The sequence below is a fragment of the Shewanella salipaludis genome (genome assembly GCF_012911865.1).
In the GTDB taxonomy this organism is placed as follows: Bacteria; Pseudomonadota; Gammaproteobacteria; order Enterobacterales; family Shewanellaceae; genus Shewanella; species Shewanella salipaludis.
Window position 1 is genome coordinate 402,063 of sequence record NZ_JAAXYH010000002.1, and the last position, 56,971, is coordinate 459,033.

General features: G+C 56.7%; 57 protein-coding genes (2 of these 57 only partly in view). 16 read left to right on the forward strand and 41 right to left on the reverse strand.

Annotated features, from left to right (window positions below):
* The 4 genes from oleC to HC757_RS04815 form a co-directional block, all read right to left on the reverse strand.
* On the reverse strand, positions 1-397 hold the start of the coding sequence (gene oleC / locus HC757_RS04800; RefSeq protein ID WP_169563158.1) for an olefin beta-lactone synthetase. 1,322 nt of this gene lie to the left of the window's left edge; 397 of the gene's 1,719 nt are visible here — the first part of the coding sequence; the start codon lies at positions 395-397; its stop codon lies off the left edge, out of view.
* The gene (locus tag HC757_RS04805) at positions 397-1,344 is read right to left on the reverse strand and encodes an alpha/beta fold hydrolase (protein WP_169563159.1); all 948 of its coding nucleotides are present in this window, start codon (positions 1,342-1,344) and stop codon (positions 397-399) included. The genes oleC and HC757_RS04805 overlap by 1 nt, the downstream gene beginning before the upstream one ends.
* 113 nt (positions 1,345-1,457) lie before the next feature.
* A complete protein-coding gene (locus HC757_RS04810; protein WP_169563160.1) occupies positions 1,458-2,507 on the reverse strand; it encodes a 3-oxoacyl-ACP synthase III in 1,050 nt (349 codons plus the stop codon).
* A gap of 239 nt (positions 2,508-2,746) precedes the next feature.
* Entirely contained in the window at positions 2,747-4,072 is a 1,326-nt protein-coding gene (locus HC757_RS04815) for a methyltransferase (RefSeq protein WP_169563161.1), read from the reverse strand.
* Between the two features lie 224 nt (positions 4,073-4,296).
* On the opposite strand from HC757_RS04815, the gene HC757_RS04820 reads away from it, so the two are divergent.
* Positions 4,297-4,536: a DUF1289 domain-containing protein gene (locus HC757_RS04820; RefSeq protein WP_169563162.1), complete on the forward strand. Its 240-nt coding sequence runs from the start codon at positions 4,297-4,299 to the stop codon at positions 4,534-4,536.
* 108 nt (positions 4,537-4,644) lie between these two features.
* On the opposite strand, the gene HC757_RS04825 is transcribed toward HC757_RS04820, so the two are convergent.
* From HC757_RS04825 to HC757_RS04835, 3 genes are all read right to left on the reverse strand, one after another.
* Entirely contained in the window at positions 4,645-5,007 is a 363-nt protein-coding gene (locus HC757_RS04825) for a YajD family HNH nuclease (protein WP_169563163.1), read from the reverse strand.
* A gap of 114 nt (positions 5,008-5,121) precedes the next feature.
* The gene (locus HC757_RS04830) at positions 5,122-7,095 is read right to left on the reverse strand and encodes a BCCT family transporter (protein ID WP_169563164.1); all 1,974 of its coding nucleotides are present in this window, start codon (positions 7,093-7,095) and stop codon (positions 5,122-5,124) included.
* Between the two features lie 205 nt (positions 7,096-7,300).
* Positions 7,301-7,903, reverse strand: coding sequence for a DUF502 domain-containing protein (locus HC757_RS04835; protein ID WP_169563165.1), 603 nt, complete (start codon positions 7,901-7,903; stop codon positions 7,301-7,303).
* A gap of 172 nt (positions 7,904-8,075) precedes the next feature.
* Here HC757_RS04835 and HC757_RS04840 point away from each other — a divergent pair, with 172 nt between their 5' ends.
* Positions 8,076-8,459: a VOC family protein gene (locus HC757_RS04840; protein WP_169563166.1), complete on the forward strand. Its 384-nt coding sequence runs from the start codon at positions 8,076-8,078 to the stop codon at positions 8,457-8,459.
* A gap of 33 nt (positions 8,460-8,492) precedes the next feature.
* On the opposite strand, the gene HC757_RS04845 is transcribed toward HC757_RS04840, so the two are convergent.
* The 5 genes from HC757_RS04845 to HC757_RS04865 form a co-directional block, all read right to left on the reverse strand.
* Positions 8,493-9,752: a hypothetical protein gene (locus HC757_RS04845; RefSeq protein WP_169563167.1), complete on the reverse strand. Its 1,260-nt coding sequence runs from the start codon at positions 9,750-9,752 to the stop codon at positions 8,493-8,495.
* A complete protein-coding gene (locus HC757_RS04850; RefSeq protein WP_169563168.1) occupies positions 9,727-10,425 on the reverse strand; it encodes an ABC transporter ATP-binding protein in 699 nt (232 codons plus the stop codon). Before HC757_RS04850 ends, HC757_RS04845 begins: the two co-directional genes overlap by 26 nt.
* Before the next feature lie 128 nt (positions 10,426-10,553).
* Complete coding sequence (locus HC757_RS04855; protein ID WP_169563169.1) at positions 10,554-11,774, reverse strand: ABC transporter permease; 1,221 nt, start codon at positions 11,772-11,774, stop codon at positions 10,554-10,556.
* Positions 11,774-13,003, reverse strand: a complete 1,230-nt coding sequence (locus HC757_RS04860) for an ABC transporter permease (protein WP_169563170.1) — start codon at positions 13,001-13,003, stop codon at positions 11,774-11,776. The genes HC757_RS04855 and HC757_RS04860 overlap by 1 nt, the downstream gene beginning before the upstream one ends.
* Before the next feature lies 1 nt (position 13,004).
* Positions 13,005-13,814 (reverse strand): outer membrane lipoprotein-sorting protein, encoded by an 810-nt coding sequence (locus HC757_RS04865; protein ID WP_169563171.1) that lies wholly within the window; start codon positions 13,812-13,814, stop codon positions 13,005-13,007.
* Positions 13,815-14,115: 301 nt separating this feature from the next.
* Here HC757_RS04865 and HC757_RS04870 point away from each other — a divergent pair, with 301 nt between their 5' ends.
* From HC757_RS04870 to HC757_RS04880, 3 genes are all read left to right on the forward strand, one after another.
* Positions 14,116-14,604 carry an ion channel gene (locus HC757_RS04870; protein ID WP_169563172.1) on the forward strand — a complete coding sequence of 163 codons (489 nt, stop codon included), beginning with the start codon at positions 14,116-14,118 and terminating at the stop codon, positions 14,602-14,604.
* A 191-nt stretch (positions 14,605-14,795) separates the two neighbouring features.
* On the forward strand, positions 14,796-15,425 hold the full coding sequence (locus HC757_RS04875) for a LysE family translocator (protein ID WP_169563173.1): 630 nt from the start codon (positions 14,796-14,798) through the stop codon (positions 15,423-15,425).
* Positions 15,426-15,871: 446 nt separating this feature from the next.
* Entirely contained in the window at positions 15,872-16,405 is a 534-nt protein-coding gene (locus HC757_RS04880; protein WP_169563174.1) for a DUF6817 domain-containing protein, read from the forward strand.
* A gap of 129 nt (positions 16,406-16,534) precedes the next feature.
* On the opposite strand, the gene HC757_RS04885 is transcribed toward HC757_RS04880, so the two are convergent.
* Positions 16,535-16,882: an NIPSNAP family protein gene (locus tag HC757_RS04885; protein ID WP_169563175.1), complete on the reverse strand. Its 348-nt coding sequence runs from the start codon at positions 16,880-16,882 to the stop codon at positions 16,535-16,537.
* A gap of 103 nt (positions 16,883-16,985) precedes the next feature.
* On the reverse strand, positions 16,986-17,396 hold the full coding sequence (locus tag HC757_RS04890; protein WP_169563176.1) for a GNAT family N-acetyltransferase: 411 nt from the start codon (positions 17,394-17,396) through the stop codon (positions 16,986-16,988).
* A 1,154-nt stretch (positions 17,397-18,550) separates the two neighbouring features.
* Here HC757_RS04890 and HC757_RS04895 point away from each other — a divergent pair.
* A complete protein-coding gene (locus tag HC757_RS04895) occupies positions 18,551-19,267 on the forward strand; it encodes a cyclodeaminase/cyclohydrolase family protein (protein WP_169563177.1) in 717 nt (238 codons plus the stop codon).
* Between the two features lie 88 nt (positions 19,268-19,355).
* On the opposite strand, the gene phoU is transcribed toward HC757_RS04895, so the two are convergent.
* The 4 genes from phoU to HC757_RS04915 all read right to left on the reverse strand — a co-directional run bounded on the left by phoU (position 19,356) and on the right by HC757_RS04915 (position 24,959).
* Entirely contained in the window at positions 19,356-20,066 is a 711-nt protein-coding gene (phoU, locus tag HC757_RS04900; protein WP_169563178.1) for a phosphate signaling complex protein PhoU, read from the reverse strand.
* A gap of 61 nt (positions 20,067-20,127) precedes the next feature.
* Positions 20,128-20,946 (reverse strand): phosphate ABC transporter ATP-binding protein PstB, encoded by an 819-nt coding sequence (gene pstB / locus HC757_RS04905; protein WP_169563179.1) that lies wholly within the window; start codon positions 20,944-20,946, stop codon positions 20,128-20,130.
* A gap of 32 nt (positions 20,947-20,978) precedes the next feature.
* Positions 20,979-22,631, reverse strand: a complete 1,653-nt coding sequence (gene pstA, locus HC757_RS04910) for a phosphate ABC transporter permease PstA (RefSeq protein WP_169563180.1) — start codon at positions 22,629-22,631, stop codon at positions 20,979-20,981.
* Between the two features lie 72 nt (positions 22,632-22,703).
* The gene (locus tag HC757_RS04915; RefSeq protein WP_169563181.1) at positions 22,704-24,959 is read right to left on the reverse strand and encodes an ABC transporter permease subunit; all 2,256 of its coding nucleotides are present in this window, start codon (positions 24,957-24,959) and stop codon (positions 22,704-22,706) included.
* A 223-nt stretch (positions 24,960-25,182) separates the two neighbouring features.
* Between HC757_RS04915 and HC757_RS04920 the strand changes: the two genes are divergently transcribed.
* Complete coding sequence (locus HC757_RS04920; protein WP_169563182.1) at positions 25,183-25,683, forward strand: glycine cleavage system transcriptional repressor; 501 nt, start codon at positions 25,183-25,185, stop codon at positions 25,681-25,683.
* Between the two features lie 52 nt (positions 25,684-25,735).
* Here the strand turns inward: HC757_RS04920 and HC757_RS04925 are convergent, their stop codons facing one another.
* Complete coding sequence (locus HC757_RS04925; protein WP_169563183.1) at positions 25,736-26,623, reverse strand: DMT family transporter; 888 nt, start codon at positions 26,621-26,623, stop codon at positions 25,736-25,738.
* 158 nt (positions 26,624-26,781) lie between these two features.
* On the opposite strand from HC757_RS04925, the gene HC757_RS04930 reads away from it, so the two are divergent.
* From HC757_RS04930 to HC757_RS04950, 5 genes are all read left to right on the forward strand, one after another.
* Positions 26,782-27,600 (forward strand): DUF2797 domain-containing protein, encoded by an 819-nt coding sequence (locus HC757_RS04930; RefSeq protein WP_169563184.1) that lies wholly within the window; start codon positions 26,782-26,784, stop codon positions 27,598-27,600.
* A gap of 403 nt (positions 27,601-28,003) precedes the next feature.
* Positions 28,004-28,924 carry a lipase family alpha/beta hydrolase gene (locus HC757_RS04935; protein WP_169563185.1) on the forward strand — a complete coding sequence of 307 codons (921 nt, stop codon included), beginning with the start codon at positions 28,004-28,006 and terminating at the stop codon, positions 28,922-28,924.
* Between the two features lies 1 nt (position 28,925).
* Positions 28,926-29,918, forward strand: a complete 993-nt coding sequence (locus HC757_RS04940) for a lipase secretion chaperone (RefSeq protein ID WP_169563186.1) — start codon at positions 28,926-28,928, stop codon at positions 29,916-29,918.
* 297 nt (positions 29,919-30,215) lie between these two features.
* Positions 30,216-30,809, forward strand: coding sequence for a LysE family translocator (locus HC757_RS04945; RefSeq protein WP_169563187.1), 594 nt, complete (start codon positions 30,216-30,218; stop codon positions 30,807-30,809).
* A gap of 45 nt (positions 30,810-30,854) precedes the next feature.
* Positions 30,855-31,397 carry a DUF1415 domain-containing protein gene (locus tag HC757_RS04950; protein WP_169563188.1) on the forward strand — a complete coding sequence of 181 codons (543 nt, stop codon included), beginning with the start codon at positions 30,855-30,857 and terminating at the stop codon, positions 31,395-31,397.
* 46 nt (positions 31,398-31,443) lie between these two features.
* Here the strand turns inward: HC757_RS04950 and HC757_RS04955 are convergent, their stop codons facing one another.
* A complete protein-coding gene (locus HC757_RS04955; protein ID WP_169563338.1) occupies positions 31,444-31,779 on the reverse strand; it encodes a hypothetical protein in 336 nt (111 codons plus the stop codon).
* Between the two features lie 349 nt (positions 31,780-32,128).
* Between HC757_RS04955 and HC757_RS04960 the strand changes: the two genes are divergently transcribed.
* From HC757_RS04960 to HC757_RS04970, 3 genes are all read left to right on the forward strand, one after another.
* On the forward strand, positions 32,129-32,518 hold the full coding sequence (locus tag HC757_RS04960) for a cupin domain-containing protein (protein WP_169563189.1): 390 nt from the start codon (positions 32,129-32,131) through the stop codon (positions 32,516-32,518).
* Between the two features lie 87 nt (positions 32,519-32,605).
* Positions 32,606-33,064: a GNAT family N-acetyltransferase gene (locus tag HC757_RS04965; RefSeq protein WP_244623129.1), complete on the forward strand. Its 459-nt coding sequence runs from the start codon at positions 32,606-32,608 to the stop codon at positions 33,062-33,064.
* A gap of 44 nt (positions 33,065-33,108) precedes the next feature.
* Entirely contained in the window at positions 33,109-33,603 is a 495-nt protein-coding gene (locus HC757_RS04970) for a DUF2938 domain-containing protein (RefSeq protein ID WP_169563190.1), read from the forward strand.
* A 109-nt stretch (positions 33,604-33,712) separates the two neighbouring features.
* Here the strand turns inward: HC757_RS04970 and HC757_RS04975 are convergent, their stop codons facing one another.
* From HC757_RS04975 to phhA, 21 genes are all read right to left on the reverse strand, one after another.
* Positions 33,713-34,609, reverse strand: coding sequence for a universal stress protein (locus HC757_RS04975; RefSeq protein ID WP_169563191.1), 897 nt, complete (start codon positions 34,607-34,609; stop codon positions 33,713-33,715).
* A gap of 349 nt (positions 34,610-34,958) precedes the next feature.
* The gene (locus HC757_RS04980) at positions 34,959-36,551 is read right to left on the reverse strand and encodes an ABC-F family ATPase (protein ID WP_169563192.1); all 1,593 of its coding nucleotides are present in this window, start codon (positions 36,549-36,551) and stop codon (positions 34,959-34,961) included.
* Positions 36,552-36,798: 247 nt separating this feature from the next.
* On the reverse strand, positions 36,799-38,859 hold the full coding sequence (locus HC757_RS04985) for a S9 family peptidase (protein WP_169563193.1): 2,061 nt from the start codon (positions 38,857-38,859) through the stop codon (positions 36,799-36,801).
* Between the two features lie 43 nt (positions 38,860-38,902).
* On the reverse strand, positions 38,903-39,127 hold the full coding sequence (locus tag HC757_RS19020; RefSeq protein ID WP_169563194.1) for a hypothetical protein: 225 nt from the start codon (positions 39,125-39,127) through the stop codon (positions 38,903-38,905).
* 236 nt (positions 39,128-39,363) lie between these two features.
* A complete protein-coding gene (locus HC757_RS04995) occupies positions 39,364-40,122 on the reverse strand; it encodes an SDR family oxidoreductase (RefSeq protein ID WP_169563195.1) in 759 nt (252 codons plus the stop codon).
* Positions 40,123-40,143: 21 nt separating this feature from the next.
* Positions 40,144-41,043 carry a 3-hydroxyisobutyrate dehydrogenase gene (gene mmsB, locus HC757_RS05000; protein ID WP_169563196.1) on the reverse strand — a complete coding sequence of 300 codons (900 nt, stop codon included), beginning with the start codon at positions 41,041-41,043 and terminating at the stop codon, positions 40,144-40,146.
* Between the two features lie 50 nt (positions 41,044-41,093).
* Positions 41,094-42,215, reverse strand: coding sequence for an enoyl-CoA hydratase/isomerase family protein (locus HC757_RS05005; RefSeq protein ID WP_244623131.1), 1,122 nt, complete (start codon positions 42,213-42,215; stop codon positions 41,094-41,096).
* Positions 42,200-42,973: an enoyl-CoA hydratase gene (locus tag HC757_RS05010; protein ID WP_169563197.1), complete on the reverse strand. Its 774-nt coding sequence runs from the start codon at positions 42,971-42,973 to the stop codon at positions 42,200-42,202. Before HC757_RS05010 ends, HC757_RS05005 begins: the two co-directional genes overlap by 16 nt.
* Before the next feature lie 57 nt (positions 42,974-43,030).
* Positions 43,031-44,188, reverse strand: coding sequence for an acyl-CoA dehydrogenase family protein (locus HC757_RS05015; RefSeq protein WP_169563198.1), 1,158 nt, complete (start codon positions 44,186-44,188; stop codon positions 43,031-43,033).
* Between the two features lie 178 nt (positions 44,189-44,366).
* A complete protein-coding gene (locus tag HC757_RS05020) occupies positions 44,367-45,860 on the reverse strand; it encodes a CoA-acylating methylmalonate-semialdehyde dehydrogenase (RefSeq protein WP_169563199.1) in 1,494 nt (497 codons plus the stop codon).
* 100 nt (positions 45,861-45,960) lie between these two features.
* Entirely contained in the window at positions 45,961-47,151 is a 1,191-nt protein-coding gene (locus HC757_RS05025; protein WP_169563200.1) for a thiolase family protein, read from the reverse strand.
* Between the two features lie 409 nt (positions 47,152-47,560).
* On the reverse strand, positions 47,561-48,508 hold the full coding sequence (metA, locus tag HC757_RS05030; protein WP_169563201.1) for a homoserine O-acetyltransferase MetA: 948 nt from the start codon (positions 48,506-48,508) through the stop codon (positions 47,561-47,563).
* Between the two features lie 95 nt (positions 48,509-48,603).
* Positions 48,604-48,852 carry a YbaY family lipoprotein gene (locus HC757_RS05035; protein WP_169563202.1) on the reverse strand — a complete coding sequence of 83 codons (249 nt, stop codon included), beginning with the start codon at positions 48,850-48,852 and terminating at the stop codon, positions 48,604-48,606.
* Positions 48,849-49,052, reverse strand: a complete 204-nt coding sequence (locus HC757_RS05040; RefSeq protein ID WP_169563203.1) for a hypothetical protein — start codon at positions 49,050-49,052, stop codon at positions 48,849-48,851. Before HC757_RS05040 ends, HC757_RS05035 begins: the two co-directional genes overlap by 4 nt.
* Before the next feature lie 142 nt (positions 49,053-49,194).
* Complete coding sequence (ompW, locus tag HC757_RS05045) at positions 49,195-49,845, reverse strand: outer membrane protein OmpW (protein WP_211164269.1); 651 nt, start codon at positions 49,843-49,845, stop codon at positions 49,195-49,197.
* Between the two features lie 162 nt (positions 49,846-50,007).
* Positions 50,008-50,634 carry a nucleotidyltransferase family protein gene (locus tag HC757_RS05050; protein WP_169563205.1) on the reverse strand — a complete coding sequence of 209 codons (627 nt, stop codon included), beginning with the start codon at positions 50,632-50,634 and terminating at the stop codon, positions 50,008-50,010.
* Between the two features lie 256 nt (positions 50,635-50,890).
* Positions 50,891-51,544, reverse strand: a complete 654-nt coding sequence (maiA, locus tag HC757_RS05055; RefSeq protein ID WP_169563341.1) for a maleylacetoacetate isomerase — start codon at positions 51,542-51,544, stop codon at positions 50,891-50,893.
* A gap of 71 nt (positions 51,545-51,615) precedes the next feature.
* Complete coding sequence (locus HC757_RS05060) at positions 51,616-52,602, reverse strand: fumarylacetoacetate hydrolase family protein (RefSeq protein WP_169563206.1); 987 nt, start codon at positions 52,600-52,602, stop codon at positions 51,616-51,618.
* A 282-nt stretch (positions 52,603-52,884) separates the two neighbouring features.
* Positions 52,885-54,423 (reverse strand): transcriptional regulator TyrR, encoded by a 1,539-nt coding sequence (gene tyrR, locus HC757_RS05065; RefSeq protein ID WP_169563207.1) that lies wholly within the window; start codon positions 54,421-54,423, stop codon positions 52,885-52,887.
* Positions 54,424-54,667: 244 nt separating this feature from the next.
* Positions 54,668-55,006 carry a 4a-hydroxytetrahydrobiopterin dehydratase gene (locus HC757_RS05070; RefSeq protein ID WP_169563208.1) on the reverse strand — a complete coding sequence of 113 codons (339 nt, stop codon included), beginning with the start codon at positions 55,004-55,006 and terminating at the stop codon, positions 54,668-54,670.
* Between the two features lie 61 nt (positions 55,007-55,067).
* Positions 55,068-55,865: a phenylalanine 4-monooxygenase gene (phhA, locus tag HC757_RS05075; protein WP_169563342.1), complete on the reverse strand. Its 798-nt coding sequence runs from the start codon at positions 55,863-55,865 to the stop codon at positions 55,068-55,070.
* A gap of 321 nt (positions 55,866-56,186) precedes the next feature.
* On the opposite strand from phhA, the gene galU reads away from it, so the two are divergent.
* On the forward strand, positions 56,187-56,971 hold the 5' portion of the coding sequence (gene galU, locus HC757_RS05080; protein ID WP_169563209.1) for a UTP--glucose-1-phosphate uridylyltransferase GalU. The gene runs 124 nt beyond the window's last position; the window shows 785 of its 909 coding nt (coding positions 1-785); the start codon lies at positions 56,187-56,189; its stop codon lies beyond the right edge, outside the window.

The window sequence follows — 56,971 nt, forward strand, 5'->3', positions numbered from 1 at the left end:
AGGCAAACAGCCGCCGGGCAACATGGGCCTTGGGAATGCCGATGAATACGTCCGGCTCGGCCTCGGCGAAACACTGCTTGAGGTTGCGGATCCCCATGCCCGGGTCCACCAGGATGGGAATGATGCCGGCCTTGAACAGGGCGAAGGTGAGGGCGAAAAAATCCAGGCTGGGGGTCACCATGAGCACCGCCTTCCGGCCTTTGCCTATGCCGGCATGGTTGAGGGCGAAGGCGATGGCATCGCTGCGCTTATCCAGCTCGGCAAAATCTATCTCAGAATAGACCAGCTTGCCGCCCCGACTATGCTGCACCGCCACCGCCAGCTGGGTGGGCGTCGCCCGTGCCGCCAGGCTCAGGTGGCGACAGAGGTTGGCCATAGCCACTTGGGCGGCGGTCATCAGCGAGTTTCCTGAGCCATGTCTTGCCCGGTTTCCTGTTCTGCTGCCGGCTCTGCGATTGGCTCTGCTGCAGGCTCGGCGGCGAGGAACGCCTGGATCTGAGCTATCACTTGTTCGCCGGCATCTTCGAGTATGTAATGCCCACAATCGGCAAACTCATGCACCTGGGCCTGGGGCAAACGCCGGCGCCACTCGGCGAGGAAGTGCTTGTCGAACACGAAGTCCTTAAGTCCCCAACAGATGAGGGTCGGCACCCGGGTAAACTTTTCCAGGCTGGCGGCGATGTCGGACACCAGCTCATAGTTTCTGTCGCCCGGGCGCAGCGGTATGTCCTGCACGAATCTCAGGGTGGAGATGCGATTGGCCCAGGAGTTGAATGGCGCCACATAGGCCTGGCGTATCGCCTTGGGCATGGGGTTACGCTTGACGCCGACATGGGAGGCGATGGCCGAGAAGGCGTTGAAGCCACGCACCAGCACAGTGCCCAGCAGGGTGTTGCGGCAGATCCACAAAGGCCAGGGGAAAGGCTTGCTCTCGGGCAGATGGAAGGCGCCGGTATTCAGGATCACCAGGCGCTTGATGCGCTCCGGGTGGCGCGCAGCATAGCCCATGCCTATCATGCCGCCCCAGTCATGCACCACCAGGGTGATCTGCTCCTGCACCCCAAGATGCGCCAGCAGGGCTTCGAGATCGTCGATACGCTGCTTGAGGGTGTAATCATAGGCGACGTCGCCGGGCTTATCCGACAGGCCGCAACCTATATGATCCGGCACTATACATTGGTGATCTTGCTTCAGGGCACCGACCAGATTGCGGTAATAGAAGGACCAGCTGGGGTTGCCATGCACCATGACCACAGGCTCGCCCCGGCCCTCGTTCACATAATGAAGTTTATGGCCGTTACGACTGAAAAAGTGACGTGTAAAAGGCAAGAGAGTGTCGAGCATGGGGCTTCCTATCATAGATTTTTATGGTCGTTTTTATTGTCTGTGCCGATGGGGGTTGCGCCGGTATGCAGGCTTGAATGAGCGCCGGCCCGGACTCACCCGGGCCGGCGGCACTACCATTTGATGCCGAGCATCATGCAATTGAGGCCGCTGCCTATGCCGAGAAAACTCACCTGATCGCCGACTTGCAAGAAGCCCTGATCGTGCGCCATAGCCGCGGAAACAGGCAAGGACACTGTGCCCATGTTGCCCAGCTGCTGGTAGGTGGGGAACTCTTTTTCCGCCGGGATATTGAGGGCCGTGAGTACTTGCTTACGGTTGGCGGCGCCCACCTGATGGCAGATCACCTTGTCGACCTGCTCCACCAGCCAGTCGCGCTGCTCGAGGAAGTGCTCCCAGGTATGCTTCGCCAGCTCGACCCCTTCCTTGAGCAGGGTCACGGCATCGGTACGCATGAATTCGCGATACAGATGCTGCCCGGCTTCCTGCAGCCCCCACTGGCATAACCTGTGATGCTCCGGCGCCGACAGATGCGATGCCCCCAGCAGCTGATGCTGGCGCGCAGTGAGCAGCGGCAGGCTGCCATCTGTGAGGATCACGGCAACGGCGCCCGAGCCCCCGGTCAGGGTCGCCAGCGACTGGGCAAAGTTCTGCATGGTAGGTTCCGCCAGCATGTTCTCTATGGTGACATCCACTATGTCCCTGGCGGACTCGCAGGACACCACCATGCCCGCCTTTATCTGCCCCAGTTCGATGCGATTGGCAATATCCAGTATGCCGGATAATACCCCGAGGCAGGCGTTGCTTATGTCATAGATGGCCGTGTCCTTGGACACCCCCAGCTCGGCGGCGATGCGGCAAGCCGTGGCCGGCTCATGCTGATCGCGGCACACCCCGGTATAGACCAGGGCCCCCAGATCTGCGACCTCTATCCCGGTTTCGGCCACGGCCTTGCGGGCCGCCTTTATGGCGCCATCGGATAACTGATGCCCCTTGGGCCACCAGCGGCGCTCGCTGATCCCTGTGAGTGCGGCAAGCTGGCCCATGGGGATGCGAAACTTCTGGTAAAGCGGGGCCAGGCGGCTTTCCAGCTCTGAACTGGAAACCACTTCGGGTGCCAGTTCATAGGCCAGGCTATTGATGTACACGCGGGAATATTTCATGAAACTGTTTTAATCGCTCACTAAAATGGCCAACACATGACCATGACTAAGTTATTGGATCTCATTGAGGCGACATTTGAGCAAGAAAAGCCCCTTGATTCAATAGAAACCCGCCTTTTGTTCCGCCGCCCGGCCCGGATTCAGCCAGAGCCAGGCCGGGTTTCGTTCGAATTTAATCGCCTACCTTAAAAACAACCCATTAAAAACAGAACGTTAATCCGTATTTTCAGCCCGGGATCTCAGCCGGCTATTTTGAACGCCTGGATCATGGCATTTCTCGGGGTCACACTGTTTGCACAAAATTCCCCCAGCGACACCCGGTAGCCCTGCCCTTCGAGGAAACAGACCCTGTCCAACAACAGCCAATGTTCGACCACGGCACGGAACAGGTGAGCCACAAGATCCAAGCGCCGGGTCAGACGTTGGCGCCGCAGTCCCTGACGCTGATACTCCTCGAACGCCAGGCCATAGGGCAGCACCAGCCCCTTGGCCGCCGCGGCCCAATGGCAAAACTCGCCAAAGCTGCCGCTCAGCTGGCTCTGCTTGATGGCCGGCACGGGTAAGTACTCATTAACCTGCCGCAGCTCACGCTGCAGGCTGTCGAATCCCAGGCGCCAGGCGATTTCCTGCAAGCGCAGCGCCTGCTGTTTGGCCCCGGCGATGACGCTCTGCTGCAGCGGCAGTTGCAGATCGTGGCGACTGAGTCGCAGCGCGCTGGCCTTGGCCGCTGCCGACATGGGCACATAGTGGCTGGCATGGATAAGATGGTAACAGCAAGGCGAAATCGCGACCGCCTGGGTGCCGGCGGCGGCGGCCAACTCCAGCAGGCGCACATGCAGATCGCCACAGGCATGCAGCGCCAGCGCCTGTTGCCGCGGTTGCAGGGGGCTGGCCCCGGGCAGGCTGATCTGCGACGCGAAGGCATCGGCACAGACGAACTGCTGTGGCAGCTGCCATTTTCGGGCAAATGCCCTGCCCTGCTCGCACAAGCCGGGCTGCCACTCCAGGCTCAGCACCTCGCAGCCGCGGGCCTTGGCGAGCAGGCGCCCCAGGTGGCCCTTGCCGGCACACCATTCGAGCACGGGCAACCCCAGATGTGGCAGGCACTCGACGAAGGCGCCTATCTGCTGCCACTTGCGGCCCTTGATGTGGGCGCTGAAGTGGGGCTCGTCGGCGGCGCTCAGCCCATAAGCCGGCGCCCCGGAGGCGGTTGGCCCAGAGGCATTCGACTCAGAGGCACTAAACCCAGAGACATTCAACCCAGAGGCATTAGATGCTCCATTGGCAAAGGCGGGCAGACGACTATCGAGCAGCCCCAGCGGCCAGTCCCGCCCGGCCGCGGCCAAGTCCAGGCTCAGGGCGGGGGTCAGACGCCTTATCAGCAAACCGTGATCCCGGTCGAGCGGCTCCAACTCATCATCATTCAGCGCCAATACCTCGGCCGCCAAGCGGGGAAACTCCCCTTGCCATGGCAAGTCATGACAGTCGAAGGCCCTGAGTTGCCATAGGCTGCGACTGGCCAACAAGAGGCTGTCCAGGCGGCGAAACTGACCGAGATGACTCATTTAAGGTTCCTGTTCATGATTTCTGTTCATGATTTTTGTTCATGGTTCTGGGTTACTGCAAACCCGGGCGAAAACGACATAGGCGCGGATTATACCCGCTTCGGCCGCCGGCAGCACCCGCCCGGGAGCGAAAGCAGCGACTGGGACAAGCCGGTCAGAGATGCTAATATATCGGTTCACCCAATTCGGGCCCATTACAGATTCCCCATTAGAGGAGCCTCAGTATGCATTCTCCCTGTGTCGCCCGCTGCGGCTTGGATGACAACGACTATTGCATGGGCTGCTTCAGACATATAGACGAAATCGTCACCTGGGGCAGCGCCAGCGATGCGCGCAAGGCCGAGATTTGGGCCGGGCTCGCCGAGCGCAAGGCGCGGCTGGCCGGCGGCGACAACTGTCAGACGCTGAGCCGGCAGAAGTGGCTTGAGGCCGAAGCTAGGCTGGCAACCCAAGAGCTGGAATGATCCCGCCATAGACAACAAAAAAGCACCCAATGGGTGCTTTTTTATTTCTGCCGGCGCCGGCTTTCAACCTGCCTTGCTTCTCCGGCATGCCCATAGCTTCAGCCTGGCTTATTTCTTCAGCATGGCCTTGAGATCGGCGAAGGGATTGTAGGTCGCCGCCTCGACCTTGGTCTCTGTGGTGCTGCCGTAACGGATCAGCTCTTCGAAACGCGAATGCTCATTGTCGTGGCAATAGAGGCACAAGAGTTCCCAGTTGGAGCCGTCCGGGGGATTGTTGTCGTGATTGTGATCCCTGTGATGCACAGTCAGTTCACTCAGGTTCTTGTGGGTGAACTCACGGGTGCAGCGACCGCAGACCCAGGGGTAAAGCTTGAGCGCCTGCTCCCGGTAACCTTTCTCGCGTTTGGCCTTGTAGTCTCTGGCATCGGCCAGCACCTTGTCTAACTTACTTTGTCCAGCTTGCACAGTCATGAGCGTCAATCCAGGATGAAAAATAACCAACCCAGAAAATATCCAGGTTCTCTGCCCCAAGGATAATCCCAGTCGGCGCCCGGGGCAATGCCCGGGCGCGCATTCTGCCGGGACTCATTCCGCCGCCGGCTCGGCATGACTCAGGTGCAGATAATGCAGGTAACGCTCATATTGGGAGACGATATCGGCAGTCAACTGCTCCTCGGTATAGCCCATCACATCGTAATGCTGGCCACCGTGTTCCAGGAAGACTTCGACCCGATAATACTCGCCGCTGCCCATGTCCTGCGGTCCCTCGGCATTGCCGGCTTGGGTGAAGGCGCGGATCCGCAACGCATAGATAAACTCCTGATGGCTTGCCTGGCTGACGATCAGCCGTACCCTGCCATCCAGGAATACCAGCTCGGCGGGGATCCCCTTGTCGGTAAAGCTCCGGCACACCTTGGTCAAACCCGGGGTGGCCACCTGTTCGAGAAATGCCAAGGCTTCCTTCAGGCTGGGTTGGGACACCAGCACCTCGATGCGTTCCTCCCAGCTCATGTTGGTCTTGGCGTATTGCACGCTGGTGTTATGGGACTGGACGCTGTTGAGTTTCAGCCAATCATCCTGCAACGCCTTAAACAGGCCAAAGCACATCAGCAACATCACCAACAAAAACGGCATGGCGCTGGCAATGGCCGCGGTCTGCAACGCCTGCAGACCACCGGCAAACAGGAGCACGGCGGCAACCACACCCTGCAGCAGCGCCCAGAAGATCTTCTGCCACACGGGGGCGTTGTTATCCCCGCCCGAGGTCAGGTTATCTATCACCAGTGAGCCCGAGTCCGACGAGGTCACGAAGAAGGTCACCACGAGGCAAACGGCCACCGACGACAGCAGGGTCGAAAAAGGCATGTGTTCGAAGAACTTGAACAGGGCCACAGACACATCCGTCGACACGGCTTCGGCCAGGTAGGTCGCGCCATGGTTCATGATGGCGTCGATGGCCGAGTTACCGAATACCGTCATCCACAGGAAGGTGATGGCCGTTGGCACGAACAGCACGCCGATCAGGAATTCGCGGATGGTACGGCCGCGGCTGACCCTGGCGATGAAGGTGCCGACGAAGGGAGACCAGGAGATCCACCAGCCCCAATAGAGCAAGGTCCAGCCGCCGATCCAGTCTTCCTTCTTCTGATAGGCATAGAGGTTGAAGGTCTTGCCGACCAGGTCGCTCAGGTAACTGCCGGTATTCTGGACGAAGGCCTGCAGCAAAGACACGGTCGGCCCGAGCAGCAGCACGGCAATCAGCAGCAGGAAGGCCAATCCCAGGTTGAGTTCGCTCAGGCGTTTGACGCCCTTATCCAGGCCGGAAAACACCGACAGGGTCGCCAGCAGGGTAATGCCTGTGATAAGCCCTATCTGCACTGTGACATTGTTGGGCAGGGAGGGGAACAAATAGCTCAGGCCCGAGTTGACCTGCAACACGCCGAACCCCAGGGAGGTGGCCACCCCGAACATGGTGCCCAGCACGGCGAAGGTGTCCACGGTATGGCCTATGGGCCCCATGATGCGCTCGCCTATCAGGGGATACAGGGCGCTGCGCGGCAACAGCGGCAACTTGTGACGGTAGGCAAAGTAGGCCAGGCTCAGCGCCACCACGGCATAGATGGCCCAGGCATGTATGCCCCAGTGGAAGAAGGTGATCTTCAGGGCATCCTTGGCCGCCTGTATGGTTTCGGGGCTGGCATCGGGCGGCGCCAGATAGTGCATCACAGGTTCGGCCACCCCGAAGAACATCAGGCCTATGCCCATGCCGGCGGAAAACAGCATGGCGATCCAGCTCTTGTAGCTGTAGTCCGGCACCGAATGATCCGGCCCCAGCTTGATGTCACCGAAACGACTGACCATGACGAAGATGATGAAAATCAGGAAGATAGCCACACCTAGGATATAAACCCAACCGGCTTTCAGTTCGACCCAGGATTGTACTGATTTGAAGAACACATTGGCCTGCTCCGGCCAGAGCGCACCTATGAACGCCATCAGTGCGATGAGGAATACCGATGGATAAAACACCGGCGGGTTAATACTCGATTTAATCGACATTATTACTCCCGATTTCAGCTTGAATTTGAGCCGCCTCGCAGCACAGTCAACTCGCGCTTCCAATAGGGGCTAAGCTGCAATGACAAGGCAAGAAGATGCACCCAGGAGAGCATACTCCCTGGGCCATGCAGGCATAATAGCATACAAACCACGGCCTTAGGCTGTTCCTTGGCCGCAGTTGCCCTTCTTGTCGCCCACTTTGGCCTCAAGCCTGCCCGGGATCGCTCCTGCCGTTGGGGGTCTGGGAAATGCCGGCGGTGAGATTGAAGCGCATCGCCTCTTCGAATGACCAGTCGACCGGGATAAGATCCTCACGTTTGACCAGACTGGTCACCCCCGCCATCTGATAACTGAGCTGAAACAGCACAGGCACCCAGTCGCCCTCGGGCAGAGCATCGAGCAGCGGCCGGGGCGGCTTGTCCGTCATGATGAAGCCCACCACGAAACCGCCGTTGGCCTGTTTGACCAGCACCGTCTTCTGTTGCTTGGGTTTGCCGTCGCGGTTCATCAGCGAGGCTATGTCCCTGATACTGCCATAGACAGACTTGAACAGCGGAAAGCGCATCAACTGGCGCTCGATCCAGGCATAGAGCCAGGCTATGGGGCTGACGGAGAACGCCAATCCGACCACGAAGACCAACAGCCCCACCAGGATGAAACCTTCGCCCCTGACATGTATGTCTATGCCCAGCAATTCCAGCAGCAGGACGCCCAGGCCATCCAGGGACACAAACAGGGACCAGAACAACCAGAGGCTGATCGCCATAGGTAACACATTCATCAAACCACGGGTCAAAGTTCGTTTCATGACACCCTCATAAGTTAAATAGGCAAAGTAAGCACAGGATAAGCCCCAGGCAAGATAATGTTACGCCCTGGACGGGCATAAATGTTACCACAGTCGTCCCCGCCCGCCGCTAACTCATGTAAGGTAACAGGGCCACAACCAGACAATAACAAAGCCAACAGAGGAAGAGTGTATGCGAGTAACCAGAATGGATCATTTGGTACTGACAGTCGCAAACCTGGATATCACCACAGACTTTTACCAGCGTGTGCTCGGGATGAAACCCCAGCTCTTTGCCGGCGATCGCATAGCGCTCAATTTCGGCGATCAGAAAATCAACTTGCATACCGCCGGCGGCGAATTCGAACCCAAGGCCAGGGTCGCCGCCCCGGGCAGCGCCGATCTCTGTTTCATAGTCAACGAACCTCTGGCGATAGTGATAGATCATCTCAACGCCCTGCAGGTGCCTATCGAGCTGGGGCCTGTGCAACGCACCGGGGCCACAGGCATGCTCAACTCCCTCTATATCCGGGATCCCGACGGCAACCTGCTGGAATTGTCCGAATACCGCGTCTAAGGCGCATGCGCCGGCCCTGTATAATCGACGGGGCTAAAAATAATACTCGTAACGCAAAAAAAACCTGTCGCCGGATGCCAGCCGCTGCCTGCGACTGGCATCGACAAACAGGCCACCGTATTGACTGCCGGGCTCGCCCCTGGCGAACTGGGCCCCGAACACCAGATTCGACGACTGGGAGCTGTTGTAATTGACTGTGAGCAAGCTCAGGCTGCTGCCGTCGTTGGCCTGGTAAATCCAGGTCGGCGCCAGGGTCAGCAAGGGGGAATATTGCAGCTGCAGGCCGATGGCGAATTGATCCCGCCCCAGGGAGAACAGCTGTCCCCGCTGCAGCCTCGCCCTGACCCCGGGCGCCAGCTCATCCAAGCTTCTGACGTCGTCGGCGAAGCCATTCAGGTAATATTCGACAAACCCATTCAGGGGCCGTTCCCACCATTGCCAGCTATGTTGCAGATTGAGTACCGCCGAATAGACAGTTTGCCTTGCGGCCGTCGGCGGCAAAACCAGCTCACTGGCGAGCAGATCCAGCTTGGCAAGCGCCGTCCCCAGGGGCAGCACCAGGCCGAGCCCCAGCTGCTTGTCCCCGTAATCCTGGGCCAACATGAGTTCGAACTGCAAGCTCTGCCAATAACCCAGATACTTGAGCGCCAGCGAATCCCGGCAGCCCGTTGCTTCGGCCTCGGCGCCACACTTATGGGGCACCCACAGCCCTTGCAGCTCGGCGCCCGAGTCGAACAAACGCTGCAGGTACAAGAGGTCGACCCCGGGTTTGTAACTGGTATCCATGGCCGCCGGCGCGAAGGGATTAAACAAGTCCAGCACCTGGAAGACATTGCCATTGCCCCAGGTGATGGCCTGACGCCCCAGCTTGGCAACCCAGCGGGCGCCGCTGTACTCCAGGCTGGCCCTGTCGATGAAGTGGGTCACCGCCTGAGTGTCTGAACGCCTTATGTCGGCCCGCCAGTCAAACCAGCTGGGGGCGCCGGCGTCCGATTCCAGGCCGGCCGAGGCATCGCTGGCAGTCGCCCCGAGCACATAATGCAAGTCCAGTGACCAGGCCCCGACATCTTGGGTTAATTTGAAACGATAATTGCCCTGCAGCAGCGAATAGTCCGCTGTGCTCATGTCAGTGCTCACGTCAGTATTCATGTCAGTGCTCATGCCTGGGCCGCCCGCGGCACTCGAATCGGCATACAGGTATTGCAGCTTGGCTTCCTGGGCCAGGTCCACCGCCACGGCACTTCCATGTGCCAGCAGGGCGGCCAGACTAATAATCTTCAGCCACAGTGCCATCTTTGATCACCAGTTTGCGACGGGTAAAATCTATGACCTGAGGATCATGGGTCGCCACTATGAGGGTGGTCCCCGACTCCAGGTTCAGTTCCGCCATCATGGTCAACAGCTCAAGGGAGTTCTTGCTGTCCAGATTGGCCGTGGGTTCATCGGCCAGTATGATGGCCGGATGGCTGACCAGGGCCCGGGCCACCGCGACCCTCTGCTGCTGGCCGCCGGATAATTCCGCCGGCAGGCGCTGCTCCATCCCCGCCAAGCCGACCCTTGCCAATATTTGCCTGGATAAGTCCCTGCGCTCGGCCTGGGCAACCCCCTGCAACTGCATGATGAATTCGACATTTTCACGGGCGCTCAGCACAGGGATCAGATTGTAGGCCTGAAACACGAAACCTATCTTGCTTAGCCGCAAATCGGCAAGCTCGCTGTTATTCATCCGCGACAGCGGCGCCCCCTCGACCCACACCTCCCCCGAGCCGAACCTGTCCAGGCCGCCAATCATGTTCAACAGCGTGGTCTTGCCCGAGCCCGAGGCGCCGGCGAGGGAGACAAATTCCCCGCGGGCGATGGACAGGGATATCCCCCGCAATGCCGGCACCTGGATTGCCCCCTGTTGATAGGTTTTCACCACCGCATCGCACTTGACGATGGCCGAATCCTGACCCCCTGCTTCCATAGCCGTTCCCGCCCCTTTATTGCGTCACCTGGATTTACATCACTTGGATTTACCTCATCTGGCTCCCTTGCGACTCTGTGCTTGTCGCCTGTTTGCAGCCTGTTTGCAGCCAAAGCGTACAGTTTCTGCTAGTTGGTGGCCCGCGCCAATACCTCGACCGGCACCTGCCGGGCCGCCTTGAACGCCGGATAGAGGCTCGCCAGCAGCCCCATCAGCATGACGCTGATGCCTATGAGCCGCAACTCGGTCCAATCCAGCCGTGGATACACAACTTGCGCCGCCCCAAAGTAGCTGGCACCGACGCCGAGATAGAGGCCGTCGTCGAACCCCTGCACTGTCGCCATCCCCGCCAGCAAACCTGACAGGGTTGCCAGCCCCAACATCAGCCCAGACTCGATCAAGAGTTGCAGCAACAGCCATCTGGGCTTCATCCCCAGTGCCTGCAGCAGGCCAAACTCCCGCATGCGTTCGAACACGGCCACCAGCAGGGTGTTAATCAAGCCGAAAGACACCAGGGCGAAAGACACCAAGATCCATATCCAGATGCTGCCCTCACTCATTTCCATCAGTGCCTTGGTGAAGGGCTGCAACTCATCCCAGGCCCTGACCTCCAGCTCGCCGGCCTGCTGCGCCAAACGGGCCGCAGTCACGCCGGAGTCCTGCTCATCGGCGAGCCGATACACCAGCTCGGAAAAGTCGTCGCCTATCTGCAGCAGCGCCTGCGCCTGAGGTAAGGTTATGAAGACACTGTATTTTTCGATATCCGGCTGCGAGGAAAAAATCCCAACAATCCTCAGCCCCCGCTCCTCTATGCCGCCGTCGGCTCCCTGACTCATCAGCACCAGGCGCCGGCCCAGGCGGGTTTGCAGCCGCTTGGCCAGCTGTTCGCCGAGCAGGATCCCCCGCTCGTCGGCGGAGACGAAGTAATGCCCGTCAACCACGGCATGGGGAATGAAGGACAGCCCCTGCTCGCGCTCGGGCTCAATCCCCAGCAGCTCGACCGGCGCGCTTTCCCGCTCGGTACGTATCATGGCCGGGACCCTGACCCGTCTGGCAAAGTGGCTGACGGGCGGCCGGGTCAAGATCTCGGCCACGCCGGACGGCAGATGCGAGATCCTATGGTCGACATTGGGATCGTCCAGATAGCCGGGGGCGTGGATCTGCCCATGGCCCGTGAGGTTGTTGATCGTCTCGACCACTGCGGCCCGCGACCAGGCCCGCATGAATGCCCCCATGGTCACCATGGAGTACACGGCCACGAAAATGGCCAGCATGGTCAATAAGCTGCGGCGCCTGTTGCGCCACAGATTGCGCCAAGCCAGGGGGAAGATCAGGCTCAAGCTCCCCATCAGACGGCCCTCATGGCGCTGACTATCTCCAGCCTGCGGATCCTGAACACGGGATAGAGTCCGGCAAGCGCCAGACACAGGGCGATGCAGCCGGGCCCCAGCAGGAGGGTTGCCCAGGTCAAGCTCGGGTATAAGGTGGCATCCAGACCGAACTGCTTGAACACGGCCTCGGCTTCCTCGAAGCGGATCCCCGTCTGCTGATAGTAGTAACTCACCACAGCCCCTATCGCCAGGCCGGCGACGATACCCAGGGACATCACCAATAGAGACTCCAGCCATACCAGCCTGCCGAGCAACCCTGGGCCGACGCCGAGCGCCATCATCATGCCAAACTCCCGGGTTCTCTCCATCACAGTCATCAGGGCGGTGTTGAGCAGGGACAGGACTATCACCAGGATCAGCACCAGGTACATGGCCATTGCCGAACTTATGTCCAGCTTGATCGCCTTGAACAGCGCCGGCTGCATTTCCTGCCAATCCCGCAGCGCCAGATCCCGGCTCGCCAGGTAACGCCTAAGGGCCGCCGGATAAGCCGGTAATAACTCGATTTCCCCCCCGGCGACGACCAAGGCATGGATCTCCCCTTCCATGGAGAAGGTTTGTTCGAAGCGCGCCAATGGCATCTGCGCCAATTGCCGGTCAAGCGGCTTCAGGCCGCTGGCGAAAATGCCCACCACCCTGAGGGAGTCCACCGCCAGCGCCCCTTCCCTGCCGGCCCCCAGCAGCGTCAGCCGGTCGCCCGGCTGGAGCCGTAAATTCTTCGCCAGCCCTTCCCCCAAGACGATCTCGTCGGTCGCCGCCGAGGCGTCGGGACTCAGGTAACGCCCCTGCCTGATATTGGCCGGCAATGAGGAAAACAGCGGCTCCTTGTCGGCCTCCACCCCTGTGAGTTGGGCGCCGAAACTGCGCTGCCCGGATGACAGCAAGGCGAAGCCGTTGGCACGGCGGGCCAGAATGGCGTGGGGAAGAGACAGCTTAAGCTCACGCTGCAGCGCGGGGTTAAGCTCGAAGCTGGCCGCCATGACGGGTTCGGCCAAATATGCCTGCCGCTGGATCTGGGCGGCGCCATCCAATATGCCTATGCTGCCGTTAACCATGGCCCTATAGCTGCCCAGCTGCATGGCCGGCAGGAAGATGACGATGGCGCAGGTCGAGGCCACCGCCGCCGCGCTGAGCCAGGTGCGCCGCGGCTGCCGCCATATGTTGCGCCACGCCAATGCCAGCAACATCTCAGTCGGGTCTCCAGGGGCGGGGATTGCGCAGATTGGACTGGGTAAACATGAAACCCGGTAACGCCAAATCGAAGAAAGCCTGCCGGGTGGCTATCTCGGTCCAATGCCCAGGCTCGGCATAGTTGACCATGCGCATCCGCACAGGATATTGCCGTCCCCCCAAGGGGGCGATCTCCAGGGTCTTCATCTCCTTCACCAGTTGCATCTCCTGGTCATAAAACTGCTCGTACAGCAAGATATGATCCTCACGGATCGCCAGCACTTCCTTACCCCATACCACGGGCGCATCTGGCCTGGGGGTCGCCTTGATGAAGTGCTGCACATGCTCCCCCATGGGCTCACTGCCCAGCAGCTGCAGGGTGAATTCGGTCAGCAAGTGATCCGATTTGGCGAGATCATTGTAGGAAAAGTCGCTGCCCATCCAGGACTGGGTCATCATGCTGGTGGGTAACTTGATCACCTGATTCAGCTTGGGGGCGAAGATCCACATATCGTTGTTGAGTTTCAAGGTGGCATTCCCCGCCTCCTTCGGCGGAGCGGTGAAGCGGATCAGGGCATCCTTGTCGCCGCGGGTCCAGCTGTTCAGGCTCATGCTTCTTTGCCACTCGGGGCGATGTATGGTCATGGAGACTTCGGCGTAGGAACTCATGCCGCGCCATTGATCCAATGCCCCCTGCACCAGGGCAACGGCTTTGGCATCGGAAATCAGGGTATCGGCCCCCGCCGAAACGCCACTGAGTGATAGCACGGCCGTGAGCAACAGCTTGCCCGTCAGCCTGAACCTGGTACAGGCCCCCAATCCATTCATCTCATCCCCCCGCGGGTATTCATTGCGGCATCCGCCCGGCAATAGCCTGGGCCGGACGCCAATATTTGCCAATAGCAATTAACAGCTTAGTTAACATATCCGCAAGTTTCGAACCCGATGCCGCCAGGGCCAGCCAAGGCGGGCCCGCTGTCGGGGTGCGGGATAGCCGGGCGTTCCGAGTCTTCCTGGGCTTTCCGGGACCTTCCCAGAGCTTTATGGCTAAACTTATGTTTACAGGAGCCATGGACCAGGGGCAGCCCCACCTGTCTGGGCCAGCTATGGTGAGCGCCGGGTGACTATGATGAAAAACAAAGCACATTATTCTAGGTTCGGAAAATTCATCCAGGACATCTCCCTGCACACCCCCTTCGTCAGGCTGGTGCTGATCTTGGTCTTGCTCTGGCTGATATTCTCCGCCGGCCTGTACCTGGCAGACAGGGACATGAACGGCACCACGCTGCATTCCTACCCGGACGCCTTGTATTGGGGCATTGCCGCCTTTTCTACCGCAGGCATAGCCGATCCCCCTATCTCAGGCATGGCCAAACTCATAGGGGGTCTGTGGATAGTGCTGGGCTCCACCCTCTTCTTCGGCGCCATAGTCGCCACTGTGACCGGCTATTTCATGCGTCCCCTGCAGCGGCCCCACAAGCAGATCATAGACACCATAGAATATAACCTGGAACAGTTGACGGATCTGACCCTGGAAGAGTTGGACCTGCTGAAGGAAACCGTCGACGCCCTGATAGAACATGTGGAACACTTGAAGGCGAGGCAGCCGAAGGAGTAGACATAGGCGCCTTGAGCCACCGCCGGGTACCAGGCAATTCAAGAGATAGGCGGTACGAGGCATAAGTTGGCGCAGCCTTGCCGGCACTAGGCCGCAGACCGGTATGAAAATGTTGGCTTTAACATGACTCTTGATTAACGCGTCACCGGCCCCAATCTCTGTTGAATAGGAATGCACAATAGGATAGCTAAATGGAATATTTACTGGCTGTGATGCTCTTCGCCGTTTCATCATCTGTGACCCCTGGGCCAAACAACATCATGGTGATGACATCCGGCGTCAACTTCGGCATCAAGAAAAGTTTGCCTTTACTGACGGGAATTTGTGTCGGTTTTACCCTGATGCTCTTGTTGGTCGGCTTGGGGTTTGCCCAATTATTCCAGGTGTTCCCCCAGCTGCACTTCGTCATTAAATGCATAGGGACAGTCTACTTATTGTATCTGGCATACCTGATTGCAAGATCGGCAGGCACCCTGAGCTCGGCCTCCCAGGCCAAGCCTTTCACCTTCATGAAAGGTGCACTGTTTCAATGGGTGAATGCCAAGGCCTGGGTAGTGGCAACCGGGGCCATAGCCGCCTTCACCACGGTTGGGACCGGTTTTTACAGTCAAAACCTGACGATCGCCCTGACCTTTTTCATCGTGTCTTTTCCCTGTGTCGGCGTTTGGCTGCTGTTTGGTTCCATGCTTAAAAATCTGCTGCAGAACGAGCGCAAGAGAAGGGTCTTCAACTATACGATGTCGGGGTTACTGGTATTATCCGTCGCTCCCGTCATCAAAGAGATACTCGGACAGCTAAGCCTGACAAGCACTGTCACCTGAGCCACAAGGGTGGCCCTGTTACTGCCGCGCCAACGAGACAACATACTGGGATGTCCATATATGTATGTCCGCCGCTGCGGCAACATCCTTGAGTGGACCATTGGACCATGGGAACAATATGACCGGGCCCCTGCTTTTATCCTGAACCCAAGCGTATCCTGCTGAGTCCGGTTTTGTATGCCGGCATGGGAACACCTCAATGACTCATTGGGTGTCCCTAAAACGAAACCCGGCTCGATAGAGCGCTCAGGCACGCTTTGCAGACAAAGTGCTTGCTGAAATCCAGAGGTACCAGTAGCTTAGTCACACAGTGATCGTAGATAACAGGCGCAGCTCGCAGCCATTTATAAAAACAAGGAGTGCCAGCATGCTTTGCGCTGGTCCGAGCTGATAGACGCGCATGCGCGTTATACAAAGGTTATGCGACCTAAAGGAAATTAAGATTTATGGATAAGTTTGGAATGCTTCAAGATCTTGGTGCAGGCGACTTTCAGCACCTCAATGGCTCACTGGAAGCACACCTAAAAGGCACTGAGAAAGTTCTAAAAAGTTGGGGTAGTATTGAGTTACTTCAAGTGGCAGGCCTGTATCACGCAGCTTATGGCACTGCGGGTTTCGACGAAAATATGGTGTCGCTAAATCAGCGACAAGAAATTGCTCGTGTTATTGGTAATAACGAGGAAGCATTGGTTTATTTGTATTGTTCCTGCGATAGAGATTATGTTTTCCCTCAATTTGGTAAAGTTCAAGAAATTCAATTTAAAGACAGGTTTAATGGTTCAGTCTTTAAACTCGACGACTCAATGGCGAAATTGCTTTGTGAGCTAACTGTCGCCAATGAATTAGAGCTTGTATACAGCAGTCAAGAGTTCAAATTAAAGTATGGAGCAGAGCTAATGGAATTGTTCCAAGGCATGGATAGTTACTTAAGTTACGAGGCTCGAAAGGCGTACAAATCAGCGTTGTCGAATTTCGCATAACAAGGCGTTTAAGAGTGATTCTGAATTAAACCATTTGCTGTGGGTGGCCTGATTCTGATCCTAAAACGGGTCAAGTTCACTGAACACCACAGTCACTTGTTAGGCCATTAGTTGCGAGATGCCCTTAACTTACCAAGTTTGAAACGATAATTTCATCGACTCAATAGCTTCATTAGACAACCAGAGAGTTGCATTAACGTCTGACTCTATTAAATCAACGATTCCCTGACGAGGACCATTTCGCCATTGCTCCGTTGCATAGAATTCATTCTGTGAAAACTCAAGATGTTCTAAACTGTCATACGCTCTAATCAAAAAATAAGCATCTTCGTCATGGACTGATTGACCATAGACCACCACATCCATTCCCCAGTCTAAATGGAGAGGCATACTTTGGTTAGCGACTAATTGATGAAACTTATTACCACTTCCCTTCTTAAGTTTATAAGTACGAATTTCGATCAACTTCTTTGTCATGTTTCCTCCATGGCCTAAGGCCTGCAATAAGGTGTGACAAGCGCTTGCCATACTTGAGCGAGGCGAAACCTGCAAGCGTTTGGGATCAGTCTTAAATGCTTCATTATGCGTGAGGTTTAAACTTTTTTGTCATTCCTTGGCAAGATGGAGAAACAAGTTTGTATCCCAACTTTTCGTAAAATACTGGTTCATCCGCAATCATTGAAACATACGAACCTTCTAAGGCAACTGACGATAAATAGTTATCTATATACTCCATGACTTTTCGTCCCAGCCCTTTCCCTTGGTAAGTTGGATCAACGGCAACATCCACCACTTCAAAATTACACGCACCATCACCAACGACACGACCCATCGCAACCAAAGCCTCACCATGTCGTATTGAGATCCCATACAGGCTGTTTGGCAATGCAATTGTGGCAGCCTTAAGAGACTTTGGTGATAAGCCTGCTTTCACGCGCATTTCGCAGAATTCTTTCGGACTAGGGACGTTTTCTTCGTATGTTATTTTCATGCTATACCACTCCTTTTGCTTGCATTCGAAGCATACACTCAACAACTGTATAAATAAACAGTTAAAGTGTATTTTGCTTAACACGCATAACGACGTGATTGGCCTGCCAACTTGGTTGGCAGCCAATCACCTGCCGTGGGCCTTCACACAGCTCTTATTGCAGGGGCAGCAGTGACACACCGGCTCTTGATCTCACAGGAAGCCCCCCTGTAGGCTCGACGGCGACAAAATGCCTCGGTAATTCCCCCGAAAATAGCAACACCAGTTCGCCTTCTGCCAGACAGGAGTCTCAATGCCGCGCAGGGCAGGACGCCCGAGAGCGGCCATGGCTCTCGTTCGCTGCATATCGCTACGCGATGCTCACCCTGTCGCCAACAGTCACTGGTGCAACAGTGCCCTCTCTAATGCTCCCCTTAGGCTTCAAAGTTAACAAGCATCAAGACAACAGATGTTCCAGCTACAAGCGCTGCTGCGGATGACACATATCCCCTTCGAAGTTGCCGAAAAACATTGGAGAAATTGCGTGAAAAAGGCAAGGCGAATGCTCGGCTACGACGAGCTAGCCTCAGGTGAGCCAGGGATGGCGAATATGAGGCGCTAGCAAATTTCTTCATAAGTTTGAGGACCATTGCTTGTACAAGAGCAACTTCGTGGGACGTCATGGCGGATGCAAGGAGGACAGGACGAGCAGTCCTCCTTGCCCGGCTCTTGATTTAAACCTGGGGCGGGAAGCCCACGACGTTCTCGGCCGCAAGGCCGTCACAGGTTAATTTAAGCCATGACACTCTCGGCTGATGCCAGCGATGCCAATCCAGCCATTCGAAGCTGATATCTATGATGCAACTCATCACCTGCCGTGGGCCTTCACACTGTTACCCCTGCGGCACGCAGCAAGTCCGTCCCTGGATGCTCTGCGGCGAATTCCCTTTCACCGAAGGCCGCCGGTGCAACAGTGCCGTCTCTGGTGTTCCCCTTAGGCTTCAAAGTTAACAAGCATCAAGACGACAAATGTTCCAACGAGTAGCGAGGGGACGATTTAAGCTATACTGAACTCATGCATTAATGGCAGATACAGTATCTATAAAGTGCATTACTCTATTTGTTAATGCACATGAAAAATAGCTAGATATTTTAAGCAGGAGCAATGTGTATACATGGAACAGTCAAAACTAGCACAAATCGATTCCTATTCATTACTCGAATTACCGACTGATCAGTTACTAAATTATTTTGGTGCAGGAAGAGCATCTCCTGGCTCAGGTAGTGCTGCTGCTTTATTAGCAATTCTATCATGTAAGATGATAATGACTGTCTGTGACATCAGCCAAAAAAAAGATGAGTGTAGAGTAGCACGTAAAGAGTTCGGTTTAATAAAGATACGAGTTTCTGAAGTTATTGAGCCTAGATTGAAAACGTTATTTGATGCTGACGCTAAAGATTTCGAAGAGGTGATAAAGCTTAGAAAGCTCCGTGATAATGCCGCAGACCCTAAAGAAAAATCAAAATACTCCAGACAAGCATCTAATATGCTTGAGACAGCCACTGATTACACATTCGAAATAGCAGAAAAATCACTGAAATTAATGGAATACGGGGTAACTATGTTTGAAGATGGTTGGCATGCAATTCGTGGAGACTCTGGGGTGTCTATTAGCGCTGCATTATCGGCTGTTATGTCTTGCATATTTATAATCAACTTAAATTTAAAGACACTGAAAAAGCGTAAATATTCAAAACTCAATATTGCTAAAGTAATTGAACTGCAAAAAAAACTGCAACAAATGCAAGATAAAGCCTTTTCTTGTGTAACCACAATCAGCTCTGAATCAATTGATGCTGTACAGCTCAAACTAAAAATGTCTAAATTTTAATTATCACAATCCCTTTCCCAATAAAAAACGCCGGCTTAGCCGGCGTTTTTTGGGTCTCTGCTTCACAGCAAACTCAAACTTTACTCGCTTAAAGTTTAAGGTCTTTTTCCATGTCTTCGTAGGAGGTATGACGCACGTCCTTGCCTTTGACATAGTAGATGATGTATTCGCAGATATTCTTGCATCTGTCACCGACCCGCTCGACGGCGCGCGCGGCCCATAGCACGTCCAGCACCCCGGGGATGGAGCGGGGATCTTCCATCATATAGGTCATCAGCTGACGTATTATGCCTTCGTATTCCTTATCCAGCTTGGCATCTTCCTTGTGCAGCTCCAGCGCCGTGTCGGCATCCATACGCGCCAGCGCATCCAGGGTGGCATGCAGCAGACGGGTGGCGTGGCGGCCCATGCTCTCTATGCTGACCAGGAGTGGCTGCTGGTTGTTGAGGCGTTTGTCGAGCGCCGCCTTGGCGATACGCACACAGGCATCGCCTATGCGCTCCAGATCTGTGATGCTCTTGGAGATGGCGATGATGAGGCGCAGGTCGCTGGCCGCCGGCTGGCGTTTGGCTATGATGCGGGTACATTCTTCGTCGATGGACACTTCCATGCCATTGACCTTGTGATCCCCGTCTATCACCTGCTGGGCCAGTTCGGCATCCAGGGCACCCAAGGCATCCAGCGCCTGCTCCAGCTGGCGCTCCACCAAGCCGCCCATGGCCAGCACCCGGTTGCGTATGTCGTCCAGTTCGGCGTTGAACTGACCGGAAATGTGTTTGCTCAGATTCATCTTTTCCATTGGATTTAAAACCTTTTATTCAAACTGTGCCAAAAAGTCGTGTCGGGTAGCGCGGGCGCGATTAACCGTAACGCCCAGTGATATAGTCTTCCGTCTTGCGCTTCTTGGGCGTAGTGAAGATGGTGTTGGTGTCGGCGTATTCCACCAGCTCGCCCATGTACATGAAGGCCGTCTGATCCGAGACCCGTGCCGCCTGTTGCATGTTATGGGTCACTATCACCACAGTATATTTGGATTTCAGCTCGGTGATCAGCTCTTCGATGGTCAGGGTGGAGATGGGATCCAGCGCCGAGGTAGGCTCATCGAGCAGCAGGACCTCCGGCTCGATGGCGATGGCACGGGCGATCACCAGACGTTGCTGCTGACCACCGGACAGGCCGAAGGCGTTGTCGTGCAGCCTGTCTTTGACTTCATCCCAAATCGCCGCGCCGCGCAGCGAGCGCTCGGCCGCCTCGTCGAGTTCGCGGCGGTTGTTGATCCCCTGCAGCCTCAGGCCATAGACCACGTTCTCATAGATGGACTTGGGGAAAGGGTTCGGCCGTTGAAATACCATGCCGACGTTGCGGCGCAGCGCCGCCACATCCACTTGCTTGTCATAGATGTTCTGGCCATGCAACAGAATTTCGCCGTCGATGTGGCAGTTATCCACCAGATCGTTCATGCGGTTGATGCAACGCAGCAGGGTCGACTTACCGCAGCCGCTGGGGCCGATGAAGGCGGTGACCTGCTTCTTGGGGATCTTCATCGACACGTCAAACAGGGCCTGCTTCTCGCCATAGCGCAGATCCAGGTTGCGGATCTGCAGCGCCGTGTTTTCCTGGCTCAGGTTTTCCAAGTCAAACTGTTCTGTATTCATTACTGATGAGTCTATAGAAATCATGTTCTGTCCTATCACTTCAGGATAATCGCCAATTAATGCTCTAGCGAACGGAATTTTTCACGCAGGTGGTTACGTACGCTGATGGCCGTCAGGTTGAGTGCCACTATCACAGACACCAACAGGAAGGAGGTCGCATACACCAGAGGACGTGCCGCTTCAACGTTTGGACTCTGGAAACCTACATCGTAAATATGGAAGCCCAGGTGCATGAACTTACGTTCCAAGTGCACGAAGGGGAAATTCATGTCTATCGGCAAGGTCGGTGCCAATTTCACCACCCCCACCAGCATCAGGGGAGCGACCTCACCGGCGGCGCGGGCCACGGCCAGGATAAGCCCCGTCATGATGGCCGGGCTCGCCATGGGGATGACGATGCGCCACAGGGTCTCGGCCTTGGTGGCACCGAGCGCCAGGCTGCCCTGACGTACGGCACTGGGAATACGGCTCAGGCCTTCCTCGGTGGACACTATCACCACCGGCAAGGTCAGGATGGCCAGGGTCAGGGCCGACCAGATGACCCCGGGGGAGCCGAAGGTCGGTGACGGCAAGGCTTCGGGATAGAAGAGCTGATCCAGGGATCCCCCCAACATATAGACGAAGAAGCCCAGGCCGAATACCCCATAGACGATGGACGGCACGCCGGCGAGGTTGATCACCGCGATGCGGATCATCTTGGTGATGGCGCCCTTCTGGGCATATTCATGCAGGTAGATGGCCGCGATCACCCCGAATGGCGTGACTATCACCGCCATCAGCAGCACCATGAACACTGTGCCGAAGATCGCCGGGAATACCCCACCCTCGGTGTTGGCTTCACGGGGATCGTCGCTGACGAAGCGCCCCAGGCCAACGAACCAGTGGCCTAGCTTGCCCAGCAATCCCAGATCATTGACATAGGTCACATCCAGTACGCTGTCGAGCGGCAGGGTCACTTCTTCGCCGCGCATGTCGCGCACTACCACCGCATCCCTGCCCGCCTCATCACGCAGGGCGAACAGCTGCTTCTCCAGCACTAAGTATGCTTGATGCAGGGCGTCGGCCTGGGTCGCCAGCTGTTGCTTGCGCTCGGCCGTCAGTTCACCGTCGAGTTCGAAACGGCGCTCTTTCAGGCGCAGCTTTTCCAACTTATAGTTGATCGCGCCTATGTCCTTTTTCTGCAAACTGACGGCTTCGTCGGACAAGGCCACAGCGCGGGCAATATGCCGCTTGAGCTCGCCTTCCACATCCTCGAGCGCCAAGCGCTGACCCTTTTCGATCACGGCCACGGGATAGCCATAGAAGTTACCGTTCTTGGTACGCTCGAGCATGGCCACATCGACCGGCGTCGAACGTTCCAGTATGTCTGTCGCCAAGATCCAGCGGAAGTCCAAACCGACAAACTCGCGGTTACCCGTCTTCACCAGATAGCGGGTGACAAACTCGCCGGGATCTTGGGTAAACTTATGGCCGGCAGAAATCAAACGTTCGGTCGGCACTTCTTCCACATCGTAGATCTCACCTATCAGGGTCGAACGTTTGCCCTGGTTGTCCTGCAACTGCCACTGATAGACGTCGGCCGGCCAGAAATAGCTCAGGCCACGCCAGGCGATAAGCAACAGCAGCCCCAATACCGCAATCAAACTGATACTCACGGCGCCGCCTGTCATCCAGATCCACGGCGAACCCGATTTAAACCACTTACCCATTGCACGAACCTCTCAAGGTCATAGGCGAAAATTCATTAAAATACATTATCTTATTCTCCATTCCTTGCGGCATCAGAGTGAACTGTAGCGTTCACGCAGACGCTGACGCACCACTTCGGCAATGGTGTTAAAGAAGAAGGTGAAGATGAACAGCACGAAGGCCGCCAGGAAGAGCACCCGGTAATGCGAGCTGCCGATGGCGGACTCGGGCATTTCCACTGCTATGTTGGCCGCCAGGGTACGCATGCCCTGGAACACGCTCCATTCCATGATGGCCGTGTTGCCTGTGGCCATCAGCACTATCATGGTCTCGCCGACGGCGCGGCCCAGGCCCATCATCACGGCCGAGAAAATCCCCGGACTGGCGGTCAAGAGCACCACACGGGTCAGTGTCTGCCATGGGGTTGCCCCCAAGGCCAGGCTGCCGTTGGACAGGTGGCGCGGCACGGAGAAGATGGCGTCTTCAGCGATGGAGAAAATCGTCGGGATGACGGCGAAGCCCATGGCGATGCCCACCACCAGGGCGTTACGTTGGTCGAAGGTGATCCCCAGCTGGTTGGTGATGAACTGACGGGTATCGCCGCCAAACAGGGCAATTTCTATCATGGGGCTGATGGCGAACGAGGCCCAGCCAACGAAACAGATCACGGGTATCAGCATCAGCTCCTGGTACACTTCCGGCAGTCTCTGTTTCCAGCGACCGGGTAACTTGCTCCAGGCGAAGGCCGACAACAGGATGGACACAGGCAGCAACACCAGCAAGATCATGATCCCGGGCAGGTGATCTTCGATCAGCGGCGCCAGCCAGAGACCGGCGAGGAAGCCCAAGATCACCGTCGGCAAGGCTTCCATGATTTCGATGGTCGGCTTGACTATGCCGCGCACCTTGGGCGACATGAAGTAGGCGGTATAGATGGCGCCGGCAAGCGCCAGCGGCACGGCGAACAACATGGCGTAGAAGGCCGCCTTCATGGTACCGAATGCCAAGGGCATCAGACTCAGCTTGGCCTCGAAATCATCGGAACCCGAGGTCGACTGCCATACATATTCAGGCTCGGGATAACCTTCGTACCAGACTTTGTCCCATAGGGCACTCCAGGACACCTCAGGGTGTTCATTGGCGACCCTGAACAGGTGCAGCTTGTGGTCGGCTTCGACCACCAGGCCGTTGGATCTGGGGCTAAAGCCCATGACGCCGGGGTGTTTCAGATCGAAGGTTTCATCGAATAACTGACGCTGACTGGTGGTATACAGTAGCGACAACTCGCCTTCGGCACTGACGGTGGCGAAGCTCTTGCGATAAAACTCAGATGCCAGGGCGGCCGAGGGGGGCAGATCATCGAACTCACGAATTTCCTGGTACAGACGACCCTTGTCACTGTTGACCTGGAAATACTGGGCCACCTTGCCCGAGTCATAGGCGACCAAGATAGAGCTGGCGCCGGCCAGCAAGCTGATGTTGTTGACTTTTCCATTCGAGCTTTCGACATCCAGCACCTGCAACAAGCTGACGTCATCCAGATAACGAATATCATAGATATAGATCTTGTTACCCGTCTGCAGTATCAGCTGGCGCTGATCCGGCGTCATCAGCTGATGCGCCACCTTGATAGGGGCATCGCCCAGGGTGACATTCGCAGGCTGCCATTCGACCTCTTCGGTCATCATATTCTCTTCGCCTTCGAAGCGATTGACCTGCCAGGTGCCGTTATCGCCCTGGAAGGCGAAACTCATCTTATCGCTGCTTAAGGCAAACACCAGGCTGTGAATGGCGCCGCCGTCCGTCAGCGCCAGAGGCGTATTGCCGACGGGGTAACGCAGTTCAGGAGTAATGAGGCGCTTATTATCCGGATAGGTCAGGCCAAAGGCGATGTCGGTGATCAGTACCTGGCCGTTGCTCAGCCCCAGGGCGAAACGTTGCTCGCTGGGCGCGGACACGGCGCTGCTGGTGATTGTCACACCGGCCGCCAGCTCCGGCTTGAAGCTGTCGACCAGCTGCTGGGTCAGGGCGGAATAAAAGTCCACCTGGCCGTTGCGTGCTACCCGGTAGAGAACTTCATTTTGCTCGTCACTGCCCACCATCAGGGTCGGGATGTCGGCATTCTGATAGCTGACATTGGTGACGGGGGTGACATCGGCACCATCGAAGATGGGCTTAATGACGTACAAGAGATAGAAGAAGATCAACAAAAGGGCGACAAACACTAAGGTTCCGCCAATGGTGACACCTATCTGAGCCGCCTTATCCTTAACTGCTCTGCGGTTGGTTCGACCACCGATCAACAACTTATGTGTTGCAGAACCAGGTTGAATGACCTGACTTTCCATTAAGAACCTCTATTATTAATAGCCAGCGAATGTGCGCTGGGATTGTATCGCCTGCTATGCTAACAATACTCGCATCGAACACAGCCAAGACATAACCCTATTCTGATGGGCTGGCATTGTATGACGCAAAGATGACAGTTGTGTTACATGGGCTTTCTCACAACGCATTTTTTGCTATCGGTTGCACTTCTATTTTGATCACTAGAACTCGGAGAAGAATGGCATGTTACGTTACCTGTTAACCCTGCAAGTTCCTGACAGAAAAGGATTAGTCGAACAAATTGCCCAAGCTGTCAGCCGTCATGGCGGCAACTGGCTCGACTCGGAACTACGCCATATCGACGGTATCTTTGCCGCCATACTCCTGCTGGAAGTCCCTTCGCAACAGTGGGATGAACTGCTCGAATCCCTGGAATGCATCGACGGCCTGACGCTGACCTTCTCCAAGACAAGCCACAAGAAAAGCCCCCTGCTGCGCCTGAGCTTTAATCTGGTCGCCTACGACAGACCCGGCTTGGTATTGGATATTTCAAACAAGATCAATGCACTGGGTATCAATATAGAACAATTCAGCAGCCAATACGAGACCGCGGGTCATACCGGCATAGCCCTATTCCGGGCTACCATAAGCTTGGGACTGACAGACGAGTCACAGGAGGAGCGACTCACGGAGGCGCTCTATGCCATAGGCGATGATGTGGTGCTGGATAAACTCAACCGCTGAAGCCCGAAGTGCGTCATGGCGTCATAACGCCATGACGCCCATCCAGGCCGCGTCAGTTCAGGCTCTCCTGTTGGGATTTCACCAGATAACGCAGCGGCACCTGGGATACCAGCATGCCGAATAGCATCAAGCCGCAGCCCGTCAACTCCCGCACGCTCAGACTCTCGTCCAGCAGCAAGATCCCCCCAATGGCGGCGAATACGGTTTCCAGACTGAGAATGATGGCCGCATGGGCCGGGTGGGCATGTTTCTGCGCCATCACCTGCAGGGTATAACCTATGCCAACCGAGATGAGTCCCGAATAGGCCAGGGATGCCCAGGCGGCGGTGACATTCCCAAACTCTGTGGTCTCGAATCCCGCCGAGATCAGCAGGCTGAGCACACCACACACCAGAAATTGCATCTGCGCCAGGATCACAGGCGACACCCGCTTGGCGAAGTGATCCACCGCCAGGATATGCATGGCCCAGAAGCAAGCCCCCAGCAGCTGCAACAGATCGCCATAGCCTATGCTGAAGTCATCCTTCACGCTGAGGAAGAATAGCCCCAGGACGGCGATGCCGCAGCCGAGCCAGGTATTGAGCCCCGTGCTGTGTTTCAGCGCCAGCCCCAATACAGGCACCAGGACTATGTAGAGGCCGGTGATGAAGCCTGCGTTGGCGGCCGTGGTATACAGGAGTCCGACCTGCTGCAGCGAGGCGCCGGCAAACAACAGGCTGCCCACCATGAGGCTGCCCCAGAGCAGGTCCCTGCCCTGGCTGACGTATAACTTGCCTTTGCGCTTGAAATACCACACCAGGGGCAACAGGCTCAGGGCGCCGATCAGGAAACGCACGCCATTGAAGGCGAAGGGCGACAGGTGATCCATGCCGAACACCTGGGCGACAAAACCAAAGCCCCAGATGGCGGCGGCAAGCAAGAGGATGAAGTTAGCAGGCAAGATAATAGTCTCTCGAAGAAAATGGCTGTTTAGATTAGCACTGATTGCAACAAATTTGGATCGGATAATATACAAGTGAGGCCGCAAGCGAAAAAAGCTGTCGGGAAGCGGCCGGATAAGCTGATAGACTAAGGCAAATAGCGAACTATGAGTAATGTATGTTAGGCACCTTATCCAAAATGCGCGCGACCCTGAATGAGGCTCAGCTGGTGCAATACCGGCTACCCGTAGGTGAGCAGTCACTCGAGCTCAACCCCTTGATAGGTCAGGCATTGACCCTGACTCACACGGGCAATATTTTCTGTTGCAACTGTGGCAAGAAGACCAAGAAGAGCTACTCCCAGGGCCATTGTTTCGTCTGTATGCAGAAACTGGCCAGCTGCGATCTCTGTATCATGAAGCCGGAAACCTGCCACTTCGACCAAGGCACCTGCCGCGAGCCGGATTGGGCCCAGAGCCATTGTTTCGTGCCCCATTATGTCTACCTGTCCAATACCTCAGGGGTCAAGGTCGGCATCACCCGCCACACTCAGCTGCCAACCCGCTGGATAGATCAGGGCGCGACCCAGGGACTGCCGATTTTCAAGGTCGCCACCCGGCAGATCTCCGGCCTGGTGGAAGTCGAGCTGGCCAAACTCATCAACGACAAGACCAACTGGCAGGCGATGCTCAAGGGCAATGCCGAGGATATAGATCTCAAGCAAAGAGCCGTAGAATTGCTGCCGCTGATAGAAGATAAGCTGCACGAGATAGGCATGCAGAAAGGCGATTACAGCATAGAGAGACTGGACGAGGCAGTGCAGGCGATCCACTACCCTGTGACCGAATTCCCCAAGAAGATCAAATCCCATAACTTCGACAAGGAAGCCGTGGTAAGCGGCGTCTTGCTGGGCATCAAGGGGCAATACTTGCTGTTCGATACCGGGGTGATCAACATCCGCAAATTCTCCTCCTATGAAGTCCAGGTAAGCTACTGAGTCTGGCAGCCCGCCAAGAGTCACGAAAGAGAGGGACCAGGCGTAAGCCTGGTCCCTCTTTCCTATCCCAGGCGCACGGCTATGCGCTTTCACTGCGATGAACTTTTAGGGCAATGGGCTTTTGCTGCAATGATTTTACGGCAATGATTTTGCAACAATCGCCGCGCTCAGGCAGAAGCCAGCCCTGTATTAAACGACCGCCATCAGCATAGACCCGATCGCCAAAAGTCGGCAAGCGCCAGTTTTAAACAAAAAAATACCAGATAACATGCTGTATTTGTATAAAAAATAACCATTGCGCCGCAAATTGATTTCCGTTAACAATAAAGTTACAAAGCCCATTTGGGGCAAACATGTCTGGCACACTAGTCGGCCAGGCAACTCAAGTTAACAGGGAGTCACAATGAAAGCATGGATCTGCACTTCACTACTCATCATCCTGGGTCTGTTCAACAGCGCCCGGGCCGAGGAAACACAGGCGACCCGCTATCCCATAGTCATGGTTCACGGCCTCTTCGGTTTCAATGATATCTGGGGCATAGACTACTTCTATCGCATCCCCCAGGCACTGGAGCAACAAGGGGCCAAGGTGTACCTAGCCAGTGTCTCGCCCGCCAATGCCACCGAAGTACGGGGTGAGCAGCTGCGCACCTTCGTGCAGGCCGTGCTGGCACAGACGGGGGCGGAAAAAGTCAACCTGATTGGCCACAGCCATGGCGGACCGACGGCGCGCTATGTCGCCAGCGTCAGCCCTGAGATGGTGGCTTCGGTGACCTCCATAGGCGGGGTCAACTGGGGCAGTCGCTTCGCCGATTTCACCCGCGCCGCCGTGCCAGCGGATAGTGCGACCGAATGGCTCATCAGGCAGGGCGCCGACTTGCTGGCCGGAGTCATCGCCGGCGTCTCCGGCAGTGGCGAACTGCCAAGCGACAGCCTGGCGGCCATGGAAGCCCTCACCACCCGCGGCTCGCTCTTGTTTAACCAAAGCTATGGCGAAGGCATGCCGCAGGAGTATTGCGGTCAGGGCGCCGACGTCGCGGACAATGGGGTCTACTATTTTTCCTGGTCCGGTGCCGCCAACCTGACCCATGCACTCGACGCCTCCGACTATCCGTTGAGCCTAACCGGACTGGTGTTCAATGAGGCCAACGATGGCCTGGTCTCGAGTTGCAGCTCACATCTGGGCAAGGTGATCAATGACAGCTACCAGATGAACCATCTGGATGAAGTGAATCAAACCTTCGGCCTGGTCAGCTGGTTTGAAACCAATCCTGTGACCTTATACCGTCAACACCTCAAGCGTTTACAGCAGTTGGGGCTGTAACTTGAAGCCACCCAAGCTCGGGCTGGATAACAAGGCACCGGCCGCACTGCTCACAGGACTCGGCCTGCTGTTGCTGCTCTGGGTCGAGACAGGCTCGGAGCGGCTGCCCGCTCCAGCTCCTGCCCTTACCCCTGCTTCAACTCCAGCGCTCACCTCAGGGGCGCTCACCCCGGGCCAAGGCCCACAAGCTGCCATTGTGGCCCAGGTAGCCAATATGACTGGCCCGGCGGGTGAGTCCTTGGTGCTGGAGCAGGCATTGCGCTGGCAATTCGATGACATTATCCTCGACTATCAGCAGACGGGCGCGGCCCTGAGCGCCCAGCTCAACAGGTTGGCGGAGCAACACAGGCTCACGCCAACCGCGACCACTGAGCTGAGCGAGCTATTCTACCGCTACCGGGATTACCAACTGGCCCTGGCCGAACTCAAGGCACTGGGACCTCAACCGACCGAAGCGATAGACATCACAGAGACCCATGACTTTCTCGAACAGGTGTATCGGCTGCAATTTGACTATTTCACCCAGGCGGAAATCGAGGCCTTCTTCGCCAGAGACAATGCCTACGACAGCCAGGCACTGGCCAGGGTTAGCATAAGGCAAGACAGCAGTCTGACGCCGGCACAGAAACAAACATTGTTGGCACACCAGATAAGTCAGCTCGATGAACAAGACAGGCGGGTGCTGATGCCGACCCTGGAGGCGCAGCAGATTGCCGCCCAGCTCCGGGGCCAGGAGACGACGGCAGCGGCCCTGGCGCCGGAGATACAGGAGCGGGTCACACAAACCCGGGCAAGTGAGCAGGCATGGCACACCCGGGTCGGGCAATACCTGCAATTGCAGCAGGAGCTGCCACAGGCCGAGCTCGAGACATACCTGGCCGCGCATTTCAGCAACAACGAAATGAAACGCCTCAGGGTATTCCTGGCCCATCCGGAATTATTGGGCCACACTTCAGGGCTTAACAAAGAAAAATCGGCGAACATGCAGCGATAATCCGCAAAATCACCGCCATCTTCCGGCAAATCCCGGCATCGAGCCGGCGAACTGCCGTTGCCAACAGGCCGTTCAGGCGGGCGAAAACATGCCAAGGGCCCAGCCTTGGGCCCTAGCCTCAAGCTTAAGTGCGCGATTTCAAGTGCGCCATTGCAAGTGTGCTATCTGCGCTACTCACTGTCCGCGCTACTTGCCGTCTGCGCGACTCACCGGCGGGCCATGGCGGATAAAAATAGACTCGGAGCGGAGCAAAAATGCGGCTACAATAGCCATCCCTTAACCCGCATAGAGAGCCCAATGGAACTCGTGTTTGCCATCGCCTTGTTTGCTTTTTCCTCCGGCATCACCCCAGGACCCAACAACATCATGCTGATGAGCTCCGGGGTGAACTTCGGGGTGCGCCGCAGCCTGCCCCATCTGTTGGGCATAAGTTTCGGCTTTCCGCTGATGGTGCTGGCCATAGGCCTGGGCTTGAGCAGCTTGTTTCAGGCCTACCCTATGCTGCATCAGATTATCAAAGTGGCGGGCATAGGCTATTTGCTGTATCTGGCCTGGCTCATCGCCAACAACCACAGCAAGCTGGAAGGCAAGCGCAGCGCCAATCCCTTCAGCTTCCTCCAGGCCGCTGCCTTCCAATGGGTCAACCCCAAGGGCTGGATCATGGCGGTAGGCGCCGTCGCCACCTTCACCTCGATGCAGCAGGCACTCGCGCCCCAGGTGCTGACCATAGCCGCTGTGTTCTTCTGCGTGGCCTTACCCTGCGCCCTAGTCTGGCTCGGCTTCGGGGTGGCGCTGCAACGCGTGTTGAAACGGCCGCGCCAACAGAAAATCTTCAATATCTGCATGGCGCTCTTGCTCCTGGCCTCCATCGTTCCTATGATCGCCCCCTAGCCCAAGGCGTTAAGCCAACAGCCACAGCAGCGAAGAGAAGTTCCCATGTCAGAGCAAGAATACATTTCCAGCACCACCCTCTGGGTCAGGGATGTGATAGTCAAATACAACATCTGCCCCTTCGCCAGGCGCGAATTGGACAGGGGCAGCATACGTTATGTGGTGAGCGAGGCGCATAAGCCAGGGGCAGTGCTGAAAGACCTGTTGGCCGAATGCCGCTTCCTGGATCAACACCCGGATACGGAAACGACCCTCTTCATCGTCCCCCGGGGTTTCGAGGGCTTCTACCCCTATCTGGATCTGGTGGATGCGGCCGAAGATATGCTGGTCGAACAGGGTTACGAGGGCCAGTATCAGCTGGCCAGCTTTCACCCCGACTATTGTTTCGACGGTGAGCCCCAGGATGACGCGGCCAATTACACCAACAGATCCCCCTACCCGACGCTGCACCTGATCCGTGAAGCCAGCATGGAGCAGGCGCTGGCCGACTACGAGGATCCCGAGTCTATCCCAGAGCGCAACATCGCCTTCAGCCGCCGCAAGGGCGGAGCCTTCTTCGCCACACTGCTGGCCCAATGTCACAAATAGGCAGGGTACGGGCTCGCCGACACCGTCGATGAGCCCGAATGCCCCCTTATGCGCCTTTCACTATCGCCCTCAAGCGCGCGATAAACTGTTCCAGTGCCTGTTCATCATCGAAGCCGAAGGCCAGGCCATAATGGGTCTCGGTCAGGCTCTTGTGCAGGCGTTTGGGAAAACGTGTCATCTGAGCATTGTGATGATAGTCGTATCTGGCATGCACCCCCTGGATGGCGGCAAACTCGCCGGCAAACACCTCAAACGCCGGGCGTATGATCAGCAGCTCCTGATGCAGATACACGGCCTCCTTCGACTCGGGCAGCATGTATTCGGTGACATTCTTGATGGTGAAATTGGTGCGGCAACCGAGTCGCTGCAGACTGCTCACCATGAACTCATGGGTCATAAAAGCTGTTCCTTCCTAATAATGGGGCATCACTGACGTCACATAGACCACTGAGATCATATAGGCCACTGACATAGATAGCCATTAGGCACCAGTCCTGGGAAATAAGATAGCCCTACAGCAAAGCCCGGAGCAATCCGGGCTGTCGACAGCAATGCAGCAGCGCCGGCAAGTTGCTTTAGTTTTGCCGCTTGCTTGCAACGGTATTTACTGATTACTATGGCTAGGTCTAAATCCAATAAGTGACTGTAAAGGCTTGCTCTTGTTCACAGGCACTGTCAGTTCTGAACGCTTAACCATCGGCTGCAAGCGTCATTTCCATGGGGGATATCAAATGCCAAAATCAGTCGGCATCAGCATAGATAAGGCATTTTCCAGGGTCCAGTTTCTCGAAGATAGAAGCCCTGAAACCACGGATGAAGAAGCCAAGGATGCGTTTGCACTCTTGTCCGAGTATCGGGACGGTGGTGTGTATATCGCACATTATGCCGGCTACAGTGAATGGGAGCGACACCCCCAAGGCGATGAATTTATACAAGTCTTGGCTGGCGAAACCACACTTATCCTGCTCGATGAGCATGAGCAACGCCGCCATCTCTTGGCTGCCGGCCAGATATTGGTCATACCTCAGGGCGTCTGGCATAGATTCGAATCCCCCAAAGGGGTTAAAGTCATGACCATTACACCTCAGCCAACGGAACACAGCATTGATTATCCGTGCTGAACATAGCCAATGGCCAATGACCCGGATACCTTGGCCATTGGCAGATGTTGAGGCACCTGGCTTGCGGACGACTGAAGGAGGCGTAGATTGACATTGCAATTTATCCCGGCGTCAGAGGCAGATAGAGCCTACCTGCTGGCGCTGAGGAAAAGTACCATGGTGACGCATCTTGAAAAATCGGGGCAATTTCTCTCCGACGCCGAGCATATGTTCAGGCTCAATGAGGGTTACTCCCATTCCCATCTGATCATCTTCAACCATGCAAGAGTCGGGACCCTGAAATATCGGGAAACGGACACATATCTCGAAATCATGCAGCTGCAAATCGAACCCGGTTTGCAGGGGCGTGGCCTGGGCACCCGGGTGATCAAGCATTTGCTGGCCGCGGCTCAGGGTAAGGCGGTTAACCTGACAGTGCTGAAAGACAATCCGGCGCTGCGGCTTTATCAAAGCTTGGGCTTCGCCATTACCGGCGAGGACAGGTATGAGTATCATATGCAGGCAAATGAGTGCCACGACGCGGCCCAGGTTTCCCGGCAAACTTGACCGGGCGCCGACATGAATCACGGCAAACAAGGAGGTATCAAGATATGCAGGAAACGCTGGAATGGCTGAAACACGCCGCCGTCATTGGCATAGGCGCCACGGCATTCATGGATCTTTGGGCGGCGCTGATGCTGCGCCTCTTCAAGATCCCGGCGCTCAACTATGCCCTGGTCGGTCGCTGGCTGGGGCATATGCCCAGCGGGCGCTTCATCCATGACAACATAGCCCGGGCGGCGCCCATCGGCTGCGAGTCATGGCTCGGCTGGGGCGCCCACTATGGCATAGGCATAGGGTTTGCCGCCTTGCTGCTGACACTCTGTGGCCCGCAGTGGGCATACACGCCGACCCTGCTGCCGGCGTTATTGTTCGGCATAATGACGGTAGCAGCCCCCTTTTTCATCATGCAACCCGGCATGGGCGCAGGGATAGCGGCCAGCAAAACCCCGGCGCCCAAGGTGGCGCGCCGCCGCAGCCTGATGGCCCACACCGCCTTCGGCCTTGGGCTGTATGTCGCCGCCTCGCTGCTGACCCGGGTATGAACAGGGGTATGAACTTGGGTATGAACTTGGGTATGAACAACTTGGATATCATGCAGAGCAGCTGAATCCAGGCGCACACGGCTCATGGACGACTCTGGCTATGCTCGGGCTATGCTCGGCTCTGACTATGCTCGGCGCCGGGTTTGATGGCCAGCAGATCGCAGTTGAGCTGGTTGAGCACCTGCTCCGAGGTATGACCCTTCAGGTGGCTGAATATGCCGCTATGCTCGACGCCCATGACCACCAGACTGGCACCGCAACGTTCGGCCATATCGGGAATGAGAAAATCGGCCAGGCCGGATGCCAGGTGCAATTGTTCGGGCGCCAGGTGATAAGGTTTCGCCGACTGCAACAGCGCTTGCCAATGGCGCCCCTGTTGATCCGCCGTTTCCTGAGTCTTTTCGGCCCGGCATGACATGCCGAAGTTGTCGTCCAGATAGCAATTGAGCAAGTGAATATCTACATTCAGCAACTGCGCCAATTGCTGGGCTTCCTCCAGCAGATAACGATTGAATGCCTGATGCCTGCTGTCATTCTCGTCCATCTGCAGCGCAATCAGCATATGGCCATCGGATTGCCAGGCTGAGTCGCCGGCAAACATCAACTTCGCCTTGCTCTCCCTGAGCAGGTGCAACTCATCACTGCCGATAAACTCATTCAACAATGGATGTCTATGCCTATGATGCAGCAACACCAAGTCGTAGTCCGCCTGCTGCAACTCGTCCAACACGGCACGGTAGAGCCGCTGCGACCGGCGGTGTTTCACTTCGACCTCCAGCGGCCTGGCGGCATAGTCATGCCCAGGTTGGTTCAATCCATGCTGGAGCTCTGTGTCTTTGGCGGGATTCGCGAACGCCGGCAACCAACGCCCCAGCCTGGAACTCAGTTCCACCTTGAGCAGAGTGAGCCTGGCATGGCTCTTGTGGGCGAGGATTGCGGCTTTGTTCAGGGTATGGCTGCTGGGGGAAAGGTTATCCGCCACCGTCAGGATATGCTGATAAGACATCTGTAACTGCTCCACTAAGCTCACCTGCTGCTAACTCTAGATGCCAGCAAGAAGGTTGGAGCAGACTCGGCCAGAACAATTTTGACGCTTGTCACTCTGTCATAGTGCTTAATGGTATATTTAAATTAACAAATTGATTTTACTTGCATTATTTAATTCATCTGCGCCAACCTGAGCCCATGGCGCCGCACCGACAACTCCAGGCAGCCGCCACTTTTTTGTTACCGATTATTTTTGCCGAGCCTTTGGGGAACCCAGGCATCCTAGGCCGAGACTGAATTGGCTCGCCATGCACTCACGCAAAAAAAAAGCCCGGGCCTAGGCCCGGGCTTTCTCACTGTGCATTTGCTTAGGCTTCGATGCCCTTGCTGCGCAGGAATTCATCGTAGCTGCCCTTGAAATCGTTGACACCATCGGCGGTGATCTCCAGGATACGGGTCGCCAGCGAGGACACGAAGGCCCGGTCGTGGCTGACGAAAATCAGCGTGCCTTCGTACATTTCCAGCGCGTTGTTGAGCGACTCGATGGACTCCATATCCATGTGGTTGGTCGGCTCATCGAGCAGCAGTATGTTGGGCTTCTGCATTATGAGCTTACCGAAATACATGCGGCCCTTCTCGCCACCGGACAACACGGTCACAGACTTCTTGATGTCGTCCGAGCCAAACAGCATGCGTCCAAGTATGCCGCGCACCGACTGATCGTCGTCATTGGGTTTACGCCATTGACTCATCCACTCGAACAAGGTCATGTCGTTGGCAAAATCGGCCTCATGATCCTGGGCATAGTAGCCTATGGCCGCATTTTCGGACCATTGGATGGTACCCGTATCCTGAGGCAGGTCGTGTACCAGAGTCCGCAGCAACGTGGTCTTACCTATACCGTTCTCACCCAGGACGGCGATGCGCTCGCCCACTTCCACCATGAGATCCAGTTTGGAGAATAAAGCATGGTCGAAGCCTTTGGACAGGTCCTCTACCACCAGGGCGTTACGGAACAATTTCTTTTCCTGCTCGAAGCGAATGAAAGGATTCACCCGGCTGGAGGCCTTGACTTCTTCCAGCTTGATCTTGTCCAACTGCTTGGCGCGGGAAGTCGCCTGCTTGGCCTTGGAGGCGTTGGCCGAGAAGCGCGCCACGAAGCCCTGCAGCTCGGCGATCTGCACTTTCTTCTTGGCATTGTCCGACATGAGTCGTTCACGCGCCTGGGTCGCCGCCATCATGTACTCGTCATAGTTGCCCGGGTAGACCCGCAGTTCACCATAGTCCATATCGGCCATATGGGTGCAGACAGAGTTGAGGAAGTACCTATCATGGGAAATGATGATCATGGTAGAGCTACGCTGTGCCAGCATGTCCTGCAACCAACGTATGGTGTCTATGTCCAGGTTGTTGGTCGGCTCGTCGAGCAGCAACACATCGGGATCCGAGAACAGGGCCTGGGCCAATAACACCCTCAGCTTGAAGCCGGGCGCGATTTCGCTCATCAGGCCAAAATGTTGTTCGACCGGAATGCCCACCCCCATCAGCAGTTCGCCGGCACGGGACTCGGCGGTATAACCGTCCATCTCGGCGAATTCCATCTCCAGCTCGGCGACCTTGATGCCGTCTTCTTCGCTCATTTCCGCCAGGGAATAAATGCGGTCCCGCTCTTGTTTGACCTGCCACAACTCGGCATGACCCATGATCACCGTATCGACGACGTTGAATTCTTCGTAACCGAACTGATTCTGGCTCAGTTTACCCAGGCGTTCGTTGACGTCCAGTGACACATTACCCGAGCTTGGCTCCAGATCACCGGCCAGAATTTTCATGAAGGTGGACTTACCACAGCCGTTGGCGCCGATCAGACCGTATCTGTTGCCGCCGCCGAATTTGACTGAGATATTTTCAAACAGTGGCTTGGAGCCAAACTGCATGGTGATATTAGCTGTAGTGATCAAAATGAAATTCCAAATCGAGTTGTGTTGGTCTATGCCTGAAGACATACCAAACTGACATATACCAAACGGCCGCATGCCGAGGGGAAAAATTAAGCGAGGCACTATAGCATTTTGACCTGAATTATCAACCAAAATGCCGGCAAGCGACCCAGTTTAGCCGGCGGTATCGGCCCTCGCTGCCCATGTGCCATGCCGGGATCAGCCCGAGGCGCCCCGTCTCCGTGGCGGCCAGGGGCATACGCCTGGGCTAGGGCTCGACGGCCGCCAACTTATGTTTCAGGGCGCCGGCATTTTCCAACTGCAAGCCGGGCAATTCACCCGCTGGCCTGAAACCGAAGACCTGGCCGTAGAAGGACAACTCGGCTTCCAGGGCCGAGGTTCTGTCTTCGGTTCGCCAGAAACCTGTGCCATCGCCCTCGAAGCCGACAAAGGCCGTGGGTACGCCCTTGCGCTTCAGGGCATTGAAGATACTCATGGACTGGCTGGGGGGCACCACCTTGTCATCCAGTCCCTGGACCAACAGCAGGGGCTCGTTGAGCCCCTGCAAGTGGTGCAGGGGCGATCTGGCATGGTACAAGTCCTTGGCCTCGGGATAGGGGCCGACCAGCTTCTCCAGGTAATGGCTCTCAAACTTATGGGTCTCCTTGGCCAGCACAGTCATGTCGCTGATGCCGCCATAGCTGACCCCCGCCTTGAACACATCATAGAATGCCAGCGACGACAGGGCCGTCAGGCCACCGGCGCTGCTTCCCCTGATGGCTAACTTATCGCCATCGACCCAGCCACGGTCAACCAGGTAACGGGCGCCATAGACGGCATCTTCAACATCCGCCTTCCCCCAGAGACCGTAGAGACTCTGGCGGAACTTGCGGCCGAAGCCACTGCTGCCGCGATAGTTGACGTCCAACACCGCAAAGCCCCTGCTGGTCCAGAATTGAATGTCGCTGCGATAGGCCAGGCTGGCCTTGGCGGTCGGGCCGCCATGCAGCATGACCAGCAGTGGCGGACGCGAATCGTGTGGGCCGATAAAATGCGGATTCACCGGGGCGTAGAAATACCCATAGGCCGATTTGTTGCCTGCGGTGGCAAAGGTGATAGCCCTGGCCTTCGAGACATACTCAGGCTTGAGCCTGGGCAACTGAGGCGCATACATGAGTTCGACCCCGCGGCCTGTGACCTTGTAAATGCCCCTTTCCGGGGTGGTCTTGGCCCCCACGAAGTAGACGGCATCCTCACCGCTGATCACTTGGGATATCTCGGCAAAATCGGCGGCCAATTGCTCGACCACTCCGGTATCCAGATGGATCCTGGCCAGGAATGCTTCCCCCTGGCGGGTGAAGCTGGCGATCAACACCCCCGGGCTCTCGAAGGCATAATTATGATGCCCCAGGCGCCAGTCGGGCACGGCAAACTCGGCCTTTCTGGGCAGAATATTCTCCGCCGTGCCGTCGGCGGCTATACGGTAGATGTTCCACCAGTTGTTAAAATCGGCCACCACATAGAGGGTCCCATCCGGGCTGAACAGCGGCTGGGTCAGCGCCCCCCGCTTGCCCTTGAACACCTGATGGACATTTTGCAATTGTCCCTTGCGATCCAGCTGGCCCAGCCAGAGCACTGTATTGTCCCAGGGCATGTCGGGATGCTCCCAGGTCAGCCATGCCAACTGGCTGTTGTCCTGTGACAGGGTCGGTGCGGCAATAAAATCGTGACCGCTGACCAGGGTATCGCCTTCACCTGGGAAATTCAGGTTAATGGTCACCAGGCTGGCCTTGGCCTCGCCTGCGCCGCGATGATCTTCGCGCACGCAGATGATCCTTGACCCCTTGGGGTAGGAGATACAGTCGGCATGGCGAGTGCCGTTGGGCGTCAGCGCCAACTCGGGCTGGTTGGGGGCGAAGCGATAGAAGAGCTGATCCTCTTTCTTGCTGACGAACAGACTCTGGCCTATGCCGAGAAATGCCGCCCCGCCATATTCATGCACCTTGGTGCCGACATTGAACGCGGCCGGAATGCTTTGACTCACACGGCCATCGGGTTCGAGGCGCTTGATGCCCACCCGGCCGCCACTGGTCCCCTCGGACTCGGCAAAACAGATGGCACCGCCGACGCTCTGCAATTCGGCTATGTTATCGCTCTGCTCGTAGACGTCGGCCGCCCCCAGAGGCGAAGCCCAGCTGCCGTAAGGCGCAACGATTCTGGCATCTTGGTTGCCGTTCGGCGCACGCCCGGACTCGCCCTCTGGGCTACAGGCGTTCAACAGCAAGAAAAATGTCAGGCTAAGCGTTATGCCGCCGAAGGGGTGTGTCATTCTGTACTCCGCTGTGGGCTAACAACAAGGCGCTTGAGCCCGACTAATGCTTAAAGCGTCTGACAAACCAGGTGATGACCCTGAATTGCCTGGCATGGTCCAAGCCAAAGAAAATGCATATCCAGGGCGATAACAGCAGATACCAAGGCAACACGGCTACCGAACGCCCACTCAAGAGCAAGTAAATAAAACCACTGTATATGATGACCACTCCCAGTATTCCTACCGACAGCATCATGCGTTTAGTCCATTTTTCCAGCCAAGACATAAGTCTACCCCAGGCGTCAGTACTCTCAGTGCTCAATTCGCGGTGCTCAACTCTCGGCTCCCATGCTCCAGCTTCAACCCGGCGGGCTTTTTAACCTATCTTAAACCCGAATTGTTCAGCGCATCGAGATGAAAGTCAACCGCCCTGGCCCTAGCTCACTGATTGAGCTGCAGTTCGGGCAAAAAATTGGCCGGGCAAAGCCCGGCCAATTACCACACGCTAGCCCGCAATTGTCGTCAGAGGCGAATGCCGCCGTCGACTTCGAACACCCGACCGTTGACATAGTCGTTCTCTATGATGAAACGCACGGTAGAGGCAATCTCTTCTGCCTGGCCCAAACGGCCGACCGGCACCATTTTCTCCAGGCGTTCCAGCGCTTCGGGCTTCATCGCCGCCGTCATTTCCGTGGCTATGACCCCGGGTGCCACTGCGGCGCTGCGGATATCGTAACGCGCCAGTTCCTTGGCCCAGCCTACGGCCATCGCCGCTACACCCGCCTTGGAGGCGGCGTAGTTTGACTGGCCCATGTTACCCGAACGCGCCAGGCTGGAGATGTTGACTATCACACCGCTCTGGCCGGTTTCTATCATGGCCGCCGCCGCTTCACGACCACAGAGGAAGGTGCCGGTGAGATTGACATTGATCACCGACTGGAATTGCTCGTAGGACATGCGCTCTGTGACCTTGCCCTCTTTGGCCTTGACCATCAAACCGTCACGCAAGATCCCGGCGTTATTGACCAGCACATTGATCTGGCCGAAGTCTTCGCGGATATAAGCAAAGCCTGCCACCACATCTTCTTCATCTGTGATGTCCAGGGCATAACCCTGAACTTCTGTGGTATCACCCAGTTCGGCGCAGGCACGCTCCAGCTTTTCCTGATCCATATCGATAAGCGCCAGCTTAGCCCCTGCGGCGGCAAAATTGTGTGCCATCGCCAGGCCAAGACCACCGGCACCACCTGTGATAACGACCACCTTACCTTTCAACTCCATCGGGTTATCCTTTTTAATGTGTTATTTTTTAGTTTTTGCAAACTGTTCGAAGATGCTGGAGAAGTCACGGGCCCCATTACCCTGACGGGCATGATTGACGTACAAGCTGCGCGCCAATGCGCCCATGGGGGTGCTGGAATTGGACAAGAGCGCCGCTTCTTGAGACAGTCCGAGATCTTTGACCATCAAATCTACCATAAAACCGCCCTCATAGCCCTTGGATGAAGGCACATTCTCCATCACCCCTGGACAGGGGTTGTATTTTTCCAGGGTCCAGTTGCCACCGCTGCTGACCTTCATTATGTCCGACAGCACCTTGGGATCCAGGCCATGATCCAGCCCCATCTGCAGCGCTTCCGACGTGCCTATCATGAGCACGGACAAGAGCATGTTGTTGCAGATCTTGGCTATCTGACCGGCCCCGGCGGCGCCGGCATGGAAGATGTTGGCCCCCATGGCGGCCAGCACAGGCTCGGCCCGGACGAAGCCGGCATCCGTACCACCACAGATGAAGGTCAGGGTGCCGGCGGCGGCGCCTGCCGTGCCGCCGGACACCGGCGCATCGACAAATTCCAGCCCCTTGGCGGCGGCCTGTGCGGCTACCAGCTGAGCGCTGTTGGCATCTATGGTGGAGCAATCTATGAGCAAGGTATCCTTGGCGACGACCTCGAGCAGGCCAGGCTGCTCAGCGCCGAGGTAGAGACCGCGCACATGTTTGCCTGCGGGCAGCATGGTGATCACCACCTCGACATTTTCTGCCGCCTGCTGGGCACTGGTGGCCAACTCGGCGCCCTGGGCCGCCAGCGACTGCATCGCGGCGGGAACCAGATCGAATACTGTAACTTGATGGCCGGCCTTCAGCAGGTTAGCCGCCATCGGCCCGCCCATATGCCCCAGGCCTATGAATGCTATTCTTGACATGTCACGCTCCTAATCCCTGTTCGGCCACCCCTGTGGCCTTAGCTTGTAAATTAACCCAATGCCTTGAGTGGATGCTGGTTGTCGTCCCAGGGGGACTGCTGCAGTTCGGCTATCAGCTCGGCCGGCACCGCCGCCACACTGGCGTAATGCCACTTAGGCGTCCTGTCCTTGTCGATCAGCAGCGCCCTGACGCCCTCTCTGAAATCCCCCTTGGCGCAGGTGTTGACACTCACCCCCAGCTCCCAACGAAACACCTGTGCCAGGCTCAGCTCAGTGCCCAAACGCGCCTGCGCCGCCATCAGATGCAGACTGATGGGACTGCCGGCCAGCAGCCCGGCCCTGGCCTTGCTCAACCAGGAGACATCCGTCTCCAGCTCTGTCATCCGCTGCACTATGGCGACTATGTCACCACTCATCAGTTCGTCTATCTGGGCCTGGTGGCGCTGCAGGCGACTGTCGCCCACGGGCTGACTCAGGGCCTCGAGCAACGCACTCAGCTTAGTGTGATTGAGCTGTTGATTGTCATCCCAACCGACGCCGGACATGGCATCGAGCAGTGCCTGTTTGGCATCGCTGCCCAGATGGTGATTGCCCAGTCCCACATACAGGGCGTCGGCGGCATCCAGGTTATAAGCCGTCAGCCCCAGGAACAACCCGGTCTTACCCGGCATGCGGTTGAGAAAATAGCTGCCGCCCACATCCGGGTACAGGCCTATGGTGACCTCAGGCATGGCGATGCGCGACGTGTCGGTCACCACTCTATGGCTGGCGCCGGCCATCAGTCCCAGGCCACCGCCCATGACGATGCCGGCGCCCCATACCAATACCGGCTTGCCATAGGTGTGCAGCAGATAATCCAGCCGATATTCAGAGGTGAAGAACTCACAGGCCTGGGGCGTGACAACGCCTGGGGTGTCTTTGGCGGCCTGATATAAGGCGCGCACATCGCCACCGGCGCAGAACGCCTTGGTGCCACTGCCATCGAGCATGATGCAGGCTATGCTGTCATCCTGCTGCCAGGCCAGCAGCTGCTCGGTCATGGCATGCACCATCTCCAGATTCAGTGCGTTGAGCGCCTTCTCCAGATTGAGCGTCACCAGGCCTATGCGTTTGCCCGACATGGTCGCCAAGCTAGTAAACAAGACATCCTGGGTCATCAGCGGTTCTTCCATTGTGGTGGACGTTTTTCCAGGAAGGCTTGTACGCCTTCGGCCTGATCTTCGGTATGGAACAGCCCGACGAAACGTACCCGCTCCAGTGGCAAGGCTTGATTGCGTGGCATGTTGCGCCCCGCCTGGATCAGTTGTTTACAGACCTTGACGCTGCTCGGGCTCTGCTTGGCGACCTTGGCTGCCAGGGCTATGGCGGCATTGAGCGACTCGCCCTGAGGCACCACTTCTTCCACCAGCCCAAGCTGCAGCGCCTTGGCGGCATCCAAACGCTCACCACAGAGTATCATGCGTTTCGCCCAGCCCTCGCCAACCAGAGCGGTCAGATTCTGGGTGCCACCGGCGCAGGGCAACAGGCCGACGCTGGCTTCGGGCAGCGCCATCACAGCATGGCTCTCGGCAATACGCAGATCGCAGGCCATGGCCACTTCCAGACCGCCGCCCATGGCATAACCATTGATGGCGGCAATAGATACGCCGCGAAAACCACTCAGGGCCTCGAATGCCTGACCGAAATGCTCGGCCATGAGTTCGGCATGGTGCTTGTCGCCGTCGGCGAACTCGTTGAGATCGGCGCCGGCGGAGAAAAACTTCTCACCTTCCCCCGTGAGCACCAGGGCGTAAATTTCCTTGTTGCTGTTGAGCTTAACCACTTTAGTCAGTAGTTCGCGCAGACTGTCTGCGGTCCAGGTATTGGCCGGCGGGTTGTTTACGGTCAATATCGCGGTATGACCTTCGATGCGTTCGTTGATGAATGACATATACGGCTCCTTGCTTATCCGGTTAAAAAATCATAGAAACTCACGTTAATAGATTCTTTAGAGTATCTGGCCCGCATTGTCATCCAACAGACGACGGGCGATGATGAGGCGCATGATTTCATTGGTGCCCTCGAGGATCTGATGCACACGCACATCACGGAAGTGGCGCTCCAGCGGGTATTCGCGGATGTAGCCATAACCACCATGGATCTGCAGTGCTGCGTCACAGACCTGGAAACCTACGTCGGTGGCGAAGCGCTTCGCCATGGCGCAATAGGCCGTCGCCTCGGGATCGCCACTGTCCAGCTTGAAGGCCGCCAGACGCACCAGCTGACGCGCCGCCACCAATTCAGTCGCCATATCTGCTAACTTAAATTGTAGCGCCTGAAACGCCGCCAGGGGCTTGCCAAACTGTTGCCGTTCATTCATATATTGCGTCGCCCGCTCCAGCGCCGCCTGCGCTGTGCCGACCGAGCAAGTCGCGATATTGATCCGGCCCCCGTCGAGGCCCTTCATGGCGAAGGTGAAGCCCTGGCCTTCTTCGCCCAGCAGGTAGGCTGCCGGCACCCGCACCTGATCGAAGCTGATCTGCCGGGTCGGCTGGGCATTCCAACCCATCTTGTCTTCGGCCTTGCCGTAGGTGATGCCGGCACTGTCCGCCGGCACTGCGATAGCAGAAATCCCCTTGGCACCGGCACCGCCGGTACGGCACATGACCACCAGCATTTCGGTGGCCCCCGCGCCCGAGATGAAGACTTTAGAGCCGGAGATCAGATAATCATCGCCATCCCGTACCGCCTTGGTCTGCAGTGCCGCGGCATCACTACCCGCCCCCGGCTCGGTCAGGCAATAGGAGGCCAGCTTCTGGCCCGTGGTCAGGGCTTCGGACCATTCGCGGCGCAGGACCTCGGAACCGAAACTGGTGATCATCCAGGTGGCCATGTTATGTATGGTCAGCATGGCCGTGGTGGCTGTGCAGCCCTTGGCCAGCTCTTCGAAGATGATGGAGGAATCCAGGCGGGACAAGTTCATGCCGCCTTCGGATTCGGGGGAATAGAGGGAGCAGAATCCCAGCTCACCTGCCTTGTGGATCACCTCTTTGGGAAAATAATGTTCCTCGTCCCACTTGGCGGCGAAGGGGGCCAATTCATCGGCGGCAAACTGACGGGCCAGTTCGGCGAACTGACGCTGATCTTCATTAAAATTAAAATCCATCTGTGACTCCTTATGCTTGCTGTGACTCTCGGGTCACTCTAGTACGGCGACTATCACCCGCGCAGCATGACGCTTGGTCTTACCGCCGATTTGTCTGTGGCTTATTCTCTATCCATCCAGGGCCAAAATAGCAGGAGCCTGAGGTAATTCAGGCTCCCAGATAGAGAATAGGCGATTCTTACTTGAGGTGAATACTCATGTTGGGACCCGTGCCTATATCCGACTCGAACCAACGGGCCGTGATGGTCTTGGTCTCGGTGTAGAAACGCACCGCCTGTTTGCCATAGGCGTGTTGATCGCCGTAGAAGCTGCCCTTCCAACCGGTGAAGGAGAAGAAAGGCAGTGGCACAGGGATGGGCACGTTGATGCCGACCTGACCCACTTCGATCTCGTGCTGGTATTTGCGTGCCGCGGCGCCGCTGGCGGTGAAGATAGAGGTACCGTTGCCGTAGGGGCTGTTGTTGACCAGCTCTATGGCCTCTTCCAGCGTCTCGGCTTCCATGCAGCAGAGCACTGGGCCGAAGATCTCTTCCTTGTAGATGCTCATCTCCGTGGTGACCTTGTCGAACAGGGTTGGACCTATCCAGTTGCCCGACTCATGGCCCTCGAGACTGAAGTCGCTGCCATCGAGCAGACAGTCGGCGCCTTCATCTTTGCCTTGCTGTATCAGTTTCAGCACTCTCTGTTTGGCCGCCGGGCTGATCACAGGACCGTAACCCGCTTGTGGATCGTTCCACAGGCCGGGACGCACCTTGGCCAGGGCTTCCTTGAGCTCGGGCAGCCATTCTTTGGCGGCACCGACAAAGACTGCGACCGAAAGCGCCATGCAGCGCTGACCGGCGGCGCCGACCGAGGCCCCCACCAGGTTATTGATCACTTGCTGCTTGTTGGCATCCGGCATGATGACACAATGGTTCTTGGCACCGGCGAAGGCCTGTACCCGCTTGAGGTTGTCTGTGCCCGTCTTGTAGATGTACTGACCAACGCCGACCGAACCGACGAAGGAAATGGCCTTGATGGCGGGATCCCGCAGCAGGATATCCACAGCCGTCTTGTCGCCATGCACCAGTTGCAATACGCCCTTGGGGGCACCCGCCTGTTCGAACAGTTCCACCAGACGCTGGGGCGTCATGGGATCTTGCTCGGATGGCTTGAGAATGAAGGTGTTACCACAGGCAATGGCCAGGGGGAACATCCACAGGGGGATCATCGCCGGAAAGTTGAAGGGCGTAATCCCGGCACAAACACCCAGAGGCTGAGTGTAGCTATAGGTATCTATGGAGCGGGCGACGTTCTCGACGGTTTCCCCCATCAGGAGCGAAGCCACGTTACAGGCATGCTCGACCACTTCTATGCCGCGCCAGACATCGCCCTTGGCATCTTCGAAGGTCTTGCCGGTTTCCTGGGACAAGATGGTCGCCAGTTCGTCGTGATGCTCTTTCAGCAAATGTTGGTAGCGCAACATGACCCGCGCGCGCTCGGACACAGGCACTTCTTTCCAGCTCTTGAAGGCCGCCTTGGCACTGGCGATGGCGCTATGCACTTCGTCTGCGGTGGCGCAGTTGATCAGGGCTATAGTTTCGTTGTTGGCCGGGTTGGTCACGGCGATTTGCTGACTGCCGTTACCGACGACGAACTCACCGTTTATGTAGTGCTTTACTTGTGTAGTCATCTTGCTTCCCTTTACTGAGAGTGATGAGCCGGCGGCGCCTTTATTATGCTCTGGTGGCTCGCCGGCCTGATACAGAGTCTTGTGTGAACTTAACGCGTCGTTAGACCTCTATGGCCATGGCGGTGGCTTCACCGCCGCCTATGCATAACGAGGCCACGCCGCGTTTCAGGCCTCGGGCCTTGAGGGCATGGATCAGGGTCACCAGCAGACGGGCACCCGAGCAGCCTATGGGATGACCCAGGGCACAGGCACCGCCGTTGACGTTGATCTTGGCCATGTCCAGACCCAATTCTGACTGGGCCAGCATGGTCACCATGGCGAAGGCTTCGTTGATCTCGAACAGATCCACATCATCCTTGCTCCAATCGAGCTTGCTCAGCAGCTTGCCTATGGCGCCCACTGGGGCCGTGGTAAACATCGACGGCTCCTGGGCATGGGTGCTGTGGCCCTTGATGGTGGCCAACACTTCCAGCCCCAGGCTGTCGGCCTTGGCGCGGGTCATCAGCAGCAAGGCGGCGGCACCATCGGAAATCGAGCTCGAGTTGGCGGCCGTGATGGTGCCGTCTTTAGCGAATGCCGGGCGCAAGCCGGGGATCTTCTCCGGACGGGCATTGCCGGGTTGCTCGTCGGTATCTATTGTGACTTCGCCGCGGCGATCGCTGACTGTGACAGGCACTATCTCTTCTCTGAAGGCACCGGATTGGATGGCGGCATTGGCTTTTTCCAGCGAGCTCAGGGCGAAGGCATCCATCTGTTCGCGGCTAATACCGAAATCATCGGCGGTCTTCTGGGCGAAAGTGCCCATGGCGCCGCCCGTGTAGGCATCTTCCAGGCCGTCGAGGAACATGTGGTCCATGACCTTGCCATGCCCCATGCGCATGCCGCCACGGGCCTTATCCAGCAGGTAAGGCGCCTGACTCATGTTTTCCATGCCGCCGGCGATCACTATCTCACTGCTGCCGGCCTTGATCACATCGTGGGCCAACATCACAGTCTTCATGCCCGAGCCACAGACCTTGTTGACTGTGCTGGCGCCGACCGACAAAGGCAAGCCGCCACCGAGTGCTGCCTGGCGCGCCGGGGCCTGGCCTAAACCCGCGGGCAGGACGCAGCCCATCAAGACTTCGTCGACCTGCTCACCCGCCAGACCCGTTTGCGCCAGCAGCCCTTTGATGGCGGTGGCGGCCAGTGCCGGTGAAGTGACTCCGGCCAATGCGCCCTGAAAGCCACCCATGGGGGTGCGCTTGGCGGCAACAATAACAATATCTTGACTCAACGCCTGTGTACTCATAACAACTCCACTCAGTGTTTGCCTCCAGGCCCAAATTCAGGGTGTCCTGGAATTCATAATAAAGCTAACTTACCTCACTCTGACGTTTACGCGAACGTAAAGCAAGTAGTCCTTGGTCTAATCGGCCAATTCGGCCAGGAATCTTTTGTCACTCAGAATTTACACCCTGATAGGGCCCACGGCGCCCATGGCTTAAGGCAGATGCGGGTACCGGCGCCATGCGTCTGGCTCGGAGAAAATTTAGCTGCTGCGACAAGCCATTGGCACGCAAGCGAGCCAGGGACAGCTGTCCGGCGTGGCGTACAGAGGCGGCATTATCCGGGATGAAACAGGGAAAGAAGTGTGTGGCCCTGGCCTGCAACATGGGTGGGTTGCAGGCTTGGGCAGAGGTAAGGGCCGACGCTATCGACTAGGAGTGCTTGCTTTCCCAGGGGGTGATGGCTGTCATGTCGCTCAAGTCGTAGGGGGTGAGCTGATACACATAGTAGTTGAGCCAGTTGCTGATCAGCAGGCTGCCATGGCTATGCCAACGTGCCACCGGCGGCTTGGCGGCATCGTCCCCGGGATAATAATTCTGCGGGATCTGCGGTGCCAGTCCGGCGGCCAGATCCCTGTGATATTCGTCGTTCAGGGTCGATTTATGGTACTCGGGGTGCCCCATGACGAACAGGTTGCGGTTGTTCTTGCTCAACACCAGATAGGCGCCGGCCTGGTCCGACTCGGCCAAGACCTGCAGATCCGGGTGTTGCCGCAACTGCGTCAGACTCATCTCGGCGAAGCGCGAGTGCGGCGCGAAGAACTCATCATCGAAGCCCCGCAGCAAGGGAAAATGCTCAGAGGTACGCTTATGGTTATAGACCCCGGAACGCTTCTTCTCGAGCACGGTGCGGTTCAGGCCATAGAGATGAAACAGGCCGGCATGAGCCGCCCAGCAGAGAAACAACACCGAGGTGACATGCCGCTGCGACCAGTCGATGATTTCGCGGATATGGTCCCAATAACTCACATCTTCAAATTCCACCTGCCCGAGGGGGGCGCCCGTGATGATGAGGCCATCATAATTGTTATGGCGCACCTCCTCGAAGTCACGGTAGAAATTATTCATATGATCTATCGAGGTGTGCCTGGATGCCTTATCGTGGATCCGCAGCAAGTCCACCCCCACCTGCAGTGGCGTATTCCCCAGCAGGCGCAGTAATTGGGTCTCCGTCTCTATCTTATTGGGCATAAGATTGAGGATCAGCACCCTCATGGGCCTGATGTCTTGATTTGCGGCCCGGGTTTCGGACATCACAAAAATATTTTCCGACTCTAGCACTTCTGCGGCTGGCAGGTTATCTGGAATTCTGACCGGCATATGACGCCTCTTTCTCTGGGTTGATCTAAGGACGGCTCCCCCGGGAGCTGTCTCTGCGATTCACTAGCTCGGCGTCTGGACCGCGGCCCGGCAGTCTAGGAACCGACCTTATCCAACATGACGGACAAGGGCACAAGCGCATTAGGATCCAGGCTATAGGCCTGGGTATTGATGAACAGCAGCTTGTCATTCAACATGATTTTGGCCCCGATGGCATAGGTATGCCCGGTGATAAAGGTCGTCCTGGGCAGGACAAACTCGAACCGGGTCGGCGTGACTGGCTCCGACATGGTCACGCTCGCCAGTATCTGTGCCGGTACATCCATCTTGGACACGTCTTTCACTTCCGGCTCAGCTCGGCCGCCGCAGGCAAGGCGATGCGTTCACGAAACCAGATCTGTCCGGAAATGGTCGCAGCTGCGTCACTGGCCTCCCAGGTTTCATGCCTATCTGCGGGCGTACAAGCCGGCAGTCCCCCCATACAGGCCAGCATCACCAAGACCGCCGACACTAAGCCATGTCTATGGCTGAAACTCATGTTCATTCCCCTATCATACCCAAAGACTTCCAGATGTCTACACGTCTTAACCATACTTTTCTTCATCCAGCAGGCATCAAACATGAGGCATCAAACATAAGGCAACAAAAAAGGAGCCCTATGGCTCCTTTTCACTGGGTGACTGAGGTTAGAAAGTATAACCAACACTCAGCATATACACCCAGGGATCCACGTCTGTGTCTATCTGCACGGCCTGATCACCCAGGTTGAATTTGACCTCAGTGTCTATCTTGGCATACCAAACCGAGGCATTGACCAGCCAATTCTTGTTGATCTTATAGTCCAGCCCAAGTTGCCCGGCCAGGCCCCAGGAGTTGCTCATGCTCAAGTCGCTCAAGCCCATGGCCTTGGCTTCATCGGTGAAATCATTGTCGAAGAAGTTGGTGTAATTCACCCCCAGACCTATGTAGGGGCGCAATGCCGATTGCGCCGTACCGAAGTAGTACTGAACGACCAGAGTCGGTGGCAACTGCTTGGTGTCGGCGATTTTACCCAGACCTGCCAGGGAGACATCATGGCTGAACGGCGTCGCCGCCAATAACTCCAGGCCAAGGTTATCCGTCAGCATGTAGGCGAAATTCAATCCCAACTGAGTGTCGTTACTCACGGAAAATTCGCCCAGACCGGCAACATCCTCACTCGACTCATTGGGCGCCACCATGGCGGCACCGGCACGGACGATGATATCGCCGGCCTGATGGGCGAAGGCGGAAGCAGAGATGCCGGAGCAGAGTAAGGCGCTGGCAATGAGGCAGGAAGTTAAGGTTTTATTCATCATGATCTCCAGTAGCATAAACTCAGAACTATGAGCTAGCTTATTGTTATGTATTAATTTGTCTGGAGGCAGAATGTCAGATCCCCTGAGGGGTTTTCTTGATCTAAATCAGTAGCCTGACTAAATGTGTGGGTAAAGCGAGCGACTTGGGATCTGGATCACAGGCTAAGCCGATGCGAGTCTGAGTTGCGGATAACGCGCCAGCCAGCCTTTGGCCTGCAGGCGCTGTTCGAACACCGCCCTGTCCCGCCGGCCATTGGCTGTCAGCTGCAGTGAAAACACGCCATGCCAGCCGAAGACGCTGACCAGTCTCACCTGCGCTGGGTCGAGTGCGGCGGTGCCCGTTTCATTGAGGGGAGTCGCCATGTCTTCCCTCAGCGCCACCCCGACGGCGGTTTCCTGCTCGGGCCAGAAGCCCATGGCATCTTCGGTCGAGCGATAAGGCCGGTCGGCATTTCTCAGGTGCATCCTGGCCTGGTTCTTCACCGACCAGGGATATTCGGGCGCCAGCAGTCGCAGGCGCGCCTCCAGCCTGGCATCACGCTCGCGGGAAGTGTCTTTCGCACAGAAGTAGATGAAGTCTATGTCGTTGAGGCTCGAAGCCGGATAGCCATGTAAGTTATCCCACACCAGGTCCCGCACAAAGCCCGCCGTCAGCAGCCAGTCAGCCAGCCCCTCCTCCGAGGCCAATTGCCTCGTGGCCATGAGTGCCAGCAGGCGCGCCTCGTCCCGGCCGAGCCAATGCAGCAACCTGGCTTCGGGTTCGAAAGCATGCCCCTCTTGCCTATGCATAAGCATATGTCTCCCTGCGTCTAACAAATTCATGTCCATCATAAGCATGCAGAATAGGCATACAGAAGTGGCTATGCCCGCCTGCCGCTGTGTTTGCCACTGTGCATGCGCCGTGGCCGCAACTCACTTTCGCGGCCGCGGGCACTGACCTAAGCTGTGGCGCCCAAGACGCCACAACTGCCCGCCCCCCCAAAAAAAAGAGCCGCGACTGCGGCTATCCAAGCTCAAAGACGCCTCCCATGAAGGGAGGAGCCACTCAGACTGCGTCGGGCTGCAGCTCTGGCGCCGCCTGGCTGAAGGCCGGCAGCTTATTACAATTTGCCCAGATCCGCATCATGTTGGGGTAGGCACTCAGGTCGACATTGAAACGCTGGGCGTTATACACCTGGGGCACCAGGCAGACATCGGCCAGGGTGATGCTGTCACCGAAGCAATACTCACCCGCATGTTGCTCGAGCAGCACTTCGAAGGCGCCGAAGCCTTCATGGATCCAATGCTGATACCAACTATTCTTGGCCGCCTCATCCAACCCCATGGGCCCCGTCAGGTATTGCAACACCCGCAAGTTGTTCAGTGGATGGATCTCACAGGCGATCGCCTGCGCCATGGCCCGCACTCTGGCGCGCTCGGCGCTCATTGCCGGCAACAGAGGGCAATCATTATAGGTTTCATCCAGATATTCTATGATGGCCAGGGACTGGGACAAGACCAAAGGCGTGTCTGTGCCCTCGCCCACCACCAGGGTGGGCACCAGTTGTTGGGGATTGAGGCTGGCGAAGTCGGCCTTGTGCTGCTCGCCGCCGTCACGTACCAGATGCACTGACACTTGCTCGGCCTCCAGTCCCTTGAGGTTGAGGGCGATACGCACCCTATAAGCGGCGCTCGAGCGCCAGTAACCATAGAGTTTCAGCATTTTCATCTCCTTATAAAAAACGGGGCAAATACCTGGTATCAGCCCCGTCGGATCAACGTAAGTTGGCGTTAGCCTTTGTATTCGACGACCTGTTGGTCGATCGAACCGAAGATGCTGTGATTATTATCGTCCAACATTTCGATGCGCACCCGGTCGCCGAAGCGCATGAACGGCGTGCTGGCCTTACCCTCGGCGATCACTTCCAGCATGCGCTTCTCCGCCAGACAGCTAGAGCCGGCGCTGCGATCATAATTGGAAATGGTTCCTGAGCCGACTATGGCACCCGCGCCCAAGGGGCGCGTCTTGGCGACATGGGACACCAACTGGCTGAAGTTGAAGGTCATGTCGACGCCGGCATTGGGGCGACCGAACAGGCTGCCGTTCAAATGGGTTATCAGCGGCAGGTGTACCTTGGAGTCCTGCCAGCGATCGCCCAGCTCGTCCGGCGTCACGGCCACAGGCGAGAAGCTGCTCGAAGGTTTGGACTGGAAGAAGCCGAAGCCCTTGGCCAGTTCACCCGGGATCAGGTTACGCAGCGACACGTCGTTGACCAACATCAACAGCTTGATGTGCTCTGCGGCGGCTTCTGGGGAAACGCCCATGGGGACATCATCGGTGATCACCGCAATTTCCGACTCGAAATCTATGCCCCAATCTTCACTGCCGAGGGCAATATCCGCCTTGGGGGCGATGAAGCTGTCTGAGCCGCCCTGGTAAAAGAGTGGATCTGTCCAGAAAGTTTCCGGCATCTCGGCACCGCGCGCCTTGCGGACCAGCTCGACGTGGTTGACATAGGCGCTGCCATCGGCCCACTGATAGGCGCGTGGCAAGGGCGACAGGCACTTGGCCTCATCGAAATCGACGGCATTATCCAACTTGCCTTCGTTCAGCGCCTCATACAGCTCTTGCAGCTGAGGCTTGAGCAGATCCCAGGCATCCAGCAACTGCTGCAGCGTGTGGGCTATGGCCGGCACTGCGACAGCCTTGGTCAAATCTTTGCTGACCAACATCAACTGGCCATCACGGCGGCCATTGTCATAACTTGCGAGTTTCATATCTGCTCCTGTGCTTATTCTGCTTGACGGACAGGCTTGTGATTCAAGCCTTATCCCGCCTCTATTCCCGGTACCCGGGCACGCATTCCTGGGCTTATTGGGCGTAGGAATACCCTATGTCCGGCAAGATTCCTATAGCGTGACCCGAATCACATTAACCCGGGCACGGCATGCTTTTGTAAACTTATAATTACGCCTCGGGTTTTCGGCGACTTATAGGGGGCTTACGCCGCCGTTCCGTTCAAAAAGCCAACGCTCCGGTGGCAAATTCAATTTACAGCCCTACTTGCGTTTACTTATCTTATATTCCCTGAGCTTGTTGGCGATGGCCGTATGCGACACCCCGAGCTTCTTCGCCAGCTGGCGCGTGCTGGGATAGGCGGGATACAGGCGCCGCAACAGGCTGGCTTCGAATTGTTTCATCGCCTCATCCAGACTGCCCTCGAACTGATTATCGAAATAACCGAATCCTTCGGCATAGGAAGGCAATTTCAGCTGCTCGACCGTGAGTTCCGTCGAGCCATCCCACATGGACACGGCCCTGAATACCGCATTCTTCAACTGGCGCACATTGCCCGGCCAGGCATAGCTGAGCAGGTGATCCCGGCATTGGGCCGAAATCCGCCGCATAGGGCTGGACAGCTGCTGGCTGTAATGCTCGAGAAACATCTCGGTCAGCGGAATGATGTCGATCTTGCGCTCGCGCAGTGACGGCATGTGGTAGCTGAGCACATGGATGCGGTAATAGAGATCTTCACGAAACTCCCCCGTTTGGCATAGCTCGGCGAGATTCTTCTGGGTCGAACATATGATGCGTACATCGGCGCGCACTTCCTCGTCGCCGCCTATGCGCCTGAAGGTGCCATCCTGCAGCAAGCGCAACAGCTTAACCTGGGCCGCCTTGGACATCTCGGCGATTTCATCGAGGAATATGGTGCCGCCCTTGGCCTCTTCGAAGAAGCCACGCTTAACCACCGCCCCCTTGCTGACGTAACCGAACAATTCCTCTTCGGCGGCGCTGTCCGGCAAGGCGGCACAGTTGATGGCGATGAAGGGATGTTCGCGGCGCATGCTGGCGTCATGGCTGGCCCTGGCCATCAGTTCCTTGCCCGTGCCGGTTTCGCCCGTGATCAACAGAGGGGCATCCAACTGGGCCATGCGCCTGGCCTGCTTGAGCACGTCTTTCATCTTGTCGCTGACCGCCAGCACGTTCTCAAACCCTGTGGTCTGGTTCTGCAACGCATTGAACTGCTTGCCTACCCTGGCCGGCGACTTGAGCGACACCACGGCACCTGCGAGTATGGTCTTGTCATTCTCGTCGGGTAAATAGATGGGCAACATCTCGGCCAGGTATTCGTTGGGACCTATCTGGACCCGGGTCGCCTGGGCCAGCACCTGAGATTCACTCAACCAACGTCCGAAGTTGAAGCCTTGCACCCAATGGTTGATGGACTCGTCCAACACCTCATGCTCGGCCATCCCCAGGGTCAGCAGCGCGGACTCGTTGACTATGCAGATCCTGCCCTTGGTATCGATCGAAAATACCGAGTCGGGCAAGGTCTTGAGCAGGGTCTTGAGGGCATAATGTTCCTGCTCCGAGGGCATGAAAGACACGGTACGCACATCGTGGACGCTCTCCACCTTGCGTATCTGCGGCATCAATTCACTCAAGGTATTGAAGCCGATTTCGGCAAATTGCAAGTACAAGAATCCCTGGTTGCTCGCATCTATGGCGATCAGATTGATATGGTAGCGCTCCAGCACCACCAAGATATCTTTCGCCAATCCAACACGATCCTGACAACTAACTTCCAAGCGCATAATGCTGATGTTCCCTGTTTTTAGATTCGATTTATGGGATAAACACGCCGAGTTCTCTCACTATGAACGCCCATAGTGGCATTTAAGAGTCCAGCTCGTAGGGCTGACAGCGGCCGATGAAAATGCGCCTATACGTTAGAAGGTTATCTCAGATGTGGCAAGTGAAGTTTACAGCAGATTTGTAACAAGGGAATAATATCAGTGCCAAACATGATGTAAGGCACTGATCAATATTTGAAATGTGTTAATCGAGCAACTGGTCCGTCTTGGCGGCCATGATGAAGTCGTTCTTATGCAGCCCCTTGATGGAATGAGACCACCAAGTCACAGTCACCTTGCCCCATTCGGTCAGGATCCCGGGATGGTGAAACTCGGCTTCCGCCAGATCCGCCAGCTTATTGGTGAAAGCCATGGCGAGTTTGAAATTCTTGAACTTGTACACACGTTCGAGCTGCATTATGCCGTCACGCACTTCCACTCCCCAGTCGGGGATCATGCGCACCAACTCGGCCAATTCCTGATCTGTGACCTTGGGGGCATCCGCCTGGCAGGCTTCACATTTCATCTCGGATAATACTGTCATCACAACTCCTACTGTCTTTATTATTCGCTTCGGCCAATAGCCTATCTGATTGTTCTGATCGTTAGCTGGCCTTGGATTTAGGCTCAAACTTGGGGGCAAACAGCCCAAGTTTACGTGCTTCTTGCACCGCTGCCATGATGTCCATCCTGGCGATCTCATCGAGGAAATCTATGTGCTCTATGACATAATACACCGGCTGCATGATATCGATTCGATAAGGGGTACGCAGCACATCGATAAGCTCAAACGGCTTACGCTCGGGCACATCGCTCAGGGCGTACAAGGTTTCCCCCGGCGAGCTCAGGATACCGCCACCATAGATACGCAGAGGTTCATTCTTGGCCTGCACCAGGCCAAATTCTATGGTGAACCAATAGAGACGAGCCAGGAATACCCTTTCTTCCTTGCTGGCGGCCAGGCCCAATTTGCCGTACATATGGGAAAAATTGGCGAAAGCCGGGTTGGTCAGCAGCGGGCAATGACCAAATATCTCATGGAAAATATCCGGCTCCTGCAGGTAATCAAATTCTTCCTTACGGCGAATGAAGGTCGCCACGGGAAACTCTTTGTTGGCCAACAATTCGAAGAAACGCCCGAAGGAGATCAGTGCCGGCACCGCCGCCGTCTTCCAACCAGTGGTTTCCAGCAGCACTCTATCTATCTCGGCCAGCTGCGGGATCCTGTCGGTTGGCATGGCCAGGGCGTCCAGCCCCTGAATATATTCATCACAGGCGCGTCCCGGTAAATTAACTGCCTGACGCGCATACAACTGGCCCCAGATGTCGTGCTCTTCCTGGGGATACTGGATAAAGCCTGTGGCGTCGGCCTGCCGCGCCAGGTAAGGAGTACCTTTATTCATCATATTCACTTCACTCTACTGCAATACCCTCATAGTGTTCCAAGGTTAGATTTTTGTTAACTCCCCCTGCCGATATTGTCGGTTCCTAAAGCGGCGACAAACGTAAACTAATACTGACATACACGCCAACAGCCAGAGACATGGGCGTTTTCCGAGCAGCAACAGTGGCGGCATTTGTTGACAGAGGGAGATCCCAGGTTCGTTGCCCAGGCGAAAAATCTTGTCCGAATAGCTAAAATTTAACCTTTGGAAATGGCTTTTCAGCCCAGCTCCTTTACAATAACCGCCATTCACATTCTGGGTTAAGCCTTAAGGGAAAGAATGAAACAAGATAACATACGCAAAGCCGTCATTCCGGTTGCCGGTCTGGGGACCCGCATGTTGCCCGCCACCAAGGCCATCCCCAAGGAGATGCTGCCCGTGGTGGATAAGCCTTTGATCCAATACGTGGTCAGCGAAGCCATCGCCGCCGGGATCAAGGAAATAGTGCTGGTAACCCACGCCAGTAAGAATTCCATCGAAAACCATTTCGACACCAGCTTCGAGCTCGAGGCCCAGCTGGAACGCAGGGTCAAGCGCCAGCTACTGGATGCGGTGCAGTCTATCTGCCCTAAAGATGTGACCATCATCAGCGTACGTCAATCACAGGCCAAGGGCCTGGGGCACGCCATCCTCTGTGCCCGCTCGGTAGTGGGCGATGCCCCCTTCGCCGTGCTGCTGCCGGACGTATTGATCGATGAAGCCAGCTGCGATCTGCAATGGGATAACCTAGCTTCCATGGTGCAGCGCTTCAACGACACCAATGTCGGCCAAATCATGGTCGAAGGCGTGCCCCATCAGCTGGTAGACCAATACGGCATAGCCGATGTCAATGGCCATGATCTCAAGCCCGGTGAGTCCGAACCGCTAATCGAGCTGGTCGAGAAGCCGGCGATCGACGAAGCGCCGTCGAACCTGGCCGTCGTCGGCCGCTATGTGCTGCCGGCCAGCATCTGGCCCCTGCTGGCCAAGACCCCTGCCGGTGCCGGCGATGAGATCCAACTGACGGATGCCATCGCCATGCTGATGGAACAGGAACAGGTCAACGCCTATTATATGCAGGGCAA

Excerpts from the sequence above, each read along its gene's own strand:
- mmsB (WP_169563196.1), bottom strand. The coding sequence starts at position 41,043 with ATGTCAAGAATAGCATTCATAGGCCTGGGGCATATGGGCGGGCCGATG.
- HC757_RS04995 (WP_169563195.1), bottom strand. The coding sequence starts at position 40,122 with ATGGAGTTGAAAGGTAAGGTGGTCGTTATCACAGGTGGTGCCGGTGGT.
- HC757_RS04935 (WP_169563185.1), top strand. The coding sequence starts at position 28,004 with ATGAAAGCATGGATCTGCACTTCACTACTCATCATCCTGGGTCTGTTC.
- HC757_RS05070 (WP_169563208.1), bottom strand. The coding sequence starts at position 55,006 with ATGACAGTATTATCCGAGATGAAATGTGAAGCCTGCCAGGCGGATGCC.
- HC757_RS04875 (WP_169563173.1), top strand. The coding sequence starts at position 14,796 with ATGGAATATTTACTGGCTGTGATGCTCTTCGCCGTTTCATCATCTGTG.
- HC757_RS04945 (WP_169563187.1), top strand. The coding sequence starts at position 30,216 with ATGGAACTCGTGTTTGCCATCGCCTTGTTTGCTTTTTCCTCCGGCATC.
- HC757_RS05020 (WP_169563199.1), bottom strand. The coding sequence starts at position 45,860 with ATGACTACACAAGTAAAGCACTACATAAACGGTGAGTTCGTCGTCGGT.
- HC757_RS04850 (WP_169563168.1), bottom strand. The coding sequence starts at position 10,425 with ATGGAAGCAGGGGGTCAGGATTCGGCCATCGTCAAGTGCGATGCGGTG.
- pstB (WP_169563179.1), bottom strand. The coding sequence starts at position 20,946 with ATGATTTCTATAGACTCATCAGTAATGAATACAGAACAGTTTGACTTG.
- HC757_RS05050 (WP_169563205.1), bottom strand. The coding sequence starts at position 50,634 with ATGCATAGGCAAGAGGGGCATGCTTTCGAACCCGAAGCCAGGTTGCTG.
- HC757_RS04860 (WP_169563170.1), bottom strand. The coding sequence starts at position 13,003 with ATGTTGCTGGCATTGGCGTGGCGCAACATATGGCGGCAGCCGCGGCGC.
- HC757_RS05015 (WP_169563198.1), bottom strand. The coding sequence starts at position 44,188 with ATGGATTTTAATTTTAATGAAGATCAGCGTCAGTTCGCCGAACTGGCC.
- HC757_RS04985 (WP_169563193.1), bottom strand. The coding sequence starts at position 38,859 with ATGACACACCCCTTCGGCGGCATAACGCTTAGCCTGACATTTTTCTTG.
- HC757_RS04825 (WP_169563163.1), bottom strand. The coding sequence starts at position 5,007 with ATGACTGTGCAAGCTGGACAAAGTAAGTTAGACAAGGTGCTGGCCGAT.
- HC757_RS04975 (WP_169563191.1), bottom strand. The coding sequence starts at position 34,609 with ATGTCTTATCAGCATATCCTGACGGTGGCGGATAACCTTTCCCCCAGC.
- HC757_RS05005 (WP_244623131.1), bottom strand. The coding sequence starts at position 42,215 with ATGGAAGAACCGCTGATGACCCAGGATGTCTTGTTTACTAGCTTGGCG.
- phoU (WP_169563178.1), bottom strand. The coding sequence starts at position 20,066 with ATGGAAAAGATGAATCTGAGCAAACACATTTCCGGTCAGTTCAACGCC.
- phhA (WP_169563342.1), bottom strand. The coding sequence starts at position 55,865 with ATGAATAAAGGTACTCCTTACCTGGCGCGGCAGGCCGACGCCACAGGC.
- HC757_RS04835 (WP_169563165.1), bottom strand. The coding sequence starts at position 7,903 with ATGAAACGAACTTTGACCCGTGGTTTGATGAATGTGTTACCTATGGCG.
- HC757_RS04840 (WP_169563166.1), top strand. The coding sequence starts at position 8,076 with ATGCGAGTAACCAGAATGGATCATTTGGTACTGACAGTCGCAAACCTG.
- HC757_RS04920 (WP_169563182.1), top strand. The coding sequence starts at position 25,183 with ATGTTACGTTACCTGTTAACCCTGCAAGTTCCTGACAGAAAAGGATTA.
- HC757_RS04960 (WP_169563189.1), top strand. The coding sequence starts at position 32,129 with ATGCCAAAATCAGTCGGCATCAGCATAGATAAGGCATTTTCCAGGGTC.
- HC757_RS04950 (WP_169563188.1), top strand. The coding sequence starts at position 30,855 with ATGTCAGAGCAAGAATACATTTCCAGCACCACCCTCTGGGTCAGGGAT.
- HC757_RS04880 (WP_169563174.1), top strand. The coding sequence starts at position 15,872 with ATGGATAAGTTTGGAATGCTTCAAGATCTTGGTGCAGGCGACTTTCAG.
- HC757_RS04915 (WP_169563181.1), bottom strand. The coding sequence starts at position 24,959 with ATGGAAAGTCAGGTCATTCAACCTGGTTCTGCAACACATAAGTTGTTG.
- HC757_RS04870 (WP_169563172.1), top strand. The coding sequence starts at position 14,116 with ATGAAAAACAAAGCACATTATTCTAGGTTCGGAAAATTCATCCAGGAC.
- HC757_RS04890 (WP_169563176.1), bottom strand. The coding sequence starts at position 17,396 with ATGAAAATAACATACGAAGAAAACGTCCCTAGTCCGAAAGAATTCTGC.
- HC757_RS04805 (WP_169563159.1), bottom strand. The coding sequence starts at position 1,344 with ATGCTCGACACTCTCTTGCCTTTTACACGTCACTTTTTCAGTCGTAAC.
- HC757_RS04885 (WP_169563175.1), bottom strand. The coding sequence starts at position 16,882 with ATGACAAAGAAGTTGATCGAAATTCGTACTTATAAACTTAAGAAGGGA.
- HC757_RS04815 (WP_169563161.1), bottom strand. The coding sequence starts at position 4,072 with ATGAGTCATCTCGGTCAGTTTCGCCGCCTGGACAGCCTCTTGTTGGCC.
- HC757_RS19020 (WP_169563194.1), bottom strand. The coding sequence starts at position 39,127 with ATGTCTTGGCTGGAAAAATGGACTAAACGCATGATGCTGTCGGTAGGA.
- metA (WP_169563201.1), bottom strand. The coding sequence starts at position 48,508 with ATGCCGGTCAGAATTCCAGATAACCTGCCAGCCGCAGAAGTGCTAGAG.
- HC757_RS04830 (WP_169563164.1), bottom strand. The coding sequence starts at position 7,095 with ATGTCGATTAAATCGAGTATTAACCCGCCGGTGTTTTATCCATCGGTA.
- HC757_RS04865 (WP_169563171.1), bottom strand. The coding sequence starts at position 13,814 with ATGAATGGATTGGGGGCCTGTACCAGGTTCAGGCTGACGGGCAAGCTG.
- HC757_RS04930 (WP_169563184.1), top strand. The coding sequence starts at position 26,782 with ATGTTAGGCACCTTATCCAAAATGCGCGCGACCCTGAATGAGGCTCAG.
- HC757_RS05010 (WP_169563197.1), bottom strand. The coding sequence starts at position 42,973 with ATGTCATTCATCAACGAACGCATCGAAGGTCATACCGCGATATTGACC.
- HC757_RS04955 (WP_169563338.1), bottom strand. The coding sequence starts at position 31,779 with ATGGTGAGCAGTCTGCAGCGACTCGGTTGCCGCACCAATTTCACCATC.
- HC757_RS04845 (WP_169563167.1), bottom strand. The coding sequence starts at position 9,752 with ATGGCACTGTGGCTGAAGATTATTAGTCTGGCCGCCCTGCTGGCACAT.
- HC757_RS04895 (WP_169563177.1), top strand. The coding sequence starts at position 18,551 with ATGGAACAGTCAAAACTAGCACAAATCGATTCCTATTCATTACTCGAA.
- HC757_RS04820 (WP_169563162.1), top strand. The coding sequence starts at position 4,297 with ATGCATTCTCCCTGTGTCGCCCGCTGCGGCTTGGATGACAACGACTAT.
- HC757_RS04855 (WP_169563169.1), bottom strand. The coding sequence starts at position 11,774 with ATGGGGAGCTTGAGCCTGATCTTCCCCCTGGCTTGGCGCAATCTGTGG.
- ompW (WP_211164269.1), bottom strand. The coding sequence starts at position 49,845 with ATGATGAATAAAACCTTAACTTCCTGCCTCATTGCCAGCGCCTTACTC.
- HC757_RS05025 (WP_169563200.1), bottom strand. The coding sequence starts at position 47,151 with ATGAGTACACAGGCGTTGAGTCAAGATATTGTTATTGTTGCCGCCAAG.
- tyrR (WP_169563207.1), bottom strand. The coding sequence starts at position 54,423 with ATGCGCTTGGAAGTTAGTTGTCAGGATCGTGTTGGATTGGCGAAAGAT.
- HC757_RS04970 (WP_169563190.1), top strand. The coding sequence starts at position 33,109 with ATGCAGGAAACGCTGGAATGGCTGAAACACGCCGCCGTCATTGGCATA.
- HC757_RS05060 (WP_169563206.1), bottom strand. The coding sequence starts at position 52,602 with ATGAAACTCGCAAGTTATGACAATGGCCGCCGTGATGGCCAGTTGATG.
- HC757_RS05040 (WP_169563203.1), bottom strand. The coding sequence starts at position 49,052 with ATGAACATGAGTTTCAGCCATAGACATGGCTTAGTGTCGGCGGTCTTG.
- HC757_RS04810 (WP_169563160.1), bottom strand. The coding sequence starts at position 2,507 with ATGAAATATTCCCGCGTGTACATCAATAGCCTGGCCTATGAACTGGCA.
- pstA (WP_169563180.1), bottom strand. The coding sequence starts at position 22,631 with ATGGGTAAGTGGTTTAAATCGGGTTCGCCGTGGATCTGGATGACAGGC.